Below are 55,748 nucleotides of genomic sequence, written 5' to 3' on the forward strand. Positions count from 1 at the left end.
TCGCCATCATCCTGATCCTCGTCGTCGGCATCGCCATCGACCTGCTCATCTTCAGCCCCCTCGAACGCCACGTACTGCGCAGCCGCGGCCTGCTGGTGAAGAGCTGAGCCGCATGTCGCCCGTACTGCTGGTCATCGCCCACGGCAGCCGCGATCCGCGGCACGCCGCGACCGTGCACGCCCTCACCCGGCGGGCGCGGGCGCTGCGGCCCGGACTGCGGGTGGAGACGGCCTTCCTGGACTTCAACGCCCCGCGGGTCGAGCAGGTGCTGTCGGCCCTGCACGCCGACGGCGTCCGCGACGTGGTGGCCCTGCCGCTGCTGCTGACGCGGGCCTTCCACGCGAAGGCCGACATCCCGGCTGCGCTGTCCGAGGCGCTGACCCGCCTGCCGGGCCTCTCGGTCTCGGTGGCGGACGTCCTCGGCCCGTCGCCGCTGCTCGTCGACGCCCTCGAACGCCGGCTGTCCGAAGCCGGCCTCACCCCGGCGGACCGCGCCACCACCGCGGTGGTGCTCGCGTCCGCCGGTTCCACGGACCCGGAGGCGATCGCAGTGATCGCTGAAATCGCGCGGGAGTGGCGGCACACCGGCTGGTGCGCCGTGCGGCCTGCGTTCGCCTCCGCTGCTCATCCCCGTACGGAGGACGCCGTACGGGCCCTGCGGGCCGAGGGCTTCGCCCGGGTGGCGGTGGCCCCGTACGTCATCGCCCCCGGCCGGCTCCCGGACCGCATCACGGCCGGCGCCGAGGCCGCGGGCGCCGACGTGGTGGCCGACGTCCTGGGCGCCGCCCCGGAACTGGCCCTCCTGCTGCTGCGCCGCTACGACGCGGCGGCCGCGGCGCCCGCCCGCCTCCCGGCCCTGACGGCCTAGGCGCGGGCCGCGGCCTCGTCGGCCAGGGCCGTCAGGTCCGCGATGGACATCGCGCCGGGCGGCAGGCCCTCCCGCGCGAAGATGTTCGCCGCGTGTCGCAGGACGTCGTTGACCGGGGTGGGCACCCCGTGCAGACGGCCCAGCAGCGAGATCTCCCCGTTGAGGTAGTCGGCCTCCACCGAGCCGGTGCCGCGCGCCAGGCTCTGCCAGGAGGAGCCGCCCCGTACGCCCGGCGGCTGTTCGACCTTCCCGTCGCGGGCCTGCGCCTGCTCGGCGTCCGAGGCGTAGGCGATGCCGGCCGCTGTGAAGGCGGCCTTGGCCTCGCGGGCGGCCCGCGCCAGGAGTGCCGCCTTCGCCGGGTCGGGGTCCGGGCCGGTCGTGGCCTGGATCGCGTTGCCGAGGTTGCCCAGCAGCTTCGCGTACTTCCACCGCATGACGTCCTCGACCACCGGGGCCTCGAAGCCGGCCTTGGCGAGGTCCGCCGCGACGGCCCGGACGAGCGCGTCCGTTCCGCCCGCGGCCCGGCCCAGGTGCAGGATGCCGGTCAGCGGTGTGCACAGCGCGGAGACGACGCCCGGCTCCAGGAAGGTGGCGGGCAGCCAGACGCACACCCCGTACACGCGCGCGAACCGCCGTAGCGCCAGACGCTCGCTCTCCACGCCGTTCTGCGCGCAGAGCACCGGCAGCCGCTGTGCGGCCGTACCGCCGCCCGCGACCTCCGCGTCGCCCCACGCGTCGAGCGCCGCGATGGCGTCCTGGGTCTTCACCGTCAGCAACAGCACGTCGTCGGGGCGCAGTTCGCCCATCTCGTCCGGTCCCGTCACCACGCTGATCCGGTGTACGCGGCGTCCGTCCGCCGTCGTGAGCCGCAGCCCCTCGGCCCGCAGGGCCTCCGCGTGCGCGCCGCGCGCGGCGAGGACGACCTCGCCACCCGCCTCCGCGAGCCGTCCGCCGATGGTGGCGCCCACGGCGCCCGCGCCGATGATGATGTACCGCATGCCGATGAGCCTGGCACACCCCGCCGGCCCCGTCGCTCCCGGGGCCGGTTGCCGGCGCCCCGCTCCCCTGGGCCAGGATGCTCCCATGGGTGTGGACGGAGACGGTGTGGCCGAGGCGGTCGCGCGCGAGATGCTGTTGATGAGCCCGGGCGTGCGCACGTCGAGGGCCCTGACGGACGGGCTCCTCGATCCGGAGTTCACCGAGGTGGGCGCTTCGGGACGCAGGTGGGACCGGCGGGCGATGCTCGCGGCGCTGCCGGAGCTGGAGGGCGGCGCCGAGGACGGTCCGCGGTACGAGCCCGCCGGCATGACCGGCGTCGAACTGGCCCCGGGGGTCGTGCACCTCAGGTACGAGACCGTGATCGACGGGCGGCGGGCGCGCCGGAGTTCGATCTGGCGGAAGGCCGACGACGGGTCCGGATGGCGGATGTACTACCACCAGGCCACCCCGGTGCCGGGCGAGTAGACACCGGATCAGGGGCCGGTCAGCTCCACGAGCTTGGCGACGGTGTTCCAGTTGCGGGTGGTGACGTCGATGCCCTTGACGACGGCGGGCCTGGCGAGGGCCTCGGCCAGTTTGGAGCGGCCCAGGCCTTCGGGGGCGTAGAGGTAGAGGACGCGGTCGCCGAGCCGGTACTCCTCGGGGAGGAAGGCGGCCCCGTCGAGCGCGGCGAAGCGCTCCGCGCTCGGCTGCTCGGAGAAGAAGGTGGCGTGGAGCTGTTTCCCCTCCAGTTCCGCGGCCGGGAAGGGGCACGCCTCCGCGACGGCGCGCAGGTACGTTCCGTCCAGCACCAGGCACGCGACCCGGAAGCCGAAGTGTGCCTCGATGGCGGCCTCCAGCTCCCGGGCGAGCGCCACCGGGTCGGTCTTCGCGCTGCTGAAGACGGCGTTGCCGCTCTGCAGGTACGTCTGCACGTCGCCGTGCCCGAGCCCTTCCAGCAGGGAGCGGAGCTCCGCCATCGGGACCTTCTTGCTGCCGCCGACATTGATCCCGCGCAGCAGCGCCGCGTACTTCTTGGCCGTCGCCGCCGTGTCCTTCTTCGTCATGGGGGCACCCTAAGGGCTGTCCCGTACTCCCCGGACGCCCGGATACGCCCAGCATCAGGACGCTCCTCCGCCTTGCGATGCCCCGCGTCTGACGCCGCGCGCTGATCCACCGGGGATTACGGGACAGCCCTTCAGGGGGTGGTGTCTATGACAGTTCGGCCTCGATGAGGTCGGCGGCCTGGCGGGTGCCGCCCTCGGTGGCCATCCGGGCCCGGATCTCCTCGGCCCGGGCGGCGACGGCGGGGTCGGCGGTGAGGGAGAGGACCGCCTCGCGGAGGGTGGCCGCGTCGGCGTCGTCCATCGGGACGTGTCGTGCCACGCCCAGGGACGCCAGCATGTCGGCGTTGCCGAACTGGTCGACGGCCTGGGGGACGGCGACCATCGGGGTGGCGGTGGCGAGCCCCTCTTGGCTGCCGCCGGCGCCGGCATGGGTGATGAAGGCGTCGGCCTGGCGCAGGATGTCCAGCTGGGGGACCCAGCGGTGGACCTCGACGTTGGCGGGGACCTCGCCGAGGTCCGCCTCGTCGGTGAACCTGCCGATCTGCAGGACGACGTACCAGTCGGGCAGGTCGGCGAAGGCGTCGATGCAGGCGCGGTAGAAGGCGGGCTGCTTGGTGAAGGCCGAGCCGAGCGAGACGAGCACGACCTTTCGGCCCTCGGCGGCCGGGGGCCGGCTCCAGGTGCCCTGGGTGGCGCTGCGGTCGCCCTGGCAGGCGCCGACGAAGGTGTACACGCTCTCGTCGACGCGGTCGGCGTGGGGCTGGAGGGCCCTGGGGATCAGGACGAGGCTGCGGCGCGGGCGGCCCTGGAAGCGGTCGACCTGGTCGGGCAGGCCGTTCTCGGTGAGCCAGGCGGCGAACTTCGCGTAGTACGCCTGCCCGCGCTCGGAGGCCTTCAGCTCGGCGAACATCGGCTCGGCGACTTCCTGCTCGTATCCCTCCCAGGCGACGAGGTTCGGGGAGAGGGATACGGCGGGGACGCCCCAGCGGTGGGCAAGGACGGGCGCCGGGTAGGAGGTGATGTCGTGGATGACGAGGTCCGGTTCGTCGCCGTCGAAGGCGGCGGCGAGCTGCGGGAGGGCCTGGACGGCGTCGTTCAGGAAGGGCTCCAGGTTGTCGATGAGTTCGGTGCCCCAGGCCTCCGGCTCGTCGTCCGTGGGGAGGGTGGAGGTGTAGACGACGGGGGTGGCGCCGGTCTCTGCGACCTTGTCGGCGAAGGCGGCGGGGATGGCGTAGCTGACGCGGTGGCCGCGGGCCACGAGCTCGCGGATCACCTCGATGCTCGGGTTCACGTGGCCGTGGGCGGCGATGGAGAACATGGCGATGTGGGCGGCCTTGGCTGAGGTCATGATCCGACTCTAACGAGACGATACGTCTCGTGCAACTCATTCACGCCGCCCTCGGTCGGTCCGGGGGCGCGGCCCGACCGGAGGAGTCGGCCTGCTCGGCGGAGCCGGCCTGATGGGCGGCGCGGCAGGGCGCCATCACGCGCTCGATGTCGGCGGTGAGCGAGTCGAGCCAGGTCTGGGCGGCGAAGAACTCCGACGGGGCAACCACCTCCGGATCCCGCACCCGGCCGCCCGGTCCGGCCGCCGGCTCGGCGGACGCCGCCACGCCGCCGTCCGACCCGTGGTCCGGCGGGGCCGTGGCGGCCCGCTGCGCCGCAGCCCGCATCCTGGCGGCCACACCGTCCGCCCGGCCGCTGAGCCGCTCCCCGTTGCCCGGCCCGAGGTCCGGGCCGGCGCGGGCGAGCAGCCTCCGGGAGCCCCAGAGCACGTGATGGCCCGTGATCATGGCCGCCTGCCAGTCGGGGGCACCGGCCACCGGCGCCCGCGGCTCGCTCTGGCGCTGCGCGTACGCGCTCTCCGCCAGCGAGAGCGCGAGCTGGAGCGCCCGGTCGTCCGGGGCGGTGTCCCGCCTGCCGGCGACCACCGCGGCCGTGGTCCTCTCCACCGTCTCGGCCTCCCGTGCCAGCAGTACGGCGACCGCGCGGTGCAGCTCGGACTGCGCTCCCCGCGGCCAGGCCAGCAGCCCGAACACCACGCCGATCATGCTGCCGATGATCACGTCCATGAGTCGGACCCCGGCCAGCCGCCAGGTCACGGGCGCCAGTTGCGCGAAGACGAAGGACACGACGAGGGTGAACATGCCCTGGGCCCAGCCCACCCCTCGGACCGGCCCCACCGTGAAGGCGACGAGCATCACGATCGGCAGGACGACGGCGTAGACATGGGTGTGGCCGCCGACCAGGGCCAGGATGCCGGCGGCCAGGAGCGCGCCGAGCAGGGTCCCGGCGAGCGCCTGGCGGACGGTAGCCCTGGTCTGGGCGACCGTGGTCCGGGTCAGGCTGAGGACGGCCAGCATCGCCCAGAAGCCGTGGGGCAGCGACTCCACGCCGGCGACGGTGCGGACGGCCGCGAGCGCGAGGCTGATCCGGACGGCGTTCTGGAAGTACACGGAGCGCGGCCCGGCGTGCGCCGCCAACCGGTGCCACCACAGGCGGGGCGCGAGCCGGCCCGCGTACCAGAACCGGCCCGAGTCGGTGCCGGGCGGCGGCGGTGGGGCGCGCCTGCCCCGGACCGCCAGCTCGGCCGCGGTCGCGAAGGCCGCGGCGGCGTCCGCCACCTCCAGCAGCGCCGCCCGGCGGCGGCCGCGCACCTCGGTCACGGGCTGCGGCTCCCGCTCGGCCGCCTCCCTCACCTCTTCCCGCAGTCGCCGCAGGGCGCCGGCCTCGTCGGTCGCGCGGCCCGTCCCGGCCAGCAGGGCTCCGGCCTCGGCGGCGGACCGGCCGACGGCCTCCAGCAGCTCCAGTCCGGTCTTCAGCGGCGACTGTCCGGCGGGGGGCGGGGGCAGGTTCACCAGCCGCCCGAGCAGCGTGCGCGCTCCCAGGCCGGTGTGGGCGAGGGCGCGGTCGCGCAGGCCGGGCCCGGCGGGGCGTTCGGCCTCCTCCACGTGGAGGGGGCGCAGCGACTCGCCGATCTTCCGGGCGCTCTCCACCTCGGCCGCGGGCAGCGTGTACGGGGCGCGGCCCAGCTCGGCGGCGAAGCGGGCGGCTGCGTCGGCCGCCCCGGCGGCCAGCTCCCGGTAGGTGGTGCCGCGCGGTTCGGGCAGGAGGAACTTCTCGGCGAGGACGAGCAGGACCAGACCGAAGGTCGCGCCTCCGAGCCGTTCGCCGAGGGTGTCGGGGAGGTAGGGCGGGAAGCACGGCAGGATGTAGAGCAGCTGCAGCCCGGGGGCGGCGCCAGCCGCCCGGGGTCCGGCCGCGGCCGCGAAGGCGATGGCGAAGCCGATGACCAGCATGCCGGCCACGGCGGCCCAGGTCCGTACCGCGAGGTAGGTGCCGGCGGTCAGCAGCACCCACACCGCCGGCAGGGTTCTGACGAGGACGGCCGCCCGCTGCTCGCCGGTGCCGGGGATGCGGGAGAGGGCGGCCATCGAGACCACCGCGAAGAGGGCGTACGTGGCCGCGACGGGCCGGTCCAGCCCGTACAGGCACACGTAGAACGCGCCGCACGCGCAGAGGGTGGTGCGGATCGCGCGTCGCACCACGCGGCTGGGGCCGCGGCCTGCGCTCACGTCTTTTTCGGCACCCACCACTCCAGCATCGGGCCGGCCGCCGGACGCCACCACCGGCCGGCCGGGCTTGCCGCACCGGCGCGACGGAAGGTTTAATGCATGAACAGGCATTTATTAATGATGTCAACGAGGAGGTGGCCGGTCGTGGCACGCCCGCGCGGCGTCGAGGACGCGGTGATCCTGCAGGCGGCGGCCAGGGTCATGGGCCGGGTGGGGCCGACGGGGCTCACCCTGGCGGCCGTGGCGCGGGAGGTGGGCCTGGTGCCCGGCACGCTGGTGCAGCGCTTCGGGTCCAAGCGCGGTCTGCTGCTGGCGCTGGCCGACCGGTCCGCGAAGGAGGCGGGCGGGGCGGCCGGGCGCGTACGGGATGCCGGGACGTCCGCGCTCGACGCCCTGGCCGCGCTGACGTCGCGGAATCTGGCCGGGATGGACACGCCGGAGAGCTTCGCCCACCACCTGGCCTTCCTGTGTACGGACCTCACCGATCCGCAGCTGTACGAACGCGCGCTGGCCGTACACCGGGCCCAGCGACGGGCGATCGAGGAACTGCTGGCGGAGGCCGCCGACGCGGGTGAACTCCGCGCCGGGACCGATGTCGCGGCCCTGGCCGGCACCGTGCAGGCGATCACCGCCGGCGCGGGCCTGGCGTGGGCCGTCGAACGCCGCGGCACCCTCGCGCAGCGGCTGCGCCGGGAACTCGACGCCGTACTGCTCGCCCATCTGCCGCCACGCCACCCCCACGGACCGGAGGAATGATGACGACCGACACACGCCCGCCGGCCGGAAGGCCCCTGGCCGGAAAGGTGGCTCTGGTCGCCGGCGGCACCCGCGGCGGCGGACGGGGCATCGCCGTCGAACTCGGCTCCGCCGGCGCGACGGTGTACGTCACCGGGCGCAGCAGCGGCGCCGGCCGCTCGGACCTGGACCGCCCGGAGACGATCGAGGACACGGCGGCGCGGATCACGGCCGCGGGCGGCGTGGGCGTCCCCGTCCGCACCGACCACAGCCGCCCCGAGGAGGTCCGGGCCCTGATGGAGCGGATCGCAGCCGAACAGGACGGGCGGCTCGACGTCCTGGTCAACTCGGTGTGGGGCGGAGATCCGCTGACCGACTGGGAACACCCCCTGTGGGAGCAGGACTTGGAGACCGGCCTGCGGCTGCTGCGGCAGGCCGTGGAGACCCATGTGATCACGAGCCGGTACGCGCTGCCGCTCATGGTCGCCCGCGGGAGCGGCCTGGTGGTCGAGGTCACCGACGGCAACACCGCCCGCTACCGCGGCTCCTTCTTCTACGACCTGGCGAAGTCGGCGGTGATCCGCCTCGCCTTCGCGCAGGCCGCCGAGCTGAGGCCGCACGGCGTCGCCGCCGTGGCGATCACGCCCGGGTTCCTGCGGTCGGAGGCCGTGCTCGACCACTTCGGCGTCACCGAGGCCGACTGGCGCGACGGCGTGGCGCAGGACCCGGACTTCGCCCACTCCGAATCCCCCGCCTACCTGGGCCGGGCGGTCGCGGCACTGGCCGCCGACCCGCAGATCATGTCCAAGACCGGCCGGGCCCTGGCCACTTGGGGCTTGTACCAGGAGTACGGCTTCACCGACGCCGACGGCACCCGGCCCGACTTCGCCGCCCACTGGGCGAAGAACCTGCAGGCGCGGTACGGGCCGCTCGGCGACCCCCTCTGACCGGGCCGTCCCGGCCGGCCCGTTCGGCGGTGGTAGAACAGCGGCATGGACGAAGCGCGGGCGAGGGACGTACTGGCGGCGGCGGGCCTCACCGCAGCCGGGGCCGCGCGGCCCGCGCTGCTCGCGTTCGGTGAGAACGCCGTGTTCGCCGTCGGCGACCTGGTGGTCAAGGTGGGCCGGGAGGCCGCGCTGCTGGAGCGGGCCGAACGCGAACTGGCGGTGGCCGACTGGTTCGCCGCGTCCGGCGTCCCCGCGGTCCGGGCGGCCGAGCCGAAGCCCCGCCTGGTGGGCGGCCATCCGCTGACCCTGTGGCACCGGCTCCCGGAGGCGGTGCGCCCCGCGGGGCCCGAGGACCTGGCGGTGCTGCTGCGGGCCGTCCACGCCCTGCCCGAAGCGCCGTTCGCCCTGCCGCCGCGGGACCTGCTGGGCGGGGTCGAACGCTGGCTGCGGCTGGCGGGGAACGCCGTCGACCCGGCCGACGCGGCGTACCTGCGCTCCCGCCGGGACGCCTGCGCGGCCGAGGTGGCGGCCCTGTCCCCGCACCTGGCGCCGGGCCCGGTCCACGGCGACGCCCTGCCCCGCAACGTCCACGTGGGCCCGGACGGCCCGGTCCTGGTCGACCTGGAGACCGTATCGGCCGACCTGCGCGAACACGACCTGGTGGTGATGGCCCTGTCACGCGACCGGTACGGCATGCCCGCCGGGGAGTACGAGGCCTTCGCAGCGGCGTACGGCTGGGACGTCCGCGACTGGGAGGGCTGCGCGGTCCTGCGCGGCGCCCGCGAAACGGCCGGCTGCGCCTGGGTCGCCCAGCACGCACCCGGCAACCCGGCCGCCCGGAGCGAGTTCCACCGCCGCGTGACCTCGCTGCGGACCGGCGACCCGCGCACGCGGTGGCACTCCTTCTAAAGGGTGGTGGGCAGGTCGCCGACCTGCGAACATCTTCGGATGATCACACTCTCCGACGACCTCGGACACCTTTCGTACGTCGTCACCGGCGACGGACCGCCCGTCGTACTCGTGCACGCCGGGATCGCCGACCACCACATGTGGGACGCGGTCGTGCCGGCCCTCGCGGAGCGGCACACCGTCATCCGCTACGACCTGCGCGGCTTCGGACAGTCCGCTCCACCGAGCGGCCCGTTCACCGAGACCGACGATCTGCGCCGGCTCCTGGACCATCTCGGCCACGAGCGCGTCCGGCTCGTCGGCGCTTCCTGGGGCGGTCGCGTGGCCGTGGACTTCACCCTCACCCATCCGGACCGGGTGCACTCCCTCGCGGTGCTGGCCGCGCCGTGGCCGGGGTACGGCTGGGGTGCCGAGATGATCGCGTACGACGAGGCGGAGACCGAGGCGCTGGCCGCGGGCGACCTCGACGCCGCCGTCGCCACGAACCTGGACATGTGGGTGCGCGGGCCGGCCCGCACGTGGGACGACGTCGCCACCGGACTGGCCGACCGGCTCCGCGAGCCGATCCGCACGTCCCTGGTGAACCAGGACGTCGTCGGCGAGCACTCCCAGGGTGTCGTGCGGGGCGACCTGTCCGGCATCACGGTCCCCACCCTGGTCGGGATCGGCAAGCTCGACGTCGCCGACTTCCAGGACATCGCGCGGCGCTACGCAGCCGAGATCCCCGGCGCCACCCTGGTCGAGTTCCCGGCCGCCGCCCACCTCATCGCGCTGGACGCCCCCGCCGAACTCGCGGCGGCACTGGCCCCGTTCCTCGCCCGGTAGGGAGTGTCCGCACAGTAGCGTCGGCCGCCCGGGAGCGCGGGCGGGACTCCGCGGACACGACCTGGGTCGTCTCTTTTCGGATCTCGTCGGCCGAGCCCGCCCGTGCCTTGGGGCAGGGCGGGTCCGGTCAGGCCGGGACCAGGTCGCGCAGGGGCCAGGCCGTGTCGATCACCGCGTCCGGCGCGCCCTGGCGGCGCAGGTAGGACTGGAAGTCCCGGGCCCAGCGGGCGTGCCAGGTGCCTTGGCGGGCGTGCAGGTCGGCCGGGGTCAGCTCGGCCACCTGCGGATGCCGTTCGGCTATCGCGCGGGCCACGTGGACCGCGGCCAGCGCGTCCGCACCGGCGTCGTGCGCCTCCTCCAGCGTGACCCCGTACACCCCGCAGACCGCCTCCAGGGTCCGCTTGCCGCGCCGGAAGCGGTCCACGGCCCGGTCGATGGTGAGCGGGTCCACCACCGGACCGGTCTCCTCTCCGCCCAGCCGGTCGGCCAGCGAAGGCAGCCCGTGCCGGGCCAGTTCGGCGCTCAGCAGGGTGAGGTCGAAGGCCGCGTTGTACGCGACGACCACCGCTCCCGTACGCCAGTGCGCGACCAGCGCCTCCGCGACCTCGTCGGCGACCTCCCGGACCGGTCGTCCCTCCGCGACCGCCCGCTCGGTGCTGATCCCGTGGATGGCCGAGGCCCCCTCCGGGATCGGTATCCCCGGATCCGCGAGCCAGCCGCGCCGTTGGTGCACCGCACCGCCGCGCACCTCGACCACGGCCGCCGTCACGATCCTCGACTCGCCGGGCTCCGTGCCGGTCGTCTCCAGGTCGAACCCGATCAGCACCCTGCCGTGCCAGCCCCCCGTACCGCGCTGGTCCTCCACCCCGTGTCCCTCCCCCGTACGCCTTCGGTCAACGGGTTTCAGCCTGCCACGGGCCACTGACAAGCCCGACGACGGGACCCTCCGGCGGAGGTCACGGCGCTCACGACACCGGACGGGAGTCCTCCCACATCGACTCGAACTCCTCCCGGTACGTGGCGAACAGCCCGTGGTCCGCGTCCTTGGGCACCCCCCGGCCGCCGCCCCGCAGTACCAGCACCGGCGATTCCATGCCCCGCGCCCGCCGCAGGTACGACTGGACCACCGCGATGCCCGAGGACTGGCCCTCGACCAGATAGGCGGTGAAGCGCGGCGTCTCGTCGAAGACGTGGATCTCGAAGCGCGAGGGGTCCCGCAGCCCCGCCCGGACCCGCCGCACGTGCAGGATGTTCATCTCCACCGAGCGGCTCAGCTCCCCCTTGCGCAGCCCCAGCTCCCGCTCGCGCCGTTTGACCGCGCTGCTCGCCGGGTTCAGGAACAGCAGCCGCACCCGGCAGCCCGCCTCCGTCAGCCGGACGAGTCTTCGCCCCGAGAAGTTCTGAACCAGCAGGTTGAGCCCTATCCCGATGGCGTCGAGCCGTCGCGCACCCCCGAAGAGGTCCTCCGCCGGAAGGTTGCGCTGGAGCCGCACCCGGTCCGGGTGGACGGAGACGACGTCCGCGTACCGGTCGCCCACCAGGTCCTCGACGGCGTCGATCGGCAGCCGGTCCGCGGCGGGACTGCCGGAGCCCCCGCCCAGTACCTCCAGCAGCCGCGCCGAGGCCCGTTCCGCCTGCTCCAGCACGGGCCGCGACAGGGCCCGGTTGCGGGAGACGACGTTGCGCGTGACCTCCAGCTCGTCCAGGGCCAGCTCGATCTCGCGCCGGTCGTCGAAGTAGGGCTCGAAGCAGGGCCAGTGCTGGACCATCAGCTCCCGCAGCTGCGGCAGGGTCAGGAAGCTCAGCACGTTGTCGTCGGCGGAGTCGAGCAGATAGCCCTTGCGCCGGCTGACCTCGCGCACGGCGACGGCCCGCTGCACCCACTCCTGCCCGGCGGGACCGGCGGCCGCGACGACCCAGTCGTCCCCGGCGTGCACCGGTTCGTAGATCGGCCGCAGCACCGCGCCGACCACCGACCGCAGCCGCTGTTCGATCAGGTTGAGCCAGATGTAGGCCCGGCCCGCCCGCTGCGCCCGCGTACGGACCTCGCTCCAGGCCTCCGCGCCCCAGTCCAGTTCGGCGCCGGCCCGCGCGCTCCCGGCCTCCGCCGGCCCGCCCGCCAGGGAGACCGCCCCTGCCGGGAGCCCCGTCGGCGCCCCGCCGGGGACACCACCTGGGGCGTCCGCCGGGCCACCCTCGTGACTGCTGTCACCAGGGGGCAGCTCCAGACCTCCCGAGCTCACCCGTGCACCGCCTTCTGCGTCTGGACGCCCGTCTCCAGTGATCACGGAAGGGTATCCCGCGCGCGCGGCCCGGTGCAGCCCGATGGCCCGCACACGGACCGCCGATCGACCCATTATCCGATGCGCGGACAGTCCGCTGACCCGACTGTCAGGTCTGCGGGTCACCCGGTAGGACCACTCCCAAGTCCGCGCTTGGCGCCCCTCTTTCGGGGAAGATCTGGCAGTGACGCGGTCCAAGCCGGATCATCCGGGACGTCTTTCGACACCGAGGGAAGAGTCGTTGTCTATGCAGGTCTGGCCAGGACAGGCGTATCCCCTCGGCGCCACGTACGACGGCGCGGGGACCAACTTCGCCGTCTACTCCGAGGCCGCACGGCGCATCGAGCTGTGCCTCCTCCACGACGACGGGTCCGAGACCGCCGTCGAGCTGCGGGAGACGGACGCCTTCGTCCGCCACGCGTACCTGCCCGGGATCATGCCGGGGCAGCGCTACGGCTTCCGCGTGCACGGCCCCTACGAACCGGAGCGCGGGCGCCGCTGCAACGCGGCGAAGCTGCTGCTGGACCCGTACGCGCGGGCCATCAGCGGCAGGGTGAACTGGAACGAGGCGGTGTACGGCTACCACTTCGGCCGCCCCGACTCCCGCAACGACCTGGACTCCGCCCCGCACACCATGAGCTCGGTGGTGGTGAACCCGTACTTCGACTGGGCCAACGACCGGCCGCCGCGCCACGAGTACCACCACACCGTGCTGTACGAGGCCCACGTCAAGGGCCTGACCATGCGTCATCCGGACCTGCCCGAGGAGCTGCGCGGGACCTACGGGGCGCTCGCGCACCCGGCGGTCATCGGCCACCTCGCCAAGCTCGGGGTCACGGCGCTGGAGCTGATGCCGGTGCACCAGTTCGTCAACGACCACCGGCTGGTCAACGACGGGCTGAGCAACTACTGGGGCTACAACACGATCGGCTTCTTCGCCCCGCACAACGGCTACGCCTCGGGTGACCGCGGCCAGCAGGTGCTGGAGTTCAAGTCGGCTGTGCGGGCGCTGCACGAGGCGGGGATCGAGGTGATCCTCGACGTCGTCTACAACCACACCGCCGAAGGCAACCACCTGGGGCCGACGCTGTCCTTCCGGGGGCTGGACAACGCCTCGTACTACCGGCTGTCGGACGATCCGCGGCACTACATGGACACCACGGGCACCGGCAACTCCCTCCTGATGCGCTCCCCGCACGTGCTGCAGCTGATCATGGACTCGCTGCGCTACTGGGTCACCGAGATGCACGTGGACGGCTTCCGCTTCGATCTCGCGGCGACGCTGGCCCGGCAGTTCCACGAGGTGGACCGGCTGTCGTCGTTCTTCGACCTGGTCCAGCAGGACCCGGTGGTCAGCCAGGTGAAGCTGATCGCGGAACCGTGGGACCTGGGCGAGGGCGGCTACCAGGTGGGCAACTTCCCGCCGCTGTGGACGGAGTGGAACGGCAAGTACCGTGACACCGTGAGGGACTTGTGGCGCGGACAGCCGCGGACGCTGGCGGAGTTCGCGGGACGGCTGACCGGCTCCTCGGACCTCTACCAGGACGACGGGCGGCGCCCGCTGGCGTCCATCAACTTCACCACCTGCCACGACGGCTTCACCCTGAACGACCTCGTCTCGTACAACGAGAAGCACAACGAGGCCAACCGGGAGGGCAACCGGGACGGAGAGAGCCACAACCGGTCCTGGAACTGCGGGGTGGAGGGACCGACCGAGGATCCGGAGGTCCTGGCGCTGCGCGAGCGGCAGATGCGCAACTTCACGGCCACCCTCCTGCTGTCCCAGGGCGTGCCCATGCTCAGCCACGGCGACGAGTTCGGCCGCACCCAGGGCGGCAACAACAACGCCTACTGCCAGGACAACGAACTGTCGTGGGTGAACTGGCCGGAGCCCGGCAAACCGGCTCCGTCGCTGCTGGAGTTCACCCGGCGGATGGTGTGGCTCCGGCGCGACCACCCGGTGTTCCGGCGGCGCCGGTTCTTCCACGGCCGGCCGGTGGAGGGCACGCACGACGAGCTCTCCGACATCGCCTGGTTCACCCCGCACGGCGAGGAGATGCGGGCGCGCGACTGGCAGGCGCAGCACGCGCGGGCGCTGACCGTGTTCCTCAACGGGGAGGCGATCTCCGAGCCGGGCAGCCGCGGGGAGCGGATCACCGACGACTCGTTCCTGCTGATGTTCAACGCGGGTGCCGAGCCGCAGGACTTCACCGTTCCGCCGGGGCACGGCGCGCAGTGGCGGCTGGTGGTGGACACCTCCCGGGCCGACGTACTGCCACCCGGCACCGGGCCGCAGTACGCGGCCGGCGACCGGGTGGCGCTGACGGGGCGGTGCCTGGTGGTGCTTCAGCGGCCGGCGTAGGCGGGGTCCTGAGCCGGATGCCGGCCCGGCTCGGCGGCCGGGTCCGGCTCGGCCGACGGGCCCGGCTCGGCCGACGGGTCGGCGGGCGTACGGGCGGCGGGCACCCGGGTGACGAGGGCGAGGGTCAGGCAGAGCGCGGCCGCCCCCACGGCCACGGCGAAGGCCCCGCCGGGGCCGTAGCGCTCGGCGAGGCGCCCGGAGACGACGAGGGCCACGGCCTGCCCGGCCACCAGGCTGCTGGCGGCGAAGGCCATGGCGGTGGCGAGCCGGGCCGGTTCCACGGCCCGCTCGGTCAGCGCGAACGCGGTGATCAGGTGGGGTGCGTAGGCGGCCCCGAGCACGGTGACGACCGCGTACAGCGGCCACAGGCCGTCGGTGACCAGCAGGGGCGCCGAGAGCACGAGGGCTGCGCCGGTCGCCACCCGCCAGCGCAGCCGCAGGCCGAAGCGGGCGGGCAGCGCGCCGAGCGCGAGGCCGACGGCGGCGCTGACGACGCCCATCGCGGAGTAGACGACGGCGGCCTGGTCCGGGACGCCGAGGCGGATGGTGAGTGCGGTGATGCCGGCCTGGCAGGCGCCGAACATCACGCCCTGGAGGGCGAGGGAGCCCCGTACGGCGTGGACCACGGCGGGCGGCCGGACCCGGCTGCCCGCCCGCCGATCCCGCGCAGGGGCCCCGGGGGTGACGGAGGCGGTCGGGTGCAGGGCGAAGGCGCTGGCGAAGACGGCGACGAGCCCGACCGCACCGGCCAGGGCGAAGGCCGGGTGCGCGACCAGCGCGGCGAGCCCGACCAGGGCGGGCCCGAAGACGAAGGAGACCTCGTCGAGGGTGCCTTCGAGGGCGTGGACTGCCCCCACGACGCCCTCGTCGGCCTTGGCGCGGTGCGCCAGGGCGACGGAGCGGGTGCGCGCGAGCGGCCCGATCAGCGGCACGGAGGCGCCGGTGAGGGCGCCGACCGCGGCGAGCGGGAGCGTCGCGAGGTGGGTGAGCGCACCGGCGACCAGAGCGGCGGTGGCGACGGCGTTGACCGCGGCGGCGGCCAGGACGACGGGCCGCTGGCCGTGCCGGTCGGCGAGCCGGCCGAGGACGGGCCCGCAGAGGACCTGGCCGGTGGACAGGGCCCCTCCGACGATGCCGGCGGTGGCCAGGGAGCCGCTGGTCTGGGCGACCAGCAGGAAGCTTCCGAACTGGGACATCGCGACGGGCAGTCGGGCGAGGAAGGAGACGAGCGGAAGGAGGGGCCCGGTCAGGGCGATGACTCTTCGATAAGTGTCGACGGTTGCAACCACTTGATCGACACTAACCCGGCGCAGTCACTCGGATGCATTGGGTCATGGCACGGAATCCGGCAGGTTGGGTACGTACGTTCTCATGAGCCAGCCGCGCCCGATCCCCGCATCGGAATCTGATGTTCCGAATCCTGTCACTCCGGCGTCGACCTACCGCCTCCAACTGTGCCCGGAATTCCCCTTCGCGGCGGCCGAGGCGGCCGTGCCGTACCTCGCCTCGCTCGGCGTGTCGCACCTTCACCTCTCCCCCGTCCTGGAGGCGGTGCCCGGATCGACCCACGGGTACGACGTCACCGACCACTCCCGCGTACGGGCCGAGCTCGGCGGCGAGGCCGGTCTGCGGGCCCTGGCCGGGGCCGCCCGGGCGCACGGTCTCGGCCTGGTCCTCGACATCGTGCCCAACCACATGGCGGTACCGACGCCGCTGCGGCTGAACCGGCCGCTGTGGGAGGTGCTGCGGGACGGGCCGGGTTCGCCGTACGCACGCTGGTTCGACATCGACTGGGACGCGGGCGGCGGGCGGGTGGCGCTCCCGCTGCTCCCCGGCCCGGTGGACTCCTGCGACCTGCGGGTCGACGGCGGGGTGCTGCGCCACGGGGAGCAGGAGTTCCCGCTGCGGGAGGGGACCGCGGGCCTGCCGCTGCCGGAGCTGCTCGCCGCGCAGTGGTACCGGCCCACCTGGTGGCGGGAGACCGCGACCACGCTCAACTACCGCCGTTTCTTCACCATTTCGGAACTGATCGGGGTCCGGGTGGAGGACCCGGACGTGTTCACTGCCACCCACGCGAAGGTGCTGGAGCTGGTCCGCGACGGTGTCGCGCAGGGCCTGCGGATCGACCACGTGGACGGCCTGGCGGACCCGGAGGAGTACCTCGGCCGGCTGCGGGCCGCGGCGGGCGACGGCTGCTGGGTGGTGGTCGAGAAGATCCTGGCCCGGCACGAGCGGCTGCCGGCGGGGTGGCCGGTGGCCGGGACCACCGGGTACGACGCTCTGCACCGGGTCGACGGGGTGTTCACCGATCCGGCGGGCGCCGCCGAACTGGCCGCCCGGTACGCGGAGTCCACCGGGCTGCCGCAGTGGCCGGAGACGGCCCGCGCCTGTGCGCGGGAGGTGCTGACCGGCGACCTGGCCGCCGAACTGGGGGCGCTGGAGCGCCGGGCCGGCCCGGAACTGGCCGCCGCCGTACGCGAACTGCTGATCGCCTTTCCCGTCTACCGGCCCTATCCCGGCGAACCGGAGCTGCCGCCGCAGGCGCTGGAGCGGGCGGCCGAGCTGGCCGACCCGGCCGCGGTGGCCGGCGTACGGGAGCTGCTGCTGCGGGACCCGGCCTTCGCCGCCCGCTTCGCCCAGACCTCGGCGGCCCTGCGCGCCAAGTCCCTGGAGGACCGGGCCTTCTACCGTTACGCGCCCCTGCTGTCGGCCACCGAGGTGGGCGGGGAGCCAGGGCGTCCGGCGGTGTCGCCCGAGGAGTTCCACGCGTACTGCGCCGCGCAGGCGCGGGACTGGCCCCGGACCGGCACGGTGCTGTCCACGCACGACACCAAGCGCAGCGCGGACGTCAGGGCCCGGGTCTCGACGCTGTCCCAGGCGCCGGAGCTGATGGCCGGCCCCGACGGCCCGGCCGACGGCGAGAGCGCCCACGACCCCCACCTGGCCTGGGTGGCCCGGCAGACCGCGTTCGGGCTCGGACGGGCCCCCGATGCGGTGCCGCGCCTGGCCGACGCCCTGCTCAAGGGAGCGCGCGAGGCCGCCCTGCACACCAGCTGGACCGACCGGAACGAGGAGTACGAGACGGGCGTCCCGGGCTACGTCCCGGCCCCGCTGGACCTCCCGGCGGAGCTCGCGGAGGCGGCCCGCGCGAACCTGCTCGGCATGGCGCTGCTGCACCTCGCGATGCCGGGCGTCCCGGAGGTCTACCAGGGGGCGGAGACCGAGTACCGGGCGCTGGTCGACCCGGACAACCGGCGCCCGGCGCACCTGCCGCGCGAGGCGCTGGCGCGGCTGGACGCGGGGGCCGCCCCGCGGGGCCCGGCCGAGGAGAAGCTGGCTTTCACGGCGGCGCTGCTGCGGCTGCGCCGGGACCGGCCGGAACTCTTCCGGGGCTACGCCCCCGTCGCGGCCCGGGGTCCGGCGGCGGACCACCTGGTGGCCTTCACCCGGGCGCCGGGCCTGCTGGTGGCGGCCACCCGGCTGTCCCACCGGCTGGCGGCGGCGGGCGGCTGGCGCGACACCCGCGTGGACCTGCCGCCGGGCACGTGGACGCCGGTCCTCCCCCCGCCCGCCGACCGGGGCCGCCGCATCGGGCACAGCGGTTCAGCCGAGGTGACGGCCCTGCTGGACGACCGCCCGGTCGGTGTCTGGCTCCGCCGCTGAGGGCCCGCCGGGGGCCGGTCCCGTGGCGGTCGAGGCTGCGAGCAGCTCCGCGAAGGCCGCGGCGGCGCCGGTCAGCGGGACCGGGAGAAGACCGCCAGGCTCCGGTGCCACGCCGGGTCCAGGGAGAGCAGGACAGTCGAGGCCCACCGGCTCACGGTCACCTTCACGGACGGAGAGACGGCCGTGTACTCCTTCACCGATCTCGACGAACTCGTCCATGCCTACGCCCTGACCGTCCACCGGTCCCAGGGCAGCGAGTACCCGTACGTCATCGTCCCCATGATCAGCGCGGCCGGAATGATGCTCCTACAGCGGAACCTGCTCTACACCGCCGTCACCCGCGCCCGCCACGGTGTCATGCTCATCGGCCAGACCGAGGCCGTCGAACGAGCGGTCGCCAACAACCGCACCCAGCGCCGCAACACGGCTCTGCCCCACCGCATCGCACACCCGGTGGCCGCCGTACCGACCCCGCGAGGTCAGGCGGCCGCCGGCCAGCTCGCCCTGAGCTGACAAGCCCCTCCCGTCATCGGGGGTGGAGGATCCGCAGCTGTTTCACCGGCAGTTCCGTCTCGGGCCCCTGACGGTCCGGATCAGGCGCGCATGGCCGCGTACGCTCCGAGCCACCCTGCCGCCAGCCGATCACCGCGGGTGAAGACGGCCGCGCCGCAGCGCCCGGCCGACGAGTCGGCCGGGTCGGCCGGTGGAAGGAGCAGTGTGGTCTCCTCACCGTCGGCGACGTGCACGGTGGTGGTCACACCGTTCCACAGGCGGATCGCCGATCCGGGCGGGGCCCAGACCCGGACCGTGTCCTCCTGGAGGGCGAGGCGCGTGCCGGTCGCGCGCTCCGCGAGGAGGGCGCGGTAGCGGTCCGGGGAGAGTGCGCAGTCGCTCGGCGGGGTCGTGCCGTTCCAGTCGGGCGCGTCGACGCCGCGGGCCCGGGCCGCGTTCCACATGCGCGGGACCAGGCCGGGCGCGAGCGGGGCCGTGGCCATGCGCTCGCACATCCAGAGGAGGCGTCCGGCCCCTCGGTCGACCCCCAGCGTGCGCCAGCGGATGCGGAGCGAGAGGTCGGCGGCGACGACGGCCACCCAGGGGTGGACCGTGCCGAGTGGACCCTGCGCGCCGAGCCAGGCCAGGTAGCGCTGGGCCTCCTCCAGGATGCCGGTCATGGAGTCCACGGGGATGCCCAGGACATAGGCGGGGCGGCCGCGGAAGAGGCGCGGACGGGTCGCTGCAAGGAGCAGGACCGCGCGGGCGAGATCCCCGGCCTGTGGCCGCTGCTCGTCCTCGGCCGGCGCCGGTTCCTTCGCCGGGCCCAGCCCCCAGGGGTCGTCCGGCTCGTCGTCCGCGTGCTCGGCCTCACGCAGGACTCGGCGCAGGGCGGTCTTCGCACGCTCGGTGAACGGCGCCTGTTCGAGTACGGGCAGGCGGGTGCTGAGCAGAGTCGCGAGCAACTGCTCGGCCGTGAGCGGGTCTTCGGGTACCGGGGCCTGCCGCAGTGCCGTCGCCAGATCGTCGGCGACGCCGGCATCGACCATGAAGCGACTGGTCAGCCGCCCCAGCGCGCTGGGCTCCAGGCGGACCTCGTGGGCGGCGTCCCGCAGGCAGCCCACCTCGGCGAGGAACTGTGCCGCCTCGTGGAGGGGCTCCACGCTGTCGTGCCCCTGGTGGGCGGCGAACGTGCCGGCCCACCACCGCTCCGCCTCGTCGAGGGTCGAAACGCGCTCCTGCACGGCTTCGGCGAGCAGGTGGTCGGCCAGGTGTTCGTCCAGTCTCGACCGCACGCTGTATCCGGCGGCCAACCGGGCCTGCCAGTGGGCTCGTTCCGCCGGGTCGGTGAGCAGGAACGCCCAGCCCTCGCGCTCTCCGGCTCCGATGCGCCCGGCGCGTCCGAACATCTGCTGGACCATCGACACCTCGATGCGGTCCAGACCGATGGTGGTGTCGCTGACGATCACCGCGCGGGCGGGGAGGTTGACGCCCGCCGCGACCGTGGAGGTGGCGACGAGGATCTCCGCCTCGCGGGCACGGAAGGCCTGCTCGGCCTCCCGTTTGTACGGCCAGTCCCGGTAGTGCAGCCGCACCCCCGCCTTGGTGCACAGCCGCTCCACGGCTTCGGCGTCGTCGGCGTCCACGCCGGCGGTGGGCACGCCCCGGTCGGCGGCCATCGCGAGCGCCGTGGTCCGGACGCGGCGCTTGCTGCCGCAGAAGACGAGGACGCTGCCACCGTCCCCGGTGACCTGACGGGCGATGCGCACGGCGGCCCCGGTTCGGGCGGCGGCCCGCTTGGCCCAGTCCGTCTCGTCGACCGGGGGCAGGAGGGGCAGTTGCCAGGTGAGCCGCGTGGGCCGCCAGGTGGTGCGCACCAGGCGGGCGCCCAGCCACTGGGCGACTTCGTCCGCGTTGGCGACCGTCGCGGACAGGCCTACGATCCGGATGGCCGCGCTGTCCTCCCGTACGCGGGCGAGCAGCGCCTCCAGTACGGCTCCGCGGGCCGGATCGCCGAGCAGGTGGATCTCGTCGACCACCAGGCAGCCGACCTCCGCGAGCGCGTCCCGCAGCGAACCCGCACGGCAGATCGCCTCGAACTTCTCGGTGGTGGCCACCCACACGTCGGCCGACCGGATCAACTCCGTGTCCACGGCGGCCTCACCGGTCAGACGCACCACCCGCAGCCCACGGCGGCGCCACAGCTGGAGCTCGCGGTCGAGCTCGTCGGTGAGCGAGCGCTGCGGCACCAGCCAAGCCGCCTTGCGTCCGCGGGCGTGCGCCTCCAGCGCTGCGACCATCCCGATCGGGGTCTTTCCCGCGCCCGTCGGCGCGACCACGACCAGATGCCCGGTGCCCTCGAGCACCACCGGGACGGCAGCGGCCTGCACGGGGTTGAACGACGGGTGCGGCAGCAGCCCGGCCCACTCGGCCGGCACCAGCTCCCCGACAGGCACATACGCGTCGCCGTCGCCGTCCGGCAGCTCCTCCAGCGCGTCCCACTGGGCGGCGAAGGCGTCCCGAGCCGCCACCGCCCAGGGCCCCGGGGCGGGGGCCGCTCCGTCCGGCCCCACCGCGACCAGCTCCGCACGGCCGCCGGTGTCGGTGACCGTACCGACCTGACCGGCCTCCTCCCAGTAGCGGCTGACCCGGTACGGGACGTCCCGCCCCTTCAGCCACGCCCTCAGCGCCTCGTACTCCTGGCCTTCGGGGAGGATCACCCGCACGTCCTCGGCCGCCGTGAGCACAGCGTCGGCCGGGCGCCACGCGGGATCGGCGACCTTCCACCAGGACAAGGCCCTCTGCTCGGTCCCGTCGGGCACGACCAGGTCCTCCGGCCACGCAGGGCCGCGGTCCGCGCGTACCCCCGGAGCCCTGACGATCACGGTGACGGTACCCCCCGGCCCGTCCGGGGACGCCCCGAGGGGCACGGGCGCCCGACGGCGTCGGGCCGTCTGCCCGGCCTGGCGGGGCACGGTGTCGGTCAGCTGGTCGTACCGCTTCACCCCGAGCTCCGCGAGGGTGAAGGCGGCGGGACAGGCGGGGCAGACAAGGGCCGTGTACTGGTAGGTGCGCCCCTGGGACTCGTACGGTCTGCGCAGGGCGTGCAGTTCACCGCCGCACACGGGACAGCGGCGGTCGACGGTCTCCTCGTAGGTCCACCCCGGCTCCGCGAACCGCGCCGGAAGCTCTCCGCCCAGCGTGACTCCCCACCGCTCCTGTGCCAGGTCGGTGACCGATCCCTTCACGCCGGCCTCGTCAATGCGCATGGTGTGACTGTGACATCCCGTGATCATCCTCCGCAGCCGGTTTGGGAGGTTTCCCCGCCCACGGCCGGTGCCGCGGGTGTCTGTGCCGGCCGCGGCACGCGGCCTCCCGGGAGGCTTCGACATAGCCTTGGCCAGGGGTTTCCCCGCAGCTCCGGGGAACTGCGGGGCCCGTACAGCAGTAGGCGGCGGGCCCGGCGGGCATGGCATCCCTTGTGACTCTCCTCCGTGACATGTGCTACCCCACACCGCAGGAGCTCGGGCTGGCCGCCCGTGCGCTGGCGGACGAACACCCCGGCGAGGTCCGGCTCCGCCAGGCCGGCACCTCGCGGGCCGGGCAGCCGATCTGGGTGCTGTCGGTCGCCGCGACGGCGGCGGCCGGCCCGGTCGGCACGGCGGGCGGGGACGCCCGCAGCGTCCTCGTCGTCGCCGGAGCGCACGCCAACGAGCCCGTCGGCGGCGCCACTGCGCTCTCGCTCGCCCGCCGGCTGCTGCGCGACCCGGCGCCCCGGGCCGGGTGCGGCTGGCACTTCCTGCTCTGCGCCGACCCGGACGGCGCGGACCTGCACCGCACCCCCCGCCCGTACTCGCTCCTGGACTACCACCGGTACTTCTTCCGGCCGCCCGGTCCCGAACAGCCCGAATGGGCGCCGTCCTTACTGCCCGCGGACCGGCTGCCGCCGGAGACGCTGGCGCTGACCGCGCTCATCGACGAGCTGCGGCCCGTCCTCCAGGCCTCCCTGCACGCCACCGATCTCGGCGGTACCTGGGTGCAGCTCACGCGGGACATACCCGGCCTCGCCGAGCCGTTCGCCACATCGGCCGCCGAGCTGCGCATCCCGGTGGAGAACGGTGCCTCCGACGCCGCCGGCTGGCCCTCGCCCGGGCCCGGGATCTTCGTGATCCCGCAACCGGGCAGCGAGGCCGCCGGGGCGTTCCACCCGGAGGACACCCGGCTGAGCACCTGGTACCACGCCCACCGCTACGCCGGCACCACCGCGATCGTCGAAGTCCCCATGTGGGCCTCCGACCTGGTGGACGATCCGGCCCCGCACCCCGACCCGCGCGGCGCCCTGCGGATGCTGGCGGGGCGGCTCACGGCGGACGCCGCGCTCGTCGGCGCGGCCCGGGAGCGGGCCCGGGACGCAGGACGGGACGGCGAACGGGACGGTGACCGGGACCGTGACCGGGACGGGCCGCACCCGGGCGGCTACGAGGACCCGGCAGCGGCCCCGCTGCTGCGCGCGGTGGACTGGACGCTCGCGCTGATCCCCCGGATCACCGTCGAGTGGACCGGCGCCGGCGCCCCCACGGAGGCCACGGCTGCGTACATCGCCAGCATCGACGCCTTCGGGCGGCGGCTGTCGCTGCGCGCGGCGGCGATGCTGCTGCGGGTCCTGCGCGCCGAGGGGCATCCGGCGGCGCCCGGGCTGGACCGGCTGGTCACCGGGTGGTGCGAGGAGTTCGCGGCCCGGTTCGGGGCCCGCTGGATCCCGGTGGCCACCCAGGTGGAACACCAGTCCCGTACCGTCCTGGCCGCCTACGAAAGGCTCGTGGCGGCCGACCGCGCCACGGGCAGGGCGTAGCGGAACTTGGGGTGCGCGGCGGCGCCGAGGCGGTCGTAGAAGCGGATCGCCCCCTCGTTCCAGTCGGGGGTCTGCCACTGGACCTGCTCCAGGCCCAGCTCGCGGGCCAGCTCCGTCACGCCGTCCATCAGGGCGGTGCCGAGACCCTGGCCGCGGGCCGCCGCGGCCAGGTAGAGGCAGTCCATGTGCAGGTAGTCCCGCGCGTCCCAGAACGCGAACTCGGCCGAGCAGGCGGCGTATCCGGCGACGACGCCGTCGGAGGTCTCGGCGAGCAGCACCCACAGCCGGGAGTCCTCGGCGAACAGCCGCGGGCCGAGCCGGCTCGCGAGGTCCACGGGGCGGGGGGCCGACTTCTCGTACGCGACGTGCTCGTGGACGAGTTCGACCAGCCGGGGCAGGTCCCCGACGCGGGCACGGCGGATGACAGGCGTGTGTTCCATGACCCCATCCTGCGCGGTCGGTCCCGCCGGCCGGCGTGCGGGGGCGGGCCGGGCGGCGCCGAGATGCGCGCCGCCGGCCCCGGTGCTCAGCCTGCCGAGAGCCGGAAGCTCATGTTCCCGAAGCTGACCTGGTCCCCGTCGCGGACGACCGCGGAGCCCGTCACCCGGCGTCCGTTGACGGTGGTCCCGTTGGTGGAGCCGAGGTCCTTGAGCACCCACACCCCGTCGCGCAGGCTCAGTTCCGCGTGCATCCGGGAGACGGTCTCGTGGCTGAGCCGCAGCCCGTTGCCGGGGTCGCGGCCGATCCGCAGGGCCGCCGCGCTCGGATGCGGCAGCAGCAGCTTGGGCAGCCGCTCGGCCGCCCAGGCCCGCCGGACACCGGCGGACACCGCCGAGACCCGGCCGACCCAGCCGAACAGCCGACGGGTCCACGGGCTTTCGGCGGCCTCCCTGGTCTGGAGGTCCGCGGTCAGGACCGCGAGGTCCTCGGAACGACGGGCCACGAGGGCGAGTTCCATGCGGCGCAGGAAGGTGTCGTGGGACAGCTTGCCGAGGGCCGCGCCCTCCCTGAGCTGGCCCAGCGCACGGTCTCGCTCGGCGTCCGACAGCCGCGGCGCGGGGAAGGCAGGAAGTTCGAAACTCGACGTCACAGGGTGATTGTCGGCCCGTCGGGGGCGGAGTGTCCAGAACTCCCCCGCCACGCCCGGAATGATGTGCACGATAAGCATGCTGGACACCGCCGACAGACGAGGGGACCGCCCGTGCAGTTCGAGGTGTGGGCGCCGCTGACCGGCCGGGTCGCGCTGCGGCTCGACGACGCGACGTACGACATGGGACGCGATCCGGACCGGGACGGCTGGTGGACCGTACAGGCCCCCGCAGGGGACGGCAGCCGCTACGGCTTCCTCCTGGACGGGGACACCGCCCCTCGGCCCGACCCTCGCGGCCGGCGGCTGCCGGACGGCCCCGACGGGCTGTCGGCCGTCGTCGACTTCGAGGCCCTCGCCCCCCGGCACGCCCCGTCGCCGGGCGTCCCGCTCCAGGACGCGGTCCTGTACGAGCTCCACGTCGGCACCTTCACCCCCGAGGGCACCTTCGACGCGGCCGCGGCCCGGCTCGGCCACCTCACCGCCCTCGGCGTCACGCACGTGGAACTGATGCCGGTGTGCTCCTTCGCCGGCCGGCACGGCTGGGGCTACGACGGGGTCGCGCCCTGGGCGGTGCACGAGCCGTACGGCGGCCCGGCCGGCCTGGCCCGGTTCACGGCCGCCGCGCACGCCGCCGGGCTGGGGGTGGTCCTCGACGTGGTGCACAACCACCTCGGCCCCTCCGGCAACCACCTCCCGGCCTTCGGCCCGTACTTCACCGACACCCACCACACCCCGTGGGGCTCGGCGGTGAACCTGGACGCGCCCGGCTCCGACGAGGTGCGCGCGTACCTCGTCGACAGCGCCCTGGCCTGGCTGCGCGACTACGGCGTCGACGGGCTGCGGCTCGACGCCGTGCACGCGCTGGCCGACGGGCGGGCGCTCACCTTCCTGGAGGAACTGTCCGCGGCCGTCGACGGGCTCGCCGCGGAGACCGGCCGGCCGCTGTTCCTGATCGCCGAGTCCGACCGGTGCGACCCGCGCACCACCACCCCGCGGGCCGCTGGGGGCCTGGGCCTGCAGGCCCAGTGGAACGACGACTTCCACCACGCCCTGCACTGCGCGCTGACCGGCGAATCCCAGGCCTACTACGCCGACTTCGCCGAAGCTCCGCTGGCCGCCCTGGCCAAGACCCTGACCCGGGTCTTCTTCCACGACGGGACCTGGTCGTCCTTCCGTGGCCGCACGCACGGCCGGCCGGTGGACCACCGCCGCACCCCGGCCCACCGGTTCGTCGGCTACACCCAGACCCACGACCAGATCGGCAACCGGGCGCTCGGCGACCGGCTCTCGGCCTCCCTCTCCCCCGGACTGCTGGCCTGTGCGGCGACGGTGGCACTGACCGGGCCCTTCGTACCGATGCTGTTCATGGGCGAGGAGTGGGGCGCGCGCACTCCGTGGCAGTACTTCACCGACCACCCCGATCCGGAGCTCGCCGAGGCGGTGCGGTCCGGCCGGCGCCGCGAGTTCGCGGCGCACGGCTGGAAGGCCGAGGAGATCCCCGACCCGCAGGACCCGGCCACCCGGGACCGTTCCCGTCTGGACTGGTCGGAGCCCGAACAGCCGCTCCACGCCCGCCTGCTGGACTGGTACCGCACCCTGGTCGCGCTCCGCCGCACCCACCCGGACCTGCGCGACCCGGACCTGGCGGCGGTCCGGGTCGCCCACGACGAGGAGCGGCGCTGGCTCACCTTCCGGCGGGGCGACGTACGCGTGGCCGTGAACCTCTCCGCCGAGCCGGTGACGATCGCCCTGGGTCGCAACGGGGTACGGGTGCTGGCGTCCTGGGAGCCGCTCGAACACCCCGGCCCGGACGGGCGGATCCACCTGCCGGGCGAGTCGGCGGTGGTCCTCGGCCCCTGAGCGCGCGGGGCTATTCGACGACGGCGAGCTCGCGCGGGGCCTCGTTGAGGCGGCGGCCGCCGTCGTCGGTGACGGTCACGATGTCCTCGATGCGGACGCCGAACCGGCCCGGCAGGTACACGCCCGGCTCCACGGAGAAGCACATGCCGGGGACCAGGGGCTGTTCCTCGCCCTCGACCATGTACGGGGGCTCGTGGGTGGTGACGCCGATGCCGTGGCCGGTGCGGTGGACGAAGCGGTCGCCGTAACCGAATTCGGTGATCACGGCCCGTGCCGCCCGGTCCACCTCCTGGCAGGCGACGCCCGGCCGGACCGCCGCCACGCCCGCCTGCTGGGCCTCGCGGACGATGTCGTGGACCCGCTGCTCCTCGGCGGTGGGCTCGCCCACGTGCACCGTGCGGGAGATGTCGGAGCCGTAGCCGAAGCGCAGGCCGCCGAAGTCGAGGACCACCATGTCGCCGTGGCGGATCACACGGTCGCCGGCCTCGTGGTGCGGATCGGCCCCGTTGGGGCCTGAGCCGACGACGGTGAAGTCGACCTGCGAGTGGCCGTGCGTGCGCAGCAGGGCGGCGAGGTCTGCGGCGACGTCGGCCTCCCGGCGGCCGGCGAAGGGGAGGTGGAGGATCTGCGCGTAGGCGGCGTCCGCGGCGGCCCCCGCGGCGGCCAGGCGCTCCAGCTCCCGCGGGTCCTTCACGGCGCGGAGCATGGGCAGGCAGTTCGTCAGCGGCGCGTAGGAGGTGCCCGGCAACTCCTGCTGCAGGCCGAGGAGATGCAGGGCCCAGGTGTTGTCGCTCACCCCGAAGCGGCCGCGCAAGTCCAGCAGCGGGGCGGTCAGGGCGTACGGGTCCTTCCCGTCGGCCCAGTCCCGCAGGGTCAGCGCGGCGGCTGCGGGCGCCTTGGCCGCGTCGGGTGCCTCCAGGGCGGGCACGACGAGCACCGGGTCCTTCCCGGCGGCCAGGACGAGGAGGGTCAGCCGTTCGGTCTCGGCGGTGGGCCGGTATCCGGTGAGGTGGGTGAGGTCGGGGCCGGGGGCGATGAGCAGCCCGGCGAGCCCCGCGTCGGCGGCGCTCCGCGCGGCAGCGGTCATGCGGGCGGCGTAGTCGGCCGCGGTGAAGGGGGCGGGGCCGGCGGCGTCGGTGTCATCGGTCATACGGGGGATCCTGCCGTGAGCCGTGCGGCCAGGGCAGCGGCCGCGCCGGTCGGGGCGCCGGGCGAGAGCAGTTCCGTACGGTGCACCAGGCGCGGGGCGGACAGCGGTACGGCCACTCCCGCGCCGGCGGCCCCGGCGATGCGGCGCGGCAGGAGCGCCAGGCCGTGCCCGGCGGCGGCCAGCGCGCAGAGGGCGTGCACGTCGGTGCCCTCGTAGCGGACGGAGGCGCGGGCGGCGGTGAGCGGCAGGCCGACGCCGGGGGCGTCGATCCAGCGGGCGTCGGCGAGGTCGTCCAGGCGGACGGCGGACCGCCCGGCGAAGGGGTGCCCGGCGGGCAGCAGCACGGCCAGTTCCTCCTCCCCGGCGCCCCTCACGGTGAGCGGTGCCACGTCGGGCAGTCGCAGCGGGTCGCTCGGGGCGGCCGGGCCGTCGACCAGCCCGAGGTCGCAGCCGCCGGTGGCCACGGCGGCGGGCACCTCGGCCGGGGGCAGCACGCGCAGGGTGACCCCGGTGGCGGGCAGGGCGGCGAGCAGTCGCGGGCCCACGGCGAGCGGGGACGCGGCGAGCGTGACGCTCCCGGGCGGGGCGGCGGCCAGCCGCAGTACGTCGGCCCGCGCGGCGTCGAGCCGCAGCAGCAGCGGCCCGGCGTGCTCCAGCAGCCGCACCCCGGCCGGGGTCGGTGTGACGGGCCGGCGGGTCAGGAGCTCCGCCCGCAGGTCCCCTTCCAGCGCGGCGATGTGCTGGGAGACGGCGGACTGGGTGTAGCCCAGCTCGCGGGCGGCGCCGGAGAAGGAGGCCAGCCGGGCCACGGTGACGAAGGTGCGGAGCAGGTGCGGATCCATGGTCATCAGGGTTGCTTATGACAGGTGCACGAACAATCGTTGGCGCTGAAGCAGGGGGCGGTCACAAGATGGTCCACATGACCACCGAACACACCGCGCACGCGGGGGTGGCGCGGGTCGCCCTGGTAGGCGACCGCTCCCCGCACGTGAAGTCCCACACCCGGATCCCGCTCCTCCTCGACGCCCTCGCCACCCGTGAGGGGCTCGTCCTCGACGCCTACTGGATCCCCACCGCCGACGCCGCGGCCGAGGCAGCCGCCGGGACCCTGGCCGGCTTCGACGCCGTGTGGGTGCTGCCGGGCAGCCCGTACGCCAGCGAGGCCGGGGCACTGGCCGCGATCCGGGTGGCCCGCGAGGAGGGCATCCCCTTCCTCGGGACGTGCGGCGGCTTCCAGCACACGCTGCTGGAGTACGCCCGGACGGTGTGCGGGCTGGCGGGCGTCGCGCACGCCGAGAACGACCCCGGGGCGGCGGACCCGCTGATCGCCCCGCTCGCGTGCTCGCTCGTCGGCCACGAGGGGCTGGTGCGGGCCGAGCCCGGGTCGCTCGCCGAGGCCGCGCTCGGCGCGGAGCGGTCCATGGAGCGCTACCACTGCAACTACGGGCCCGCCCCGCGACACCTGCCGGCCCTCACCGCGCACGGGCTGCGGCTGTCGGGCCACGACGGGGACGGGCAGGTGCGCATCGCGGAGCTGCCCGGGCACCCCTTCTTCCTGGCCACGCTCTTCCAGCCGGAGCTCCAGGGGGACGGGACCAGGCCCCACCCGATCATCAGGGCGCTCGCCGTCGCGGCCGTCGCGCACGCCGCCGGACGGTCCGGCGGGGTCACGGCCAGGCTCGCCGCCACCCTGGCCTCGAGCCGCTCGGCCGGATAACGCGTCGCAGGACCACCCGGCAGATCGGCTATGCTGTGCATGCACATCGAACGGGTGGTCCGCCTCCCTTCGTGGTGGGTGTAGCTCAGTTGGTAGAGCACCTGGTTGTGGTCCAGGTGGCCGCGGGTTCAAGTCCCGTCACTCACCCTGTTCCCCTGGGGCACGAGGTCTCCTCGCGCCCCAGGGGTTTTTTCATGCCCCGCGGCCGGGCCTAGGGGCGGAGGAAGGCCTCCACCTCGGTGGCGAAGGCCACGGGGGTCTCGTGCGGCGGGTAGTGCCCGGCGCCGGGGAGGGTGTGGACGCGGCAGTTGGGGTACCAGACCTGCCAGGTGGCGCGCATCACGTCGGCGGTGAGCGCGAGGTCGTACTCTCCGACCAGGACGAGTACCGGGACGGTGTTGCCCTTCACGGCGGCGGACAGGTCCAGGGACTGCCAGCTCGCGAGGTAGTCGGCGAAGGCCTCCGGCCGGGAGACCTCCAGGGAGTGGGTGACCATCGCGTCGATCCAGCGGCGGCTCGCCCGGTTTCCGGTGACGAGGTCGAGGATGGCGCGCCGGTTCTCGCGGCTCTCGGCGGCGCCGAAGAAGAGCGCGCGGGTGGCGTCGTCCATCGCGTACGGCGCGGCCGGGACCGGGTTGACCCCGACGAGCTTCTCGATCCGCTGGGGGGCGCGGACGAGGACCTGCTGGGCGGCCTTGCCGCCCATGGAGTGGCCGAGCAGGGAGAAGGTGTCCCAGCCGAGCTCGTCGGCGAGTTCGAGGACGTCGTCGGCGATCTCGGGGAGGGTGTGGCGGCCGGTGACGTCGCGGCGTTCGCCGTAGCCCCGGTAGTCGAGGAAGGCGTACGAGAACCCCTCGGGGTCGAAGTGGTCCAGCACGGAGCCCCAGTTGGCGGACGTACCGAACCAGTCGTGCAGCACGATGACGCGGACGGGTCCGGTACCGATCCGGCGGTGGGCGATGGCCATGCGTTCTCCCTCGGTGACGGAGGTGGTGACAACCGACGCCGTACGTCATGCCCATCGCGCCTACCATCACACCGTGAGCCCGACATCGCACACGGACCGGCTGGTCATGGGGGGTTTCTCCCGCGCCGACGGGGCCCGGCACCCCCATCACCCGAGCAGCTACGAGATCACCGATCCCGCCGAGGCCGCCGAGGTCCGGGCCGTCCGGGAGCTGGGCCGGGCGCGCGCCGCCGCGGCCGGCGAGGTGCTGTTCACCTGTGCCTGCGGGGACGACGACGGGACCCGCCACCCCACCCCGGAGTCGAACCGGCTGCTGGACCCGCTGTCCCCCGACGGGATCCCGGCCCGCCACCGGGCCCGCTGGGCGGCGGCGGCACCGGGCGTGCTGCGGGAGTACGCCGGGGCCCTCGCGGCGGGCGCCGAGGATCCCGCGGCGCCGCGCGGGGTGCCGCTGAGCGTGGCCTTCGGCTGGCTGGGCGCCGTACGCGAGGAGCCGCGCGACGCGGCGTGGCTGCTCGCCGAACGGGCCCCGCTGCGCCTGCTGGCCGGGGCCGACACCGCCGAACTGGCGTGGGCGGTGCGGGAGTCGGACCGCGCCGGGCTGGAGGGTGCCGTCCGGTTCTTCGCGGGCGAGGAGTTCACCTCCCGCCATCCCAAGCGGCGCCGGGTCCCGGACACGGCCCGCGACCTGCTGCTCCGGCACGCCCGCAGCCACCGCCCCGCGGACCTGGCGGTCCTGGAACGGCGGCTGCTGCGCACACCGCAGGACCGGATCAGGCGGTCCTGATGGCGGGGTCGGAGACGCCCGGGGCGCCGGTCTCCACGTGTCCCGCGAAGCGCCGCAGGAAGGTGGTGTCGAGGTCGGAGACGACCTTGACGTCGTACCAGCGGCCCGTCGCACCCAGGTTGACGGTGTGGGTGACCCTGCCGCCGGCCGGGACCCGGAAGGTCTGGGCCGCGCCGCCGTAGGCGTTGGCCACGGTGAGGTTGACCGCTGCCGTGCCGGAGTTGGTCATCGTCAGGTCCAGGTTGCCGGTGGAGCTCACGTGGCGGGCCGTGACCTCCGGGCCGGCCTTCTTCGCCGGGCCCTTCCAGGTGCGCAGGAAGCCGTTGGGACCCCACACCGTCAGGTTGATCTGGTTGCCGGTGGAGCTGCTGGTGGACCAGGTGTCGGCAAGCGTCTTGCCCGCCTCGACCGTGTAGGGCCAGGGGCCGTCCGTGCGGTTGCCCGAGGTGCTGTGGAAGTGGGCGCCCAGGGTCGGGCCGGAGGCGAAGGTGAGGGTGAACTTGCCGGTGGAGACGGTGCGGGAGCCGTCCACGTACGGAACGTAGCCGAGCGCGCGGGTCGGCTTGGCCCCGGCCTCCTGCGGGGGCAGCGCGCCCGTCGTCGGCGGCGTGGGGTGGTAGGACGGGTGGCGGTCCTTGTCCGGCGGGACGTACGCGGCCGTGGACGGCAGCGCGGCGGGGGCGGCATCGGCCCTGGTGAAGTCGAAGGCCGAGGTCAGGTCGCCGCAGACGGCACGGCGCCACGGGGAGATGTTCGGCTCGTGCACCCCGAAGCGCTTCTCCATGAAGCGGATCACCGAGGTGTGGTCGAAGGTTTCGGAGCAGACGTAGCCGCCCTTGCTCCACGGAGAGACCACGATCATCGGGACGCGCGGACCCAGCCCGTACGGTCCGGCGGCGTAACCGCCGCCGCCCGCGTACAGGTCCTTCGACACGTCGGCGGTGGACAGGCCCCAGGCGGAGGAGGCCGGCGGGTACGGCGGGACCACGTGGTCGAAGAAGCCGTCGTTCTCGTCGTAGGTGATGAACAGGGCGGTCTTCGCCCACACCGCAGGGTTCGCCGTCAGCGCGTCCAGGACCTGCGAGATGTACCAGGCGCCGAAGTTCGTCGGCCAGTTCGAGTGCTCGCTGAACGCCTCGGGGGCGGCGATCCAGGAGACCTGGGGCAGGGTGCCGTTGACCACGTCGGCGCGGAGCCGGTCGAAGTAGCCCTCGCCCGCCTTGACGTCGGTGCCGGTGCGCGCCTTCTCGTACAGGGGGCTGCCGGGCCGGGCATTGCGGTAGGTGTTGAAGTACAGCAGCGAGTTGTCGCCGTAGTTGCCGCGGAAGGCGTCGTTGATCCAGCCCCAGGAGCCGGCGGCGTCCAGGCCGTCGCCGATGTCCTGGTAGACCTTCCAGGAGATCCCGGCGGACTCCAGGCGCTCGGGGTAGGTCTTCCACCCGTAGCCGGCCTCCTGGTTGCCGAGGACCGGGCCGCCGCCCAGGCCGTCGTTTCCGGTGTGGCCCGTCCACATGTAGTAGCGGTTGGGGTCCGTGGCGCCGATGAAGGAGCAGTGGTAGGCGTCGCACACCGTGAAGGCGTCTGCGAGGGCGTAGTGGAACGGGATGTCGTTCCGCGTCATGTACGACATGGTCGTGGCCGTCTTGGCAGGGACCCACTTGTCGTACTTGCCGTTGTTGTACGCCTGGTGGCCGCCGGCCCAGTCGTGGTCGAGGCCCTCCAGGAACTGCATTCCGAGGTCCGCGATCTGCGGATGGAAGGGCAGGACGTCCTTGGTGCCGTTCGACTGGTGGAAGATCGTCCGGCCGTTGTCCTGGATCACCGGGCGCGGGTCGCCGAAGCCCCGGACACCCTTCATCGCGCCGAAGTAGTGGTCGAAGGACCGGTTCTCCTGCATCAGGACGACGACGTGCTCGATGTCCTGGATCGTTCCGGTGGTGCCCTGCGCCGAGATGGCGGCGGCCCGCGCGATGCTGCCGTTCAGCATCGCGACGGCGGCCGTGCCGCCGGCTATCTGCAGGAACCTGCGACGGTTGAGCTCTGCCATGGGGTGACGACCTCTGGGGGTGAGGGGGGAGTCGAGGGGCGCCCCAAGGACAGCGGTCCCGGGGTACCGGACGGAGATGCCTTCGTGACACGGCGCCGTACACCTGGAGAACGGACGGCGTTGCGTACGCGGTCCCGCGCGCCCCGCGGCCCGCCGGTTCCGCACCGCTGGGAGGGTACGGCGAAGCACCTGCTCACAACAGACGGCGTGAACGGGCCACATGGCCGGAAGCGCGCGTTCCTACTCATCCGGACCGCGCACCGGACCTCCGAGAACTGAGCATCCGTACTCAGGCCCCGGCGCACCCGCCCCGCCATCGTGTGGACATGTTCATCGAGCCGTGTGACCCGCCCCGCAGCGCCGGTCCGACCGCCGTCGGCAGCTTCCTGCCCGACGAGGTGCTGTCCTCGCAGGCCCTCCAGGAGGAGGTGGCGCGCCGCAGTGGCCTGGCGCTGCCGCCGAGGCTGCTGACGCAGGCCACCGGGATCGTCTCCCGCCGGGTCGCGGCCGAGGGCGTGTACGCCTCCACGCTCGCCGTGGGCGCCGCCCGGCGGGCGCTGGACTCCGCCTCGCTCTCCCCCCTCGACATCGACCTGCTGCTCTTCGCCTCCGCCTCGCGCGACATGGTCGAGCCGGCGACCGCGCACATCGTGCAGGCGGAGCTGGGCTCGCGGGCCCACGCCCTGGACGTCACCAACGCCTGCAACAGCTTCGTGAACGGCATCGACCTCGCCCGCTCGATGGTCCTCGCCGGACGGGCCCGGCGGGCCCTGGTGGTGACCGGCGAGACCCCGAGCCGGGCGGTGCGCAAGGACCCGTCCGGACCGGCGGAGCTGCGCGACGGGTTCGCCGGCTACACCTTCGGCGACGCCGGCGCGGCCGTCGTGGTCGAGGCCGTGGAGCGCGGCGGCATCCTCGACGTGGACACCGAGACCCACTCGGAGCACTGGGAGGTCGGGGGCATACCCGGCGGCGGTTCACGGCACCCGCGCGGGGACGCGTACACCTACTTCCGCGGCGACGGGCACGAACTGCGCGGCGTCTTCGAGAAGGTGGGCACCGCCGTCATCGACCGGACGCTGCACCGCACGGGGTTGTCCTGGGACGGCTTCGCGAAGGTGCTGGTGCACCAGGTGACCGTGCCCTATCTGGAGCGGTTCGCCGAACTGACCGGGGTGCCCGCCGACAAGCTGGTGGTGACCGTGCCGGAGCTGGGCAACGTCGCGAGCGCGAGCATCGGGGTGCAGCTGGACCGTGTGTTCCCGCGGCTGGCGCCGGGCGAACGGGTGCTGTTCGTCGGCCTGGGCGGCGGCATCAGCATCATGACGATGGTCTGGGAGAAGTCGTGAACCGGATGTGGGTCGTGGTGCCCGCGCACGAGGAGGAGGCGCGGCTGGCGGACACCCTGCGGGCGCTCGCCGCGCAGCGGGACCGGGACTTCACCCTGCTCGTCGTCGACAACGCCTCGGCGGACGGCACGGGCGCCGTCGCCCGGGAGTTCGCGGTCGGCGCGCCTTTCCCGGTGGAGGTGATCGAGGAACCCGAGAAGGGTGTCGGCTCCGCCGTGGACACCGGTTTCCGGTACGCGATCGGCCGGGGTGCGGCGCTCCTCGCCCGCACCGACGCCGACTGCCTGCCCCGGCCCGGCTGGACGGCGGCCGCACGGAACGCGCTCACCCGCCGCCCCGGACTGGTGTGCGGGCGGATCGTGGCCCGGCGCGACGAGCACGGCCCGCTGGGCCGGGCCGGTTTCGGGGTGCTGGTGGCGCTCGCCGCGCTCTTCGGCCGGCTGCGGCCGCGGCACGCCCGCCGCCACGGCTACCGGGCGCCCTACCGCATGCACGCCGGGAACAACATGGCGATCACCGCCGAGTTGTACCTGGCCGTCGGCGGCATGCCGCGGCGCCCCTCGCCGACCGACCGGCTGTTCCTCAACGCCGTGCGCCGGCACACCGACCGGATCGTCCACTGCCGGGAGATGGTCGTGGAGAACTCGACACGGCGCCTGCGGGCCTACGGGCTCGCCGGCACCGCCCGCTGGTACCTGGACCAGGGCAGCGGACCGCACGGAACGGACGACCCCCGCTGATGCTGGACCGACTCGACCACGCGCTGCGCAGCCGCCCCGAGCGGCCCGCCGTGCTCACCGCCACCCGCACCGGCGCGCCCCGGGTGCGGGCCACCCGGGGCGAACTCGCCGAGCTGGCGGACGCCTTCGCCGCCGCCCTGCACGCGCGCGGGCTGCGCGCCGGGGACACCGTCGGGGTCGCCGTGCGCCCCGGGCCGCGGGCCCTCGCCGTCCTGCTCGCGCTGTGGCGGCTCGGGCTGCGCGGGGCCGTGCTGGACCCGGGCGCCGGGCCCGACGTCCTGCGGGCCCGCCTCGCGCTGGCCCGGCCCGCGCTGGTGCTGGCCGACGCGGCCGCGCAGGCGGTGGCGGGCTGGGCCCGGCCGCTGGCCCGCCGGGCCGGGCTCGCGCTGCCCGACCTGGCCGGCCTGGGGCCGGTGGCCTCGGTCGGGCCCCGGCTGCCGGGGTGCGCGCCCGCGCTGGACCTGGGGGCGCCCCGGCTCGGCGTGCCCGCGCACGCCGCCGCGGACGGCGACGCCGACGCGGTGATCGTGTTCACCTCCGGGACCACCTCCCGGCCGCGTGCCGTGGTGCACACCCGGGCGAGCCTGTCGGCCGGCATGGCCACGGTCTCGTCCCTCTTCGACGCCCGCGGGGGCGAGCCGGTACTCGGCGGTACCTTCTTCGTCCTCGTCCCCTCCCTGACCCGCGGCGCCGCCGTGGCCCTGCCGGCCGGCAGCGCCCGCGTACTGGCACGGCAGTTGCACCGGCTGCGGCCCTCCGACAGCTATCTGACCCCGCCCCGGCTGCGGGACGCGCTGGGCGCCGGCGCCCGCTTCCACGGCCGTGTGTGGACGGGCTCCGCGCCGGCCGGCGCCGACCTGCTGGAACGCGTACGGGGCGCGGGCGCGGCCGAGGCCTGGGGCGTCTACGCGCTCACCGAGCTGTTCCCCGCCGCCGCGGTCGAGTCCCGGGAGAAGTCCGCCTTCGACGGGGACGGGGACCTGGTCGGGGCGCCGCTGCCCGGGGTACGGGCCGAGCGGGACGACGACGGACAGCTGCTGCTGGCCGGGCCGGGGGCCCGCCACCGCTACCTCGGCGAGGACCCCGATCCGTGGGTGCGTACGGGCGACCGGGCGCGGCTGGACGCCGGGGGCCGGATCGTCCTGGAGGGCCGGTGCAAGGACATGGTTCTGCGCCGGGCCGAGAACATCTACCCGGGCCTGTACGAGCCCGCCCTGCACGTGCCGGGGGTGGAGCTGGCCGTGCTCGTCGGGATCCCGGCGGGCGACGGCGACGAACGGCTCGTCGCCGTCGTGCAGCCGCAGCGCGGCGCGGACGAACCGGCCCTGCGCGCGGCCCTGTCGAAGCCGGTCGCCCGGATGGGCACGGCCCGCCCGGACGAGGTGCTCCTCGCGCGGATCCCGCTGTCGGGACGCTCGCGCAAGCCGGACCGGGCGGCGACGGCGGCCCTGGCGGCGCAGCGCCTGGGCCAGATGTGACCCCTGTACCCGGCCGGACCCGGACCACCAGGCCGGGGCCGGGCCCACCGGGCCGGAAACCAGACCACCCGGCCGGAACCGGACCACCGGGCCGGAACCGGGCCACCCGGCTGGCTCCGGACCACCAGGCTGGTGCCCGGACCACCAGGCCCGGAAGCCCGTACGTGGCGCAGGCTCCCCGGCGTTGCCGCCGCGCAGGCGCTGACCGCCGGTGCGGTCGGCCCCGGGTCCGGGGCCGCACGCCCGAAGCCCCCTGCCTTCCCCCGATCCGCCCGTCCCATGGAGGTACGGCCCTGATGAGTCCCACGTCCCACGCCCGGGCGCGGCGCCGCGACCGCCGGGTCTACCTGGGCGGCCACCCCCTGCTGTTCGGGCTGCTCGCCGCCACCCGCGGCCGGCCCGTGCGCCGGCTCGGCCGGACCGTGCTGGTGCACGGCACCGACTCCTACCGGGAGGCCCTGACCCGGCTGCCGCTCGACCGGACCGCCCAGGGCACCACGGGCGCCGCGGCGCGCGCCGCGCTGGGTGGCGACGGGGGTGTGCTCTTCGACCAGGAGGGCTCCGGCCACCGGTCGGACCGGCGGGACCTGGCGGGGCAGCTCTCCGCGGCCGGGGTGGCGCGGCTGCGGGAGCGGTGGCGGCCGCTGCTCGCACGGCGCCTTGAGCCGCTCGCCGAGGGCGGCGAGGTCGACCTCGTCGAGCTGGCCCGCGAGCTGTCGGGGACGGTGGTGTGCGCCCTGCTGGGCTCCGGCGCCGACCCGTGCGAAGTCGCACGGGCCGCCGCCGAGGCGGCGGCCGCCGCCGTACGCAGTCACCTGCCCGGGCCGCGCCGCCCACGCGCCGAGGCCGCCGCGGCCCGGGCCGCCGGAGTGCTGGGCGGCCTCCTGGGCGGTGTCCGCGCGACGGCGCCGGCCGCTGCGAGTGCGCGCTCGGCGGCGTCCGGTGCACGCGACGGTGAGGCGGGGAAAGACGGCCGTGCGGCGGACCGGCCGGGTCCGACGCGGCACGGGTGCGGGCCGGACCCCGCCCGGCAGCAGGGAATTGGCCTACACGGCCCGGGCCGCGCCGACGGCGCACTCGCGGCGATGGTGGCGGTGGCAGCGGTGAACACCACGGTGGCCGCGCTGCCGCGGGCGGTGGCCTGGTGCGCCGACGCCGGACTGTGGGACCAGGCGGCCGACGAGGCGCTGCGCCCGGCACTGGCGGACGAGCTGCTGCGGGTCACGGCCGCCTCGCCGCTGCTGCCGCGCGTGGCCGCCGCGGACGGCACGCTCGGCGGCTGCCCGGTGCGGGGCGGCGACCGGCTGCTGCTGGTCGCCCGGCATGCCGCCGGGGCGCACCGGCGCGATCCGGACGCCCGCCGCCCGGCCGAACCGGCCCTGTCGCGGCTGGTGTTCGGGGCCGGGGGGCACGCGTGCCCCGGAGCCCGGCTGGCGTCCGTCCAGCTGGCCGATGTACTGGCGGCGCTGGCCCCGTACCGGCCGGTGGTGACACGGGCCCGGGTGGACCGGGGTGCGGCGCTGCCGGGCTGGCGGACGCTGTGCGTACGGGCGGCATCGTGATCGCGGTCACGGGCGCGAGCGGCTTCTGCGGCGGGCACGTGGCGCGCGCCGCGGCGGCGGCCGGTGCCCGGGTGGTGGGGGTCGGGCGCAGACCGGGCCCGGTGGGCGAGCACCGGTTCTGGGACGCGACCGCGGGCGACCCGGACCTCACCGGGGTGGACGTGGTGGTCCACTGCGCGGCGGCGGTCGGCGACCCCTCCCCCGGCTCGGCGGCGGAGGCGCTGATGCACGAGGTCAACGTCATCGGCACCGAGCGGCTGCTGCGGGCCGCGGCGGGCCGGCCGGTGGTGTGGGTGAGCAGTGCCAGTGTCTACGACCCGCGGCTGGACCGCTCCCTCGTCGGCGAGGAACACCCGCGCGCCGGGCAGTTGAACGCCTACGGCCGCACGAAGGCGGCGGGTGAGACCCTGGCCCTGGCCGCCGGGGCGGTGGTGCTGCGCCCACGGGCCGTGTACGGGCCGGGCGACACCACGCTGCTGCCGCGGCTGCTGTCACGGGTCCGGGCGGGCACCCTGCTGCTGCCGGGCCCGGACGTGCGGCTGAGCCTGACGGCCGTGGAGAACCTGGCGGAGGCCGCTCTCGCGGCCGCGGCCTGGCCGCCGGGGGCGTACAACGTGGCCGACGGCAGGCCGTACGGCCGTGACGCCGCGGTCCGCGCGGTGCTGGACGCCCACGGCGTCCGCGCCCGGATCCGGCACCTGCCGCTGCGGGCGGCCCGCGCCGCGGCCCGGGTCTCGGAGGCCCTGGCGACCGCCGAACCGGCCCTCAGCCGGTACGCGGTGGACCAGCTGGCCCACCCCGTGGTCCTGGACCTGGCCCGCGCCCGCTCCCGGGGCTGGCTGCCCCGCCGCACCCTGGCGGACCACCTGGGAGACGTGGTGTCGGCCGGGACCGGGGCGGTCAGCCGCTGACGGGGGTCGGGGTCTGCCGCGCCTTGTCGATGAGCACGTCGAGCAGCGCGAGCAGGGACGCGCGGACGTCCGTGCGCGAGCGGGCGTCGAGCATGAGGACGGGCGTGTCGGGATCCCGCAGGTGCAGGGCCGCCCCGATCTCCTCGGCGGTGTAGGGCTGTTCGCCGTGGAAGCAGTTCGCGCCGACCACGAAGGGCAGGCCGCGGCTCTCGAAGAAGTCGACGGCCGGGAAGCTGCGGTCGAGGCGGCGCGTGTCGACCAGCACGATCGCCCCGAGGGCGCCGCCCAGGAGGTCGTCCCACATGAACCAGAAGCGCTCCTGGCCGGGGGTGCCGAACAGGTAGAGGACGATGCCGGCGTCGGTGAGCGTGATCCGGCCGAAGTCCATCGCCACGGTGGTGAGGTTTTTGGACTCGATGCCTTCGAGGTCGTCGACGCCGACGCCCGCGGCCGTCAGCCGCTCCTCCGTCCGCAGCGGCTCGATCTCGGAGATCGTCTCCACCAGGGTGGTCTTGCCGACTCCGAACCCACCGGCGATGAGGATCTTGACCGGGGCCGGTTCCCGGGAGGCGGGTGTGGCGGGTGTGTCATATCCGGGCAAGGCTGTCCCTGATTCTCATGAGCAGGTTGACGTCGGTGGTGTCGGAGGCCGCCAGGGGCGGCCGGTGGGTGATCAGGCCGCGGTCGGCGAGTTCCCCGAGGAGCAGCGTCATCGGGGTGAGACGGATGTTCATCCGCGCCGCGATTTCCGCGACCGCGCGCCCGCCCGGCGGCGCGCACAGGTCGAGGACCTCCTGCCACTCGGTGGGGAGTGCCCCGTGCGCGTCGTCGGCGACCGCCGCCGTGATGGTGGTGTCCATGGTCAGGACGGTGTGCGCAGCGGCCGTACGGCCGTCGGTGAGGGCGTACAGCCGCGTACGGCGGCGGCTTGCGGGCTGCGGCTCGTCCTGCGGCATTACGGGTTCGGCACCTGGCCGCGCTCGGGGGTGCCCAGCCACTCGCCGAGCGCCTGCGCGGTGCGTACGGCCTCGCCGCCCAGCTCGCCGAGGCGGGCCTTGCGGGAGGTCACCACGATGAGCGTGCTGCCCTCCCCGCATCCGACGATGCAGAGGTACCGGTCGTCCATCTCGACGAGCTGGCGGATGACGCGGCCGCCGTCGATCTCACGGGATATCGCCTTCATCGTGGAGGCGATGCCGGAGGCGGCGGCCGCCATCCGCTCGGCCTGGGGCTGGTCCAGCAGGTAGGCGCTGAGCCGGATGCCGTCGTTGGACAGGAGCACGGCTCCCTGGATGCCGGCGATCCTGCTCAGGTTGTTGTCGAGGACGCTGTAGATCGCGTCGTTGGATGCCGCGGTGTTCGATGAGGTGGTCATGGCTGATCCCGTCGGAGCTCTTCTTCCACTGTCTGGGTCCCCTGTTCGTAGTCCGCCCAGGCGTCGGCGACCTCTTCGGGTGTCGCTGTGTCCTGGGGAACCCTTGTCTCCGGCGCGTGGGGCGCGCGCAGTTGGTCGGCGAGGTGGGTCTGCGGTACGCGCTCGGGGAGGGCCGGCCGCGCGGGGGCGGCCGCCGCGGCCGGCCGGACCGCGGGTACGGCGGCCGGTGCGGGCCGGGGCGTCTTCGTACGGCGGCTGGGCAGTCCGGCGCTCGTGTGCACCACCGGCCCTGGCTCTCGGCCCTCGGCGGGGACCGGCCCTCCGGGGTCCGAGGGCACGGGCACGTCCGCGGCGGGGGCGTCCGCGGCGGACTCGGCCGCAGCGGAGTCCGGCTCCGCGGCCGGGGCCGGGACCACCGGTTCGCGGCGGGCGGGCCCGCCCGGGGCCTCCCCTGCCGTCGGCAGCAGCAGTTCGGCCGGGAGGACCACCACCGCGCAGGTCCCTCCGTACACCGAGCGGCGCAGGGTCACCGTGGCCCCGAGCTGGTCGGTGAGGTGGCCCACGACGAAGAGGCCGAGCCGGTGCGCGTTCTGCGCCAGGACGGAGTACGGCGGTGCCTGGTGCAGGCGGCCGTTCATCTCCTCGTACCGCTCGGGGCTCACCCGCGGCCCGCGGTCCTCGATCTCGACCGTCAGCCCGTCGGCGACGAGTTCGGCGCGGATGACCACCTTGGACTTGGGCGGGGAGAACCGGGTGGCGTTGTCCAGCAGTTCGGCCAGCAGGTGGCTAATCCGGCTGACGGCGCTCGGCTCCACGCTGGTCTCGTCGAGGGCCTGCCGCTCGATGCGCCGGAAGTCCTCGACCTCCGCGGCGGCTTCGCGCAGCAGGTCGGCGACGCGCATGGGCTCGGTGTGCGGGTCGGGGACCTCGCCGCCCGCCAGGATGAGGAGGTTCTCGATCTGCCGCCGCATGCCGACCGTCAGCTGGTCGGACCGCATCAACTGGGCGAGCAGCGCCTCGTCGTGGCCGAAGGTGTCCTGGATGTCCTCGGTGAGGCTGAGCTGGCGGCTGACGAGGTTGCCTGTGCGCGAGGCGATGCCCGAGGCGAACAGGCCGAACCCGTGGCGCTCGGCGGCCAGCCGGCGGTGCCCGTCGACCGATACGGCGACGGCCCGGGCGAACGCGTCGCTGATGCGTCCGACCTCGTCCCGGTCCCCGCTGACCGCCGGCAGGGCCTCGGGGTCCACGGTCTGTCCGCGCTGGAGCCGGGCGACGACGTCGGGGAGGGTCTCCTCGGCCACGGTGACCGTGCGCTCGTGCAGTTCGCGCAGGCGGCGCAGGACCGACCGGGTGGTGAGGACGACCACGATCACGACGGCCAGCAGTCCGCCGCCGCTGCCGGCGATCAGCCAGGCGACCTCGGTCTGCAGCTGCGCGGCCTTGGCCTCGCCGCGGGTGAGCACCGAGCGCGCCAGGTCGATGTTGAGGGTGGTCATCTGCACGGAGAAGTTGGCGTGGGCGGACTTCCAGTCGCCGACCTCTGCGGGCACCCTGATGCCCGAGACGGTGTCCTGGTGCCCGGAGAGGACCGCGTTCTCGATGCGCGTCTTGGTCTGCCAGTCCGCGGAGCCGACGACCCGTTCGTAGAAGCGCTCGTCGCCTTCCGCGAGGTGCGGCACGATCAGCGCCTCGTGCAGGTAGCGCTGGGCTCCCAGGGAACTGACGAACTGGTCGTAGCCGACGAAGCCCAGTTCCCCGGACGGCCCGGCGAGCGCCAGGACGGTGTCCTCGCGCGCGACCATCTCGGTGGCCTGGAGCATCGACACCACGGGGCGGCTCGCCTGGGCGAGTTCGGCGTCCTCGGCGTGGCTGAACTCCTGCTGGTAGACCTGGATGACCTTGCCGATCACCTCGGAGTAGTAGGCGAGCGTGCTGTCGGCGGCGCCGCTGCGGGTGTCGGCGCGCTGGCGGTGGGCGGCCAGCTTCTCGAGCTGCCGGGTCACTTCGGCGAAGGACCTCGACGGGTCGTCCGCGAGCCGGCCGAATTCGGCCGCGGCCGAGTCCGTCGCGGCGCGCCGTACGCGCAGCTCGCCCTCGGCCCCCTCGGTGCCCGCCCACTGGGCCGCGGTCGCCGTCCGCTCCGCCTGCATGTCGACCATGAGCGTGTACAGCGGTGCGCCGATCCGCTCGGCGGCCTCCACGTCGGCCCGCAGCCGCGCCGACTGCTCCAGCAACCGGTCGGCGGTCAGCGTGACTTGGGTTCCCATCGCCACGGTGGGGACCACTGCCAGCCAGATGAGGAGGGTGCGCAGGCGCACGCTGCGCCACCGACGCGTCGTCGACCGCCCTCGTACGCCTTCGGGTTGTATGGGAGACATCGGTCCTCGGGAGCGGGGGCGACTGGGGACGTCAGGGGTGGCCGAACAGCCTGACCGGGCAGGGCACTGCTGAGGGGACGGTCACAACCGGTGTGGTGGTGACGGGATGTGAGGGGGCGATCATAACCAGACAGACCGAGGAAACGGATAGGTGTCTTCGAAGGTCGAACGTGCTATTGCCGGTGGATCACCCCAGGCCAGAGACCGGATCGGAACCGAACCGCGACGTCCTCGACACCATGGCCGTACGGTTCCGGCCAGCCGACCCTGCGGTCGCACCGGACAGGGGGCGGGGTGACGATGGAAAGGCGGCCCCGCCCGCGGCGCGCGGCCTTCCAGATTCCTCCCGGTAAGGAAGTCTCATGAACCGGCGCACACGGCTCCTCGTCCTCGGTCCCCTCGTGGCCGCCTCGTTCGTCGCCGCCCCCACCGCCCTCGCGGCGGCCCCGCACTCCGCTCCCGCCGCGGTCCCGGCCGCGACGTGTTCGACCTCCGGGGTCCTCGACAACGGGAAGGTGCACCTGTCGGGCGGCGGCTTCACCCCGGGCCCGGCCTACGTGTACGGGTCGGCCGGCTTCGGCGGGACGGTCGAGATAGCCCAGAACGGCGGCTTCCAGGTCATGAACGTGCCGCCGGGCCAGTACAGCGTCCGCCAGGGCGGCGAACTGACCCAGTGCAGCGGCTGAGTACGCGCACCCTCCGGGCCCGGACACGACACCGGGCCCTCCCGGCCCCGTGCGGGACCGGGAGGGCCCGGCTGTTCTCCTGAGGCGCCCCGGGGTCAGCCCGCGTCGGGGGCCGGGGTCAGGCGCAGCGAGATGCTGTTGATGCAGTAGCGCTGGTCGGTGGGGGTCGGGTAGCCCTCGCCCTCGAAGACGTGACCGAGGTGGGAGCCGCACTTGGCGCAGCGGACCTCGGTGCGGACCATGCCGTGCGAGGTGTCGGCGAGCAGTTCGACGGCGTCGGTGTCCTTCGGGTCGAAGAAGGAGGGCCAGCCGCAGTGCGACTCGAACTTCTCCGAGGAGCGGAACAGCTCGGCCCCGCAGCCGCGACAGGAGTAGACGCCCTCCGTCTTGGTGTCGGTGTACTCACCGCGGAAGGCCGGCTCGGTGCCGGCGAGGCGCAGCACCTGGTACTCGGACGGGGTCAGCTCCGCCTGCCACTGCTCGTCCGTCTTCTCGACCTCGTACGACATGACTCTCCCGCTCCCTCGTTCCGTCAGCTCGACAGGCGCGCGAGGATGGCCGGACCGAGGTCCGTGACGTCGCCCGCGCCCATGGTGAGAACGAGATCACCGGGCTTGGCCATTCCCGCGATGACGTCCGCGACGGCCGCCTTGTCGTGCTCGGCGGTGACGTCGGCGCCCGCCGCCCGGGCCGCGGCGATGATGATCTCGCTGGTGACGCCGGGGACCGGGTCCTCGCGGGCGGGGTAGATGTCCAGGACCACGGAGGCGTCGGCGAGTGCCAGGGCCTGGCCCATCTCCTTGCCGAGCTCCTGGGTGCGGGAGAACAGGTGCGGCTGGAACACCACCAGGATCCGGGAGTCGCCGGCGGCCCCGCGGATGGCCTCCAGGTCGGCGGTCATCTCGGTGGGGTGGTGCGCGTAGGAGTCGATGACCTGGACGCCGGCGGCCTCGCCCTTGAGCTGGAGGCGGCGCTTGACGCCGGTGTACTTGCCGAGGGCGGAGGCCAGGTTGTGGGCCGGGATGCCCAGGGCGACGCCCGCGGCGAGCGCCGCGACGGCGTTGTGGGCGTAGTGGCGGCCGGGGACGGAGACGGTGAAGGTGAGCATCCGGCCGTCCAGGACCACGGTGACCTCGCTGGTCAGGCCGCGCGGGGTGATCTTGGTGATGCGGACGTCGGCGTCCTCCTCCTCGCCGTACGTGACGACGGTGAGGCCCTCGCGGCCCGCGACGCGGCGGGCGATCTCCGCGGCGCCCTCCTGGCCGTGGGCGACGACCAGGGTGCCGCCGGGGACGACCTTGCCTACGAAGGTCTCGAAGGACTCGTAGATCTCCTCGATCGAAGCGTAGTTCGCGTGGTGGTCGAGCTCCGCGTTGAGGATGATCGCGACCTGCGGGGAGTACTTGTGGAAGGTGCGGTCGCTCTCGTCGGCCTCGGCCACGAAGATGTCGCCCTCGCCGTGGTGGGCGTTGGAGCCCGGGGCGTCCAGGTCGCCGCCGATGGCGTACGAAGGGTCCAGGCCCAGGGCCGAGAGGGAGACCGCCAGCATGGAGGTGGTGGTCGTCTTGCCGTGGGTGCCGGCGACGGCGATCGGGCGCAGGCCGTCCATCAGGGCGGCGAGGGCGTCGGAGCGGTGCACGACGGGCACGCCGAACTCGGCGGCGCGGGCCAGCTCGGGGTTGTCGGCGCGGATGGCGCTGGAGACGACCACGCAGGTGGAGTCTGCGGCGAGGTTCTCGGCGGCGTGTCCGCCGTGGACCGTGACGCCGTGGGCGCGCAGCGCGTCGGCGGTCTCGGAGTCGCCCCGGGCGTCGCTGCCGGCGACCCGGCCGCCGCGCTGGGCCAGGATCTTCGCGATGCCGGACATGCCGGCGCCGCCGATGCCGATGAAGTGGGGCCGTTCCATGGCGGTCGGCAGGCCGGGCTTCATTCAGGTCGCTCCAGGATCGAGTGCGGTGCTTGTGTGCGTCGGGCTCTGGGGCCCAAGCCTATTCGTTGTGGGCGAAGAGCTTGAGCACGGGAACGCCGACCTTGTGGCGCGCGCGGGAGGCCCAGTCCCGGTGGAAGAACTCCTCCACGAAGTGCGGGGCGGTCAGGACGATCACCTCGTCGGCGCCGGTCTCGTCGACCACGGACTGCAGTTTGTCGAGCGGGTGGTTCTCGATGATCTGCCCGACGGCCTTGGCGCCCTTCTGGCGCAGGGCGTTCAGGGAGTGCGCGAGGGCGTGCGCGGCGGGGCCGAGCGCGTCCTCGCCCTCCGGTTCGTCACCCTCACGGATGGCTTCGGGGAGTTCACCGAGCGCTACGTCGTCGATCGCGCGCAGCAGTCGGTCCTGGTCGCCCCGGGGTTGCATGAGGACGACGAAGGAGACCGTGTCGTCTCCGTGGAGGCTGGTGACGAAGTCCACGTCCACCGTGGTCAGCGGCTGCTCGATCATCAATACGCTCGTGAACACGGACGCCCTCTCCTTCATGGGCCGAGGCCGGCCGGCCGGCCCCTGCGGAAACCATCCTGCCCCGCTGTCGCACGGGGCCTGCGCAGGTATATGTGCCCAGCGGAAGCAAAGCGGAACGGGAAATTCCGCCCCTTGTCAGATCCGACGGTAGCTCGTGAACAGGAACCCGGCCTCTTCCAGTACGCAGGCGGGCGCGAGCCGGTGCGGAACCGTGACGGAAGGCCCTCCGGCGATGCGCTGGGCGCCGCCCGCCGTGAGGGTCGGGGAGATCGTCAGGCACAGCTCGTCCAGTACGTCGGCGGCCACGAACTGGCCCAGCAGCCGGGGCCCGCCCTCGGTGAGCTGGCGGCGCAGCCCCCGGTCGGCGAGTTCCCGTACGGCCCGGGCCGCGTCCACGGCGGCGCCGTCGCCGGCCACCACCACCTCGGCCCCGGCGCGCACCGCCTCGGCCACCCGGTCGGAGGGCGCGGCGGCGCCGGTGACCACCAGGGTCGGCACCAGCGGGGAGGTGAACAGCGGCAGCGAGAAGTCCAGGTCGAGGCCGGCGGTGATCACCGCGATGGCGGGGGCGGGGCCCTGCCCGGCGGCCTCGCGGCGGGCCGCGAAGGCCTCCCGGGCGCGGGCCGGGCGGTAGCCCTCCTGGCGAACCGTTTCCGCGCCGACGACCACCACATCGGCCAGCGCCCGCAGGGTGCCGAAGATCCGCATGTCGGTCTCGCCGGAGATGGGCTGTGAGCGGCCGTCGTGCTGGGCGGCGCCGTCGAGGGTGGAGACCATGTTGGCCCGGAGCCAGTGGCCGTCCGCCGCCAGTTCGGGGTACGCGTAGGCGTCCGCGAGCTCGTCGAGCGACCACTCCCGGTCGGCCCCGTCCCGCGTCCGGGCTGGTGTCTGATCGGTCACAGGGAACAGGCGTCGCATCGGTGCAGTGTGCCACGCCCCGTAGAGTTAAGGGCTGTGTCGACATCACCCACCACCTCCGGTTACACCTCAGGCCGGCCCCCGATGGCCGACGCCGGGCCGCAGGCCCTGTGCGCGCGCGAGCCGCGGGTGCCCGCCGAACGGCTGGTGGCCGAGATGGTGCCGCCGCCGCGGTTCGACTCCGTCCGCTTCGACACCTACGACCCCGACCCGGCCCAGCCGAGCCAGGCCGAGGCCGTCACCGTGCTGAGCGGTTTCGCCGCCGGCCTGGGCGGGGCGCACGCGAGCGGCGCCGGCAAGAAGCGCTGGTTCTCCAAGAAGCCGGCCGCCCCCGCCGGCCCGCGCGGGGTCTACCTCGACGGCGGCTACGGCGTCGGCAAGACCCACCTGCTCGCCTCGCTGTGGCACGCCACGCCGGCCGAGCCCGCGCTCAAGGCCTTCGGCACCTTCGTGGAGCTCACGAACCTGGTCGGCGCGCTCGGCTTCCAGCAGACCGTGCAGACCCTGGGCGGGCACAGGCTGCTGTGCATCGACGAGTTCGAGCTGGACGACCCGGGCGACACCGTGCTGGTGTCCTCGCTGCTCAGCCGTCTCGTCGAGCAGGGCGTGGCGCTGGCCGCCACCTCCAACACGCTGCCCGGCAAGCTCGGCGAGGGCCGCTTCGCCGCCGCTGACTTCCTGCGGGAGATCCAGGGGCTGTCGGCGCACTTCCGGCCGCTGCGGATCGACGGCCAGGACTACCGCCACCGCGGGCTGCCGGAGGCACCGGCGCCGTTCTCCGACGAGCAGGTCACCAAGGCCGCGTACGCGACCGAGGGCGCGAGCCTGGACGACTTCCCCGGCCTGCTGGAGCACCTGGCCCGGGTGCACCCGAGCCGGTACGGCGCCCTGACCGACGGGATCACGGCCGTCTGCCTGACCGACGTCGGCCCGGTGCCGGACCAGTCGACCGCGCTGCGGCTGGTGGTCCTGGCCGACCGGCTGTACGACCGCGAGGTCCCGGTGCTGGCGTCCGGCGTCCCGTTCGACAGGCTGTTCAGTGAGGAGATGCTGAACGGCGGCTATCGGAAGAAGTACTTCCGCGCCATATCGCGGCTCACCGCGCTGGCGCGCGACGCGAAACCCCTGGTGTCCCAGTAGGTTTGGGAAGGCCGGGCCCCCTTCCGGGGGCCCGGCCGTTCCCACTTCTACGAAGGGATCCATCATGGCCGCCACACGCAACGCCCACGCCGTATGGGAAGGCGACCTGTTCGAGGGCAAGGGCGTCGTCACCCTCGACTCGTCCGGCCTCGGCAGCTACCCGGTCTCCTGGCCCGCGCGCACCGACGAGGCGGCGAACGGACGGACCAGCCCGGAGGAGCTCATCGCCGCCGCGCACTCCAGCTGCTTCAACATGGCGTTCTCGAACGTGCTGGCGAAGGCGGGCAACCCGCCGGCCAAGCTGACCACTTCGGCAGCCGTCACGTTCGTACCCGGCAAGGGCATCACCGGCATCCACCTCACCACCGAGGGTGAGGTGCCGGGCCTGGACGAGGACGGCTTCGTCGCCGCGGCCGAGGACGCCAAGAAGAACTGCCCGGTCAGCCAGGCCCTGACCGGTACGACGATCACCCTGAGCGCCAAGCTCGTCTGACCGCTCCCGCTCCGGCGGGGGGCGCGGGCCGCACCACGCGGCCCGCACACCCCCGTCAGACGTTCGCCAGCTGCGGGATCAGGCGCATCGCGTTGTCGTGGTAGATCCCCCGCAGCTGCTCCGGCGTGAAGGCCGGGTCCGCTTCCAGTGCGGGCAGCGCCAGGTCCATGACCGTGTCCGCGGGGGCGGCGGGCCAGTCCGTGCCGAAGAGGACGCGGTCGGCCGGCACGTGCTCCAGCAGGGTCGCCGCGGGCGCCATGGGACCCGCGGTGTCGTAGTAGAAGCGGCTCAGGTGGTCGCGGACGGCCGCGGGTTCCACGCTCGGTTCGCAGAACCGGCCCAGTGCCTGCAGGCGCGTGGCGATGTACGGGAGGAAGCCGCCGGCGTGCGGCAGGACCACGGAGAGGTCCGGGAAGCGGTCCAGCGTCCTCCTGCTGATCATGTTCACGGCGGCCCGGGTGGTGTCCAGCAGGAAGTCGCACATGAAGTTCGGGATGCCCGGAACCGTCGGCGCACCGGGCGGGCCGCCCGGGAGGTTGTGCGGGTGGGTGTCCACCACGGCCGAGCGTTCGTTCAGCTCGTGGAAGAGCCGGTCGTAGGCGGGGTCCCCGAGGTAGACGCCCCCGTAGTTGGCGGTCACGTTGACGCCTGCGGCGCCGAGCTGCCCGAGCCCTCGGCGCACGGCCCACGACGACGCCTCCTGGTCGTCCAGGAAGAGCGGCACGTAGTACGAGAACCTCCCCGGGTGCGAGGTCGCCACCCCGATCATCGACCGCAGCGTGATGTTGATCGCCTCGCGCAGCTGCGCCGACGACCGGTAGCGCGCCGGCAGCATCGGCTTGAGGACGGCGGTGGTGATGCCCGCGCCGTCCATGAACCGGATCGACGCCTCGGTGTCGATCCGGGCCCACGGGGGCAGCTGCTCCGGCGTGATCAGCCCGTGCTGCACCGCCCACTCGCGCCACTCCGGCGCGCAGTAGTGATGGTGCATGTCGATCTTCGAATGGACCGTGCCCGCCGTGTCCGCGGCCGGCGCGGAGGGACCCCGGGCGATCCGGATGACCTCGCTGGTGCCCACCGCCGCGATGCGCAGTCCGCCCGCCGGCGCGCCCAGGAGCCGCACGGGGGTACTCACGGAGTCCGTCATGCCAATCCACCGCCCTTCGGGTCCGGTTGCTCTCCGGAGGCCACGGAGGCCAGGGCCGGCTCGCCCGGGTCACCGTCCGGGCGCGAGGGTTCCAGGACGATCCTCAGGTGCTCCAGCCCCCGGAAGGCCGCGACCGGGCCCTTGAGCCAGGCGCCCCGGGTCTCCTCCAGGTCCACCGGCCGCATGTCGGGGAACTCCCGCAGCAGGCAGGACAGTGCGATCTCGAGTTCGAGCCGCGCCAGCGGCGCCCCCAGGCAGTAGTGGGTGCCGTGGCCGAAGCCCAGGTGCGTGCCCTGCAGCCCCTCGCGCGTCACGTCCAGCTCGTCGGGCGCGTCGAACCTCTCCGGGTCCCGGTTGGCCGATGAGATCGCGATCTGCACCAGGGAGCCCTTGGGGATCACCGTGTCCCGGATCCGGGCCTCCCGGGCCGCGTACCGGAAGGTGGAGGTCTCCACCGACCCCTCGAAGCGCAGCATCTCCTCGACCGCCCCCGGGATGAGCCGCGGGTCCTCACGGAGCCTGGCCGCCTGGTCGGGGTGGAGCAGCAGGTTGAGGACGGAGTTGCCGATCTGGTACGCGGTGGTCTTGTGGCCGGCGAAGAACAGGACCCACAGCGACGCGACCAGTTCGGGGTCCTCCAGGCGTTCCTCCGCCTGGAGGAGGTCGCTGAGGAAGGTGTCCGACGGATGGTCGCGGGTGTCCGAGATGAGCCGTTCCAGCCGGTGCTGGAGCCGCTCCTCGGCCGCCTTCAGCTCCGCCCTTCGGCTGGGGTCGAACCGGGAGCGGGTGACCACCGCGAACTGCTCCAGGATCTCCGGGCGGTCCTCCTGCGGGATGCCCATCAGTTCGCACAGGACCGCGACGGGCAGGGGGAACGCGAACGAGGTCATCAGATCGACCGTGCCGGCCCTGCGGCACTCGCCGAGGATCGTCTCCGCGATCTCGGTGATCCGCGGACGCATCTGCTCCACCCGCCGGGGGGTGAAGGCGCTCCGCAGGATGCGGCGCAGCCGCGTGTGCCGCGGCGGGTCCGCGAAGAGCACGTTGTCGTCGAGCGCGTCGAAGAAGCTGCCGTACACCGCGTGGTAGGTGTCGATGGCGCCGCGCATGTCCTTGCTGAACCGGGGGTCCGACAGGGCGTCGCGGGCGTCGTCGTGGCGGGTGATCAGATAGGTGTCGATCCCGTGGGGAGGGGTCAGCCGGCACACCGGGTCCTGCTCGCGCAGCGCCGCGTACAGGGGGTGGGGGCACTGCCGGTACTCCGGCGCGCCCCTGGAGACGGCCGACACGATGTCCCGCAGTTCTCCGTCGCCGCTCGGTGCCGCGTCCCGCTGCGCCATGTTCCGCACCCTCCGTCGTACTCGCCGCCGTGGCTGTGGCCGTGGCCGTCGCAACGGCCGTCTGCGGACTCACCGGTTCCCCGTGCCGGTGCGCCGCGAAACGGCCCGGCTCCCGATCGGGTGAGCCGCCGGCTCCCGGGGCGCGGCCGTTCGCATGCGGGCGCCCGGCCACCGGTCGGCCGGGCGGCGCAGGGTCTGCCGTCGGCCGATCGGCGGTCGCCCGTCCGTGCCGTGTACGGGGCGGCGCCGGGCGGGCGCGGCGGACCGCGGGAAGGGGTGCTGTGCCACCAGCCAGCCCGTCACGAGGAGCCCGCGCATGGTCCGACGTCTCGCCCCCGCCCTCACCGCAGCCGCCTCGCTCGCCCTGGCGGCCGTCGCCGCGCCGCAGGCCTCCGCCGACCACGGCCCGGACGTCGGACGGGCCCTGGCCGACCGCGCGGCCGCGTACAGCGCGACCGCCAGGTACCAGGTGCACGCCAACGCGGTGGCGGCCGGCTACGTCCCCGACAAGTACTGCGTCTTCGACAAGGCGGGGCGGACCGGCGCACTCGGCTACCCGCACTTCAACCACTCGTACGACAACTCCGTCGACCCGAGGAAGCCCGCCGCGCTGTACTACGAGGACGACGGGCGCGGCGGCAAGCGTCTCGTCGGGGTCCAGTGGCTGGTCTACGACCGCGACCAGAAGCTGACCACGGACGACGACCGCCCGACGATGTTCGGCACCGCGTTCAAGGGCCCCAAGCCCGGCAACTTCCCCGGCCAGCCGGTCCACTACGCCCTGCACCTGTGGCTGTGGAAGAAGAACCCCCGCGGCCTGCACGAGACCTTCAACCCCGCGGTGGCCTGCCTGCCCGGCACCACCCGCCCCTGAGGGGGCGTCCCCGCCCGCCGTGCCTGGCCGTGCCACCCCGGAGCCGCCGATGTCCGTCACCCGACGCAGCCTGCTCGCCGCCGGCACGATCGCCTTCAGCGGAGCGCTGGGCGCGCTGTTCGCCGGCGGCTCCCCCGCCTCGGCCCGGGCCGCCGCCCGGGCCGGTGGCGGGTACGGGCCGCTGCTCCCCGACCCGCGCGGTCTCCTCGACCTGCCCGCCGGGTTCACCTACCGGGTGCTGTCGCGCGCGGGCGACCCGCTGCGCTCCGGTGAGGGCACCGTCCCCGCCAACTGCGACGGCATGGCCGCCTTCGACGCCGGGGGCGGCCGGGTGCGGCTGGTGCGCAACCACGAGAACCGCGCCACCGCCGCCCTGCGGGTCCCCGCCGTGGCGGGGCTCACGTACGACCCCGGGGCGCTCGGCGGCTGCACCGTTCTGGACCTCGCCGCGGACGGGCGAGTGACCGGCGAGCGGGTCGCCCTCGCCGGCACCGCCGTCAACTGCGCGGGCGGCCGCACCCCCTGGCACACCTGGTTGAGCTGCGAGGAGGCCGAGGACCGCGCCGGCAGCGCCGGCTACACCCGCGACCACGGCTACGTCTTCGAGGTGGACCCCGCCCGGCCGCACCGCTCGGGCGCGGTCCCGCTGACCGCGATGGGCCGCTTCGCGCACGAGGCCGTCGCCGTCGACCCGTACCGCGGGGTGGTGTACGAGACGGAGGACGCCTTCGTCCGGCCCTTCGGGCTGTTCTACCGGTTCCTGCCGGAGCGGCCGCTCGGCGGCGTCGGCTCGCTGCGGGCCGGCGGCGTCCTGGAGGCCCTGCGGGTTCCGGGGCTGGCGGACCTGGCGGTGGTGGACGAGCCCGGTGCGGAGTTCCCGGTGGAGTGGGTGCCCGTACCGGACCCCTCGGCCGCCGGCACCCCGATCCGGCACCAGGACTTCGGCCGGGGCGGCATCACCCACGCGCAGAAGCTGGAGGGCTGCTACTGGGGAGGCCGCAGCGTCCACTTCGTGTCCAGCTACGCCCGCCGGGTCGAGGGCGCGCCCGCCGACCACCACGGACAGGTGTGGTCCTACGATCCGCGCCGCGCCCGGCTCCGGCTCGACGTGCTCTTCGGGCCGGCCGCCGACGTACAGCTGCCCGGGGACTCCCCCGACAACATCTGCCTGGCCCCGGACGGCGGGCTGATGGTGTGCGAGGACGGCGGCGGTGCGCAGTACGTGTTCGGGGTCACGGCGGGCGGCCAGGTCTATCCGGTGGCCCGCAACGCCGAGGACATCGGCCGGCCGGGGGCCCCGGAGTGGGGGGAGTTCGCCGGGGTCACCTTCTCCCCCGACGGGCGGACGATGTACGTCAACGCCTACGCCCCGGGCACCACCTTCGCGGTGACGGGCCCCTGGCGGCGCTGACCGGGGGTCCCGCGGCACGACGGGAGTGCCGCTGACATCCACTTGTCACATAGTCATATATTTTGCGTGCGTGACCATTTCTGTGCGCAAGGTGGCGGCCGCGGCCGCACTCAGTGCCGCCCTCACCGCCTCCCTCGCGGGCTGCGGGGGCGGCTCCGGCTCCACGGACGCCGGCCGCGAAGCCCGTATGGGCACGCCCCCGGCGTCCGCCCCCGCGTCCCCGGCGGCCTCCGCCCCCGGCGCCTCGGCCGCCTCCCAGAGCCCCTTGCCGGGCGCCCCGCCCGCCGGCGCCCCCGGCAGGGCTCCGACCCTGGCCCCCGGTCCCAACGGCCTGACTCCGGTCTTCGAGCGTGCGAGGCAGCACGCGGACAAGACCGTGGCGCTGACCTTCGACGCCGACATGACCTCCGACCAGGGGCCGCGCGCCGCGGGCGGGGAGCGCTTCGACAACCCCGAGCTGATCTCGGCGCTGCGCACCCTCAAGGTGCCCTCGACGATCTTCATGACGGGCCGCTGGGCCGAGGAGTATCCGGACCAGGCCAAGTCCATCGGGACCGACCCGAACTTCGAGATCGCCAACCACTCGTACAGCCACCACGCCTTCAAGTCCCCGTGCTACGGGCTGCCCGCGCTCGACGGTGCGGCCGCCCGGGCCGACGTGGACCGGGCCTTCGCCGCCTTCCGGCAGGCCGGCGCCGTCAACACCGTCCCCTACTTCCGCTTCCCCGGCGGCTGCTACGACGACCCGGCGCTGCGGGCCCTGTCCACGGCCAAGGTCACGGCGGTCCAGTGGGACGTGGTCAGCGGGGACGCCTTCGCGAAGGACCCGGACGCGGTGGCCGAACAGGTCCTCGCCGGGGTGAAGCCCGGCTCGGTGGTGGTGATGCACTGCACGCGCAGCGCCGCCCCGGTCACCGAGGAGGCCATCCGGAAGATCGTCCCGGAACTGCGCAAGCGCGGCTACCGGTTCGTGAAGGTCTCCGAGCTGATCGGGACGTAGTGCGGGCGCGGCGCTCAGCCGGAGCAGGCGGTGCGCTGCGCCTCCTGCCACTCGCACACCGGGCAGAGCACCCTGCCCGGCGTCGCGACCCCGTACTCGGTGGGCTTGCCGCACTCCACGCAGTCGGCGAACGGCGGTCCGGCCACGCGCCCGGCCGGGGCGGCAGGAGCGGGACAGCACGAGGCGGTCTCGTCGGGCTGGTCCATGCGCACGAGCCTACCGGTGCCGTCCGGCGGGACTCAGCCCCGCCGGACGGCGGCCAGGCAGGCCGCCGTGCCCGAGCGCGCCCCCGCAACCAGGGCCGACACGGCGCCGCGGGCCGGGGAGGGCGCACACCACCGCCGCCGTTGCCGCCCTCGACCCGGACGAGGGCGGCGGGCGGCACCTCCAGCGGGACCCCCCGCAGGACCCAAGGCCCGCGGCGTCCGTAGCGGCGGCCCACACCGGTGAGCTTCAGTGCGCGGCCGCCGGCTCGGTGACCTCGCTCGGGCGGACGATGACGAAGCCCTCGCCGCTCAGCTTCAGCTGGACGGCCTCGCCGGAGCCGCCGCGGATCATCGAGCCGACCGACTGGGAGCGGTGCAGGCCGGTCTCCAGCCGGGCGCTCCAGCCGACCACCGCGTCCGTGTCGACGAAGACCGGGGACTGCGCGGTCACCGGGATGATGATCGGGTTGCCGTCGCAGACGACGGCGAGCTTGCCGGTGCCGGTGAAGACGCTGTTGAAGAGACCGCCGCCGGTCATGCCGGCTCCCTTCACCATCTTGATCTCGTAGGACAGGGTCGGGTCGAAGCAGAGCACGTTGCGGCCGTTGACGGTGAGGGCGTCACCCGGTTCGAAGTCGATGATGAAGCAGTTGCCCGCCTGGTGGGCGAACCAGGCCTCGCCCCGGCCGCGTACGGACATGAGCGCCAGGCCCTCGCCCGTGACGGCGCGCTTGAGCATGCCGCCTATGCCCTGGCCCTTGCGCTCGAACTGCAGGTCGCCGCGGAAGGCCACCATCGATCCCTGACGGGCCAGCATCTCCCCGTTGACGCCGTACCGCACGGACTTGGCGTTCTGCAGGCTCATGCCGGGGGCGACGGCGGCCTGGGCCAGGTTCTCGGACGCGAAAAGATCACTCTTCATGGCATTGATCCTCACCCGGGCCCGCCACCCGGGGCATCCTCCTCAAGGCGGAGCCTGGCATCCTTGGCGGGATGAGCAGCCAGCACACGAACGACACCCCGGCCGTACCGGCGGTCGGGGCCGACAGCGCCTTCCGGCGGGAGCACGTACTGCGCGACGAGGCCCCGCAGTTCGTCCTGCCGCTGGTGG

50 protein-coding genes, 1 tRNA gene and 3 pseudogenes (1 of these 54 running past the window's edge) are annotated in these 55,748 nt (G+C 74.3%); 27 read left to right on the forward strand and 27 right to left on the reverse strand.

The annotated features are described in order from the left end of the window. A pseudogene (locus ACZ3X1_RS31750) lies at positions 1–107 on the forward strand (ABC transporter permease); the annotation flags it as partial. A 5-nt stretch (positions 108–112) separates the two neighbouring features. Further along, complete coding sequence (locus tag ACZ3X1_RS31755; protein WP_356813566.1) at positions 113–868, forward strand: sirohydrochlorin chelatase; 756 nt, start codon at positions 113–115, stop codon at positions 866–868. On the opposite strand, the gene ACZ3X1_RS31760 is transcribed toward ACZ3X1_RS31755, so the two are convergent. Continuing rightward, entirely contained in the window at positions 865–1,866 is a 1,002-nt protein-coding gene (locus ACZ3X1_RS31760; RefSeq protein WP_467282267.1) for a ketopantoate reductase family protein, read from the reverse strand. The genes ACZ3X1_RS31755 and ACZ3X1_RS31760 overlap by 4 nt on opposite strands. 85 nt (positions 1,867–1,951) lie before the next feature. Between ACZ3X1_RS31760 and ACZ3X1_RS31765 the strand changes: the two genes are divergently transcribed. Then, the gene (locus tag ACZ3X1_RS31765) at positions 1,952–2,332 is read left to right on the forward strand and encodes a nuclear transport factor 2 family protein (RefSeq protein WP_467282271.1); all 381 of its coding nucleotides are present in this window, start codon (positions 1,952–1,954) and stop codon (positions 2,330–2,332) included. Positions 2,333–2,340: 8 nt separating this feature from the next. Here ACZ3X1_RS31765 and ACZ3X1_RS31770 read toward each other — a convergent pair whose 3' ends face one another. The 3 genes and pseudogenes from ACZ3X1_RS31770 to ACZ3X1_RS31780 form a co-directional block, all read right to left on the reverse strand. After that, complete coding sequence (locus ACZ3X1_RS31770; protein ID WP_356813563.1) at positions 2,341–2,913, reverse strand: DUF1697 domain-containing protein; 573 nt, start codon at positions 2,911–2,913, stop codon at positions 2,341–2,343. Between the two features lie 145 nt (positions 2,914–3,058). Further along, a pseudogene (mgt, locus tag ACZ3X1_RS31775) lies at positions 3,059–4,305 on the reverse strand (macrolide-inactivating glycosyltransferase). Further along, positions 4,302–6,506, reverse strand: a complete 2,205-nt coding sequence (locus ACZ3X1_RS31780) for an FUSC family protein (protein ID WP_467282278.1) — start codon at positions 6,504–6,506, stop codon at positions 4,302–4,304. Before ACZ3X1_RS31780 ends, mgt begins: the two are co-directional and overlap by 4 nt. Positions 6,507–6,632: 126 nt before the next feature. On the opposite strand from ACZ3X1_RS31780, the gene ACZ3X1_RS31785 reads away from it, so the two are divergent. From ACZ3X1_RS31785 to ACZ3X1_RS31800, 4 genes are read left to right on the forward strand one after another with little or no spacing between them, the layout of a single operon-like run. Next, positions 6,633–7,244: a TetR/AcrR family transcriptional regulator gene (locus ACZ3X1_RS31785; protein WP_356813558.1), complete on the forward strand. Its 612-nt coding sequence runs from the start codon at positions 6,633–6,635 to the stop codon at positions 7,242–7,244. Beyond that, on the forward strand, positions 7,244–8,170 hold the full coding sequence (locus tag ACZ3X1_RS31790; protein ID WP_467282283.1) for an SDR family oxidoreductase: 927 nt from the start codon (positions 7,244–7,246) through the stop codon (positions 8,168–8,170). The genes ACZ3X1_RS31785 and ACZ3X1_RS31790 overlap by 1 nt, the downstream gene beginning before the upstream one ends. Positions 8,171–8,215: 45 nt before the next feature. After that, entirely contained in the window at positions 8,216–9,079 is an 864-nt protein-coding gene (locus tag ACZ3X1_RS31795; protein WP_467282287.1) for an aminoglycoside phosphotransferase family protein, read from the forward strand. Between the two features lie 39 nt (positions 9,080–9,118). Next, the gene (locus ACZ3X1_RS31800) at positions 9,119–9,904 is read left to right on the forward strand and encodes an alpha/beta fold hydrolase (protein WP_467282290.1); all 786 of its coding nucleotides are present in this window, start codon (positions 9,119–9,121) and stop codon (positions 9,902–9,904) included. Between the two features lie 127 nt (positions 9,905–10,031). On the opposite strand, the gene ACZ3X1_RS31805 is transcribed toward ACZ3X1_RS31800, so the two are convergent. Beyond that, entirely contained in the window at positions 10,032–10,769 is a 738-nt protein-coding gene (locus ACZ3X1_RS31805; protein ID WP_356813553.1) for a 3'-5' exonuclease, read from the reverse strand. Positions 10,770–10,869: 100 nt separating this feature from the next. Further along, positions 10,870–12,147, reverse strand: a complete 1,278-nt coding sequence (locus ACZ3X1_RS31810; protein WP_356813552.1) for an SAV2148 family HEPN domain-containing protein — start codon at positions 12,145–12,147, stop codon at positions 10,870–10,872. Between the two features lie 286 nt (positions 12,148–12,433). Between ACZ3X1_RS31810 and glgX the strand changes: the two genes are divergently transcribed. Then, the gene (gene glgX, locus ACZ3X1_RS31815) at positions 12,434–14,548 is read left to right on the forward strand and encodes a glycogen debranching protein GlgX (protein ID WP_356813551.1); all 2,115 of its coding nucleotides are present in this window, start codon (positions 12,434–12,436) and stop codon (positions 14,546–14,548) included. On the opposite strand, the gene ACZ3X1_RS31820 is transcribed toward glgX, so the two are convergent. Then, positions 14,533–15,837 carry an MFS transporter gene (locus ACZ3X1_RS31820; protein ID WP_467282295.1) on the reverse strand — a complete coding sequence of 435 codons (1,305 nt, stop codon included), beginning with the start codon at positions 15,835–15,837 and terminating at the stop codon, positions 14,533–14,535. The genes glgX and ACZ3X1_RS31820 overlap by 16 nt on opposite strands. An 82-nt stretch (positions 15,838–15,919) precedes the next feature. Between ACZ3X1_RS31820 and treY the strand changes: the two genes are divergently transcribed. After that, on the forward strand, positions 15,920–18,211 hold the full coding sequence (gene treY, locus ACZ3X1_RS31825) for a malto-oligosyltrehalose synthase (RefSeq protein WP_467282297.1): 2,292 nt from the start codon (positions 15,920–15,922) through the stop codon (positions 18,209–18,211). A 183-nt stretch (positions 18,212–18,394) separates the two neighbouring features. Beyond that, a complete protein-coding gene (locus tag ACZ3X1_RS31830; protein WP_467282301.1) occupies positions 18,395–18,724 on the forward strand; it encodes an ATP-binding domain-containing protein in 330 nt (109 codons plus the stop codon). 80 nt (positions 18,725–18,804) lie between these two features. Here the strand turns inward: ACZ3X1_RS31830 and ACZ3X1_RS31835 are convergent, their stop codons facing one another. Beyond that, entirely contained in the window at positions 18,805–21,972 is a 3,168-nt protein-coding gene (locus ACZ3X1_RS31835; protein ID WP_467282304.1) for a DEAD/DEAH box helicase, read from the reverse strand. Positions 21,973–22,202: 230 nt separating this feature from the next. On the opposite strand from ACZ3X1_RS31835, the gene ACZ3X1_RS31840 reads away from it, so the two are divergent. Beyond that, on the forward strand, positions 22,203–23,555 hold the full coding sequence (locus tag ACZ3X1_RS31840; protein WP_362632630.1) for a M14 family zinc carboxypeptidase: 1,353 nt from the start codon (positions 22,203–22,205) through the stop codon (positions 23,553–23,555). Here ACZ3X1_RS31840 and ACZ3X1_RS31845 read toward each other — a convergent pair. Continuing rightward, a complete protein-coding gene (locus ACZ3X1_RS31845) occupies positions 23,510–23,995 on the reverse strand; it encodes a GNAT family N-acetyltransferase (protein ID WP_467282308.1) in 486 nt (161 codons plus the stop codon). The two genes, ACZ3X1_RS31840 and ACZ3X1_RS31845, sit on opposite strands and share 46 nt — an antisense overlap. An 86-nt stretch (positions 23,996–24,081) precedes the next feature. Continuing rightward, positions 24,082–24,645 (reverse strand): DUF1707 and FHA domain-containing protein, encoded by a 564-nt coding sequence (locus tag ACZ3X1_RS31850; RefSeq protein WP_356813543.1) that lies wholly within the window; start codon positions 24,643–24,645, stop codon positions 24,082–24,084. Between the two features lie 111 nt (positions 24,646–24,756). On the opposite strand from ACZ3X1_RS31850, the gene treZ reads away from it, so the two are divergent. Further along, a complete protein-coding gene (treZ, locus tag ACZ3X1_RS31855) occupies positions 24,757–26,505 on the forward strand; it encodes a malto-oligosyltrehalose trehalohydrolase (protein WP_467282311.1) in 1,749 nt (582 codons plus the stop codon). A 10-nt stretch (positions 26,506–26,515) separates the two neighbouring features. On the opposite strand, the gene ACZ3X1_RS31860 is transcribed toward treZ, so the two are convergent. Both ACZ3X1_RS31860 and ACZ3X1_RS31865 read right to left on the reverse strand, forming a co-directional pair. After that, entirely contained in the window at positions 26,516–27,655 is a 1,140-nt protein-coding gene (locus ACZ3X1_RS31860) for a M24 family metallopeptidase (RefSeq protein WP_467282313.1), read from the reverse strand. Next, positions 27,652–28,497 carry a LysR family transcriptional regulator gene (locus tag ACZ3X1_RS31865; RefSeq protein WP_356813577.1) on the reverse strand — a complete coding sequence of 282 codons (846 nt, stop codon included), beginning with the start codon at positions 28,495–28,497 and terminating at the stop codon, positions 27,652–27,654. The genes ACZ3X1_RS31860 and ACZ3X1_RS31865 overlap by 4 nt, the downstream gene beginning before the upstream one ends. A gap of 77 nt (positions 28,498–28,574) precedes the next feature. Between ACZ3X1_RS31865 and ACZ3X1_RS31870 the strand changes: the two genes are divergently transcribed. After that, a complete protein-coding gene (locus tag ACZ3X1_RS31870) occupies positions 28,575–29,372 on the forward strand; it encodes a CTP synthase C-terminal region-related (seleno)protein (RefSeq protein WP_467282315.1) in 798 nt (265 codons plus the stop codon). 74 nt (positions 29,373–29,446) lie between these two features. Further along, a tRNA-His gene (locus ACZ3X1_RS31875) sits at positions 29,447–29,519 on the forward strand. Between the two features lie 64 nt (positions 29,520–29,583). On the opposite strand, the gene ACZ3X1_RS31880 is transcribed toward ACZ3X1_RS31875, so the two are convergent. Next, on the reverse strand, positions 29,584–30,339 hold the full coding sequence (locus ACZ3X1_RS31880) for an alpha/beta fold hydrolase (protein ID WP_467282316.1): 756 nt from the start codon (positions 30,337–30,339) through the stop codon (positions 29,584–29,586). 73 nt (positions 30,340–30,412) lie between these two features. Here ACZ3X1_RS31880 and ACZ3X1_RS31885 point away from each other — a divergent pair, with 73 nt between their 5' ends. Then, positions 30,413–31,126 carry a hypothetical protein gene (locus tag ACZ3X1_RS31885; protein ID WP_467282319.1) on the forward strand — a complete coding sequence of 238 codons (714 nt, stop codon included), beginning with the start codon at positions 30,413–30,415 and terminating at the stop codon, positions 31,124–31,126. On the opposite strand, the gene ACZ3X1_RS31890 is transcribed toward ACZ3X1_RS31885, so the two are convergent. Beyond that, positions 31,113–33,173, reverse strand: coding sequence for a phosphocholine-specific phospholipase C (locus tag ACZ3X1_RS31890; protein ID WP_467282321.1), 2,061 nt, complete (start codon positions 33,171–33,173; stop codon positions 31,113–31,115). The genes ACZ3X1_RS31885 and ACZ3X1_RS31890 overlap by 14 nt on opposite strands. 326 nt (positions 33,174–33,499) lie before the next feature. Between ACZ3X1_RS31890 and ACZ3X1_RS31895 the strand changes: the two genes are divergently transcribed. The 5 genes from ACZ3X1_RS31895 to ACZ3X1_RS31915 all read left to right on the forward strand — a co-directional run bounded on the left by ACZ3X1_RS31895 (position 33,500) and on the right by ACZ3X1_RS31915 (position 39,213). Beyond that, complete coding sequence (locus ACZ3X1_RS31895; protein ID WP_467282324.1) at positions 33,500–34,522, forward strand: 3-oxoacyl-ACP synthase III family protein; 1,023 nt, start codon at positions 33,500–33,502, stop codon at positions 34,520–34,522. Between the two features lie 5 nt (positions 34,523–34,527). Then, positions 34,528–35,262 (forward strand): glycosyltransferase family A protein, encoded by a 735-nt coding sequence (locus ACZ3X1_RS31900; RefSeq protein WP_356813576.1) that lies wholly within the window; start codon positions 34,528–34,530, stop codon positions 35,260–35,262. Then, positions 35,262–36,740, forward strand: a complete 1,479-nt coding sequence (locus ACZ3X1_RS31905) for an AMP-binding protein (RefSeq protein WP_390078518.1) — start codon at positions 35,262–35,264, stop codon at positions 36,738–36,740. The genes ACZ3X1_RS31900 and ACZ3X1_RS31905 overlap by 1 nt, the downstream gene beginning before the upstream one ends. A gap of 296 nt (positions 36,741–37,036) precedes the next feature. Then, a complete protein-coding gene (locus tag ACZ3X1_RS31910) occupies positions 37,037–38,302 on the forward strand; it encodes a cytochrome P450 family protein (RefSeq protein WP_467282327.1) in 1,266 nt (421 codons plus the stop codon). Beyond that, positions 38,299–39,213: an NAD-dependent epimerase/dehydratase family protein gene (locus ACZ3X1_RS31915; protein ID WP_362632607.1), complete on the forward strand. Its 915-nt coding sequence runs from the start codon at positions 38,299–38,301 to the stop codon at positions 39,211–39,213. Before ACZ3X1_RS31910 ends, ACZ3X1_RS31915 begins: the two co-directional genes overlap by 4 nt. Here ACZ3X1_RS31915 and ACZ3X1_RS31920 read toward each other — a convergent pair. The 4 genes from ACZ3X1_RS31920 to ACZ3X1_RS31935 are packed head-to-tail and all read right to left on the reverse strand — an operon-like array spanning position 39,203 to position 42,906. Further along, positions 39,203–39,814: a GTP-binding protein gene (locus ACZ3X1_RS31920; RefSeq protein ID WP_356812542.1), complete on the reverse strand. Its 612-nt coding sequence runs from the start codon at positions 39,812–39,814 to the stop codon at positions 39,203–39,205. The genes ACZ3X1_RS31915 and ACZ3X1_RS31920 overlap by 11 nt on opposite strands. Further along, positions 39,801–40,169 (reverse strand): DUF742 domain-containing protein, encoded by a 369-nt coding sequence (locus tag ACZ3X1_RS31925; RefSeq protein ID WP_356812543.1) that lies wholly within the window; start codon positions 40,167–40,169, stop codon positions 39,801–39,803. The genes ACZ3X1_RS31920 and ACZ3X1_RS31925 overlap by 14 nt, the downstream gene beginning before the upstream one ends. Continuing rightward, positions 40,169–40,588 carry a roadblock/LC7 domain-containing protein gene (locus tag ACZ3X1_RS31930; protein ID WP_030651655.1) on the reverse strand — a complete coding sequence of 140 codons (420 nt, stop codon included), beginning with the start codon at positions 40,586–40,588 and terminating at the stop codon, positions 40,169–40,171. The genes ACZ3X1_RS31925 and ACZ3X1_RS31930 overlap by 1 nt, the downstream gene beginning before the upstream one ends. Next, positions 40,585–42,906, reverse strand: coding sequence for a sensor histidine kinase (locus ACZ3X1_RS31935; protein WP_467282329.1), 2,322 nt, complete (start codon positions 42,904–42,906; stop codon positions 40,585–40,587). Before ACZ3X1_RS31935 ends, ACZ3X1_RS31930 begins: the two co-directional genes overlap by 4 nt. Before the next feature lie 422 nt (positions 42,907–43,328). Between ACZ3X1_RS31935 and ACZ3X1_RS31940 the strand changes: the two genes are divergently transcribed. Beyond that, positions 43,329–43,652: a hypothetical protein gene (locus ACZ3X1_RS31940; RefSeq protein WP_356812546.1), complete on the forward strand. Its 324-nt coding sequence runs from the start codon at positions 43,329–43,331 to the stop codon at positions 43,650–43,652. Between the two features lie 95 nt (positions 43,653–43,747). Here the strand turns inward: ACZ3X1_RS31940 and msrB are convergent, their stop codons facing one another. The 4 genes from msrB to ACZ3X1_RS31960 form a co-directional block, all read right to left on the reverse strand. Then, positions 43,748–44,161: a peptide-methionine (R)-S-oxide reductase MsrB gene (gene msrB / locus ACZ3X1_RS31945; protein ID WP_030651645.1), complete on the reverse strand. Its 414-nt coding sequence runs from the start codon at positions 44,159–44,161 to the stop codon at positions 43,748–43,750. Between the two features lie 23 nt (positions 44,162–44,184). Further along, positions 44,185–45,582, reverse strand: coding sequence for a UDP-N-acetylmuramate--L-alanine ligase (murC, locus tag ACZ3X1_RS31950; protein WP_356812547.1), 1,398 nt, complete (start codon positions 45,580–45,582; stop codon positions 44,185–44,187). Between the two features lie 58 nt (positions 45,583–45,640). Beyond that, the gene (locus ACZ3X1_RS31955) at positions 45,641–46,108 is read right to left on the reverse strand and encodes an indole-3-glycerol phosphate synthase (RefSeq protein ID WP_356812548.1); all 468 of its coding nucleotides are present in this window, start codon (positions 46,106–46,108) and stop codon (positions 45,641–45,643) included. 135 nt (positions 46,109–46,243) lie between these two features. Further along, entirely contained in the window at positions 46,244–47,026 is a 783-nt protein-coding gene (locus tag ACZ3X1_RS31960; RefSeq protein WP_356812549.1) for a pyrimidine reductase family protein, read from the reverse strand. 84 nt (positions 47,027–47,110) lie between these two features. Between ACZ3X1_RS31960 and zapE the strand changes: the two genes are divergently transcribed. Further along, positions 47,111–48,166 (forward strand): cell division protein ZapE, encoded by a 1,056-nt coding sequence (zapE, locus tag ACZ3X1_RS31965; RefSeq protein ID WP_356812586.1) that lies wholly within the window; start codon positions 47,111–47,113, stop codon positions 48,164–48,166. Between the two features lie 64 nt (positions 48,167–48,230). Next, positions 48,231–48,659, forward strand: a complete 429-nt coding sequence (locus ACZ3X1_RS31970; RefSeq protein ID WP_356812550.1) for an OsmC family protein — start codon at positions 48,231–48,233, stop codon at positions 48,657–48,659. A gap of 55 nt (positions 48,660–48,714) precedes the next feature. Here ACZ3X1_RS31970 and ACZ3X1_RS31975 read toward each other — a convergent pair whose 3' ends face one another. After that, complete coding sequence (locus ACZ3X1_RS31975) at positions 48,715–49,794, reverse strand: amidohydrolase family protein (RefSeq protein WP_467282334.1); 1,080 nt, start codon at positions 49,792–49,794, stop codon at positions 48,715–48,717. Between the two features lie 8 nt (positions 49,795–49,802). Then, a complete protein-coding gene (locus ACZ3X1_RS31980; RefSeq protein ID WP_467282336.1) occupies positions 49,803–51,146 on the reverse strand; it encodes a cytochrome P450 family protein in 1,344 nt (447 codons plus the stop codon). Positions 51,147–51,462: 316 nt separating this feature from the next. Here ACZ3X1_RS31980 and ACZ3X1_RS31985 point away from each other — a divergent pair, with 316 nt between their 5' ends. From ACZ3X1_RS31985 to ACZ3X1_RS31995, 3 genes are all read left to right on the forward strand, one after another. Further along, a complete protein-coding gene (locus ACZ3X1_RS31985) occupies positions 51,463–52,020 on the forward strand; it encodes a hypothetical protein (RefSeq protein WP_356812553.1) in 558 nt (185 codons plus the stop codon). 49 nt (positions 52,021–52,069) lie between these two features. After that, positions 52,070–53,431, forward strand: coding sequence for an alkaline phosphatase PhoX (locus tag ACZ3X1_RS31990; protein WP_467282338.1), 1,362 nt, complete (start codon positions 52,070–52,072; stop codon positions 53,429–53,431). A gap of 70 nt (positions 53,432–53,501) precedes the next feature. Continuing rightward, on the forward strand, positions 53,502–54,431 hold the full coding sequence (locus ACZ3X1_RS31995; protein ID WP_356812555.1) for a polysaccharide deacetylase family protein: 930 nt from the start codon (positions 53,502–53,504) through the stop codon (positions 54,429–54,431). Positions 54,432–54,445: 14 nt separating this feature from the next. Here the strand turns inward: ACZ3X1_RS31995 and ACZ3X1_RS32000 are convergent, their stop codons facing one another. From ACZ3X1_RS32000 to ACZ3X1_RS32010, 3 genes and pseudogenes are all read right to left on the reverse strand, one after another. Beyond that, positions 54,446–54,637, reverse strand: a complete 192-nt coding sequence (locus ACZ3X1_RS32000) for a hypothetical protein (protein ID WP_356812556.1) — start codon at positions 54,635–54,637, stop codon at positions 54,446–54,448. 130 nt (positions 54,638–54,767) lie between these two features. Further along, positions 54,768–54,888: pseudogene (locus ACZ3X1_RS32005) on the reverse strand (ABC transporter ATP-binding protein); the annotation flags it as partial. Then, positions 54,885–55,559, reverse strand: a complete 675-nt coding sequence (locus ACZ3X1_RS32010; RefSeq protein WP_467282340.1) for an AIM24 family protein — start codon at positions 55,557–55,559, stop codon at positions 54,885–54,887. The gene ACZ3X1_RS32010 and the pseudogene ACZ3X1_RS32005, both read right to left, overlap by 4 nt. 71 nt (positions 55,560–55,630) lie before the next feature. On the opposite strand from ACZ3X1_RS32010, the gene ACZ3X1_RS32015 reads away from it, so the two are divergent. Continuing rightward, on the forward strand, positions 55,631–55,748 hold the 5' end (the start) of the coding sequence (locus ACZ3X1_RS32015) for an aminoacyl-tRNA hydrolase (RefSeq protein WP_356812558.1). Its footprint extends 635 nt past the window's final position; the window shows 118 of its 753 coding nt (coding positions 1–118); the start codon lies at positions 55,631–55,633; its stop codon lies beyond the right edge, outside the window.

It is taken from the genome of Streptomyces sp. NPDC023541, from assembly GCF_055559995.1.

Coding starts and splice junctions, on each gene's coding strand:
- ACZ3X1_RS31755 (WP_356813566.1), top strand. CDS start 113: ATGTCGCCCGTACTGCTGGTCATCGCCCACGGCAGCCGCGATCCGCGG.
- ACZ3X1_RS31760 (WP_467282267.1), bottom strand. CDS start 1,866: ATGCGGTACATCATCATCGGCGCGGGCGCCGTGGGCGCCACCATCGGC.
- ACZ3X1_RS31765 (WP_467282271.1), top strand. CDS start 1,952: ATGGGTGTGGACGGAGACGGTGTGGCCGAGGCGGTCGCGCGCGAGATG.
- ACZ3X1_RS31770 (WP_356813563.1), bottom strand. CDS start 2,913: ATGACGAAGAAGGACACGGCGGCGACGGCCAAGAAGTACGCGGCGCTG.
- ACZ3X1_RS31790 (WP_467282283.1), top strand. CDS start 7,244: ATGACGACCGACACACGCCCGCCGGCCGGAAGGCCCCTGGCCGGAAAG.
- ACZ3X1_RS31795 (WP_467282287.1), top strand. CDS start 8,216: ATGGACGAAGCGCGGGCGAGGGACGTACTGGCGGCGGCGGGCCTCACC.
- ACZ3X1_RS31800 (WP_467282290.1), top strand. CDS start 9,119: ATGATCACACTCTCCGACGACCTCGGACACCTTTCGTACGTCGTCACC.
- glgX (WP_356813551.1), top strand. CDS start 12,434: ATGCAGGTCTGGCCAGGACAGGCGTATCCCCTCGGCGCCACGTACGAC.
- treY (WP_467282297.1), top strand. CDS start 15,920: ATGAGCCAGCCGCGCCCGATCCCCGCATCGGAATCTGATGTTCCGAAT.
- ACZ3X1_RS31835 (WP_467282304.1), bottom strand. CDS start 21,972: ATGCGCATTGACGAGGCCGGCGTGAAGGGATCGGTCACCGACCTGGCA.
- ACZ3X1_RS31840 (WP_362632630.1), top strand. CDS start 22,203: ATGTGCTACCCCACACCGCAGGAGCTCGGGCTGGCCGCCCGTGCGCTG.
- ACZ3X1_RS31845 (WP_467282308.1), bottom strand. CDS start 23,995: ATGGAACACACGCCTGTCATCCGCCGTGCCCGCGTCGGGGACCTGCCC.
- ACZ3X1_RS31860 (WP_467282313.1), bottom strand. CDS start 27,655: ATGACCGATGACACCGACGCCGCCGGCCCCGCCCCCTTCACCGCGGCC.
- ACZ3X1_RS31865 (WP_356813577.1), bottom strand. CDS start 28,497: ATGGATCCGCACCTGCTCCGCACCTTCGTCACCGTGGCCCGGCTGGCC.
- ACZ3X1_RS31870 (WP_467282315.1), top strand. CDS start 28,575: ATGACCACCGAACACACCGCGCACGCGGGGGTGGCGCGGGTCGCCCTG.
- ACZ3X1_RS31880 (WP_467282316.1), bottom strand. CDS start 30,339: ATGGCCATCGCCCACCGCCGGATCGGTACCGGACCCGTCCGCGTCATC.
- ACZ3X1_RS31890 (WP_467282321.1), bottom strand. CDS start 33,173: ATGGCAGAGCTCAACCGTCGCAGGTTCCTGCAGATAGCCGGCGGCACG.
- ACZ3X1_RS31895 (WP_467282324.1), top strand. CDS start 33,500: ATGTTCATCGAGCCGTGTGACCCGCCCCGCAGCGCCGGTCCGACCGCC.
- ACZ3X1_RS31900 (WP_356813576.1), top strand. CDS start 34,528: ATGTGGGTCGTGGTGCCCGCGCACGAGGAGGAGGCGCGGCTGGCGGAC.
- ACZ3X1_RS31905 (WP_390078518.1), top strand. CDS start 35,262: ATGCTGGACCGACTCGACCACGCGCTGCGCAGCCGCCCCGAGCGGCCC.
- ACZ3X1_RS31910 (WP_467282327.1), top strand. CDS start 37,037: ATGAGTCCCACGTCCCACGCCCGGGCGCGGCGCCGCGACCGCCGGGTC.
- ACZ3X1_RS31925 (WP_356812543.1), bottom strand. CDS start 40,169: ATGCCGCAGGACGAGCCGCAGCCCGCAAGCCGCCGCCGTACGCGGCTG.
- ACZ3X1_RS31930 (WP_030651655.1), bottom strand. CDS start 40,588: ATGACCACCTCATCGAACACCGCGGCATCCAACGACGCGATCTACAGC.
- ACZ3X1_RS31940 (WP_356812546.1), top strand. CDS start 43,329: ATGAACCGGCGCACACGGCTCCTCGTCCTCGGTCCCCTCGTGGCCGCC.
- msrB (WP_030651645.1), bottom strand. CDS start 44,161: ATGTCGTACGAGGTCGAGAAGACGGACGAGCAGTGGCAGGCGGAGCTG.
- murC (WP_356812547.1), bottom strand. CDS start 45,582: ATGAAGCCCGGCCTGCCGACCGCCATGGAACGGCCCCACTTCATCGGC.
- ACZ3X1_RS31960 (WP_356812549.1), bottom strand. CDS start 47,026: ATGCGACGCCTGTTCCCTGTGACCGATCAGACACCAGCCCGGACGCGG.
- zapE (WP_356812586.1), top strand. CDS start 47,111: ATGGCCGACGCCGGGCCGCAGGCCCTGTGCGCGCGCGAGCCGCGGGTG.
- ACZ3X1_RS31970 (WP_356812550.1), top strand. CDS start 48,231: ATGGCCGCCACACGCAACGCCCACGCCGTATGGGAAGGCGACCTGTTC.
- ACZ3X1_RS31980 (WP_467282336.1), bottom strand. CDS start 51,146: ATGGCGCAGCGGGACGCGGCACCGAGCGGCGACGGAGAACTGCGGGAC.
- ACZ3X1_RS31985 (WP_356812553.1), top strand. CDS start 51,463: ATGGTCCGACGTCTCGCCCCCGCCCTCACCGCAGCCGCCTCGCTCGCC.
- ACZ3X1_RS31990 (WP_467282338.1), top strand. CDS start 52,070: ATGTCCGTCACCCGACGCAGCCTGCTCGCCGCCGGCACGATCGCCTTC.
- ACZ3X1_RS32000 (WP_356812556.1), bottom strand. CDS start 54,637: ATGGACCAGCCCGACGAGACCGCCTCGTGCTGTCCCGCTCCTGCCGCC.
- ACZ3X1_RS32010 (WP_467282340.1), bottom strand. CDS start 55,559: ATGAAGAGTGATCTTTTCGCGTCCGAGAACCTGGCCCAGGCCGCCGTC.